The sequence below is a fragment of the Parvibaculum sp. genome, from assembly GCF_049651025.1.
Classification (GTDB): domain Bacteria; phylum Pseudomonadota; class Alphaproteobacteria; order Parvibaculales; family Parvibaculaceae; genus Parvibaculum.
Genome location: NZ_JBASBH010000032.1, coordinates 1 through 54619, shown reverse-complemented (window position 1 = coordinate 54619; position 54619 = coordinate 1). Strand labels below are relative to the sequence as shown.

Below are 54619 nucleotides of genomic sequence, written 5' to 3'. Positions count from 1 at the left end.
CCTGGCCGATATTGCCGATGAGACCGCTCGTCGAGGTGAAGAGGACGAAGCTGCCTTCCTGCTGCTCACGGAAGTGATTGATGGCGGCGCGGGTGATGTTGTAGCTGCCCTTCAGATGCACTTCGAGCACCTGGTCCCAGTCTTCGTCGGGCATCTTGTGGAACATGCCGTCGCGCAGGATGCCTGCCGGGCTGATGATCGAGTGGAGGCCGCCGAAAGTGTCGAGCGCCTGGGTGATCATGTTCTGCGCGCCGGACTTCAGGGCAACGCTGTCGGAGTTCGCAACCGCTTCGCCGCCTGCAGCCTTGATTTCGTCGACGGTCTTCTGGGCTGCCGAGGCATTGCCTTCGTCGCCGCCTTTGACGCTGCCGCCCAGATCGTTGACGACCACTTTGGCGCCCTGCGCCGCTGCGATCATCGCGCATTCCTTGCCGATGCCGCCTGCGGCACCCGTGACCAGCACTACCTTGCCTTCGAGAAGTCCCATGACCGTTCTCCCTGCTTCATGTTTGGATTTGAGGGCAAGCTAGCCGATGGGAGGCAGGGCTTTCCAGCCTTTTAACGATTGGCGCGCGGAGCTAGTGCTTTACGTTGGGTCGGGCGCATGCTATCGGGCTGGCGTTCGGTATGGATCTTTCGGAGCCCAGCAGGGTTTGGCCATGGCGTGTCTTTCGATTCAGCGACGACGAATGGGGTTCGAGGGCCGCGAGGCTCTCGGCCAGGCGCGCCGTTGCGCATGGGGTTTGCCCGGGGCCTGATGTGCTCCGTGTGGGCCTTGCGGCGGATGCCTCCCACCATTCAGGCTCATGATCTTCCGTCCGAAAGACGATCCCATGTTTGATATCGAACACCAACGGCCCGAACACGCGGCTGCCATCGACGCTCTTCTCGACCTTTCCTTCGGCCCTGGCCGCTACGCCAAGACCGCGCAACGGCTGCGTGAGGGCAATAGCGCCGTGCCCGAACTTTCCTATGTCGCCTTCATGGGCGAGGGCGCGGAGCGGCGGCTGATCGGTTCGCTCACCTTCTGGCCGGTGGTGATCGGCGGCGTGCCGGGCCTTATGCTCGGGCCGCTGGCGGTCGAGCCTGCGCTGCGGGGGCAGGGCGTCGGTATCAACATGATGCGGCGCGGTCTCGCCGACGCGAAGGAACTTGGTTACAAGCTCGTCATCCTCGTCGGCGATGAGCCTTACTATTCCAAGGTGGGTTTCGGTCCGGTGCCTCCGGGCCGGCTGACCATGCCGGGACCGGTCGATTTGAGGCGGCTGCTTTTTCGCGAGTTGGACCTCGGTGCTTTCGGCCATGCGCATGGTCCGATCACGAAGCCGCTGCCAGCGAACGATGTGAGCGTTCATGAAGCTCGGGCCGAACACGGTTAGTAATTTGTTACCGGATCGATCGTAAGGTTTCCGCTCTGTTAACCGAAGGCTTTCGGCAAAGGGCGGGCTATGGGCATATCTGTCGGCGATCTCATGATACTCGAGGGCATATTCAGGGACCCGGCCTTGAGGGCTCGCGAACAGATCAATGTCTTGTCATTGGCATATGCAGACGTGATCGTCAGCGACGCGGCCTATGATCGATTTTTTCCCGGTGTCGATTGGCGGTCGGTCTTGCGCGGTCGTGCGAACCGGGAAAAATTGCTCGCCATTCATGGCGGCAATCCGCAGCTCATATCGGTTGTTCCTACGCTCGATTCATTCTTCCGTCTTTACGGGAACGTGAAAGTCGATGTCATCGATTTTACGAAATATGAGGGCAGCGAAATCATTCACGATATGGGCGAGCCCATTCCATCGCAGCTCGCCGGAAAATACGACGTCGTCATCGATGGTGGCACGACGGAGCATGTTTTCGATATTGCTACCGCGCTGTTCAATTGCGCGAAGCTCGTCAGGGAAGGCGGGTTCATTTTCCACGACGTGCCGATGAACATGCTCAATCACGGCTTCTATAATTTGAACCCGACGCTGCTTCATGATTTTTATGAAGACAATGGTTTCAAGACGACGAGATGCACCGCGATGGGCTGCGGAATAACCGACAATCCGCAACTCGTCGATCTGCCGTCTGTAGACAGGTTCAATGTTGGCGGCGCGGAGGCGTGCATGCTTTATGTCGCGCGGAAAACGGAAGAGCGCGACCAGCTGGTGAAGCCCATTCAGCGCAAGTATCGCGACGTCGAAGCCTGGCGCTGATCTCAGACGAGGTCGAGCGTCATATAGGCCGCATCGGATTCGTATGAAGCGAGCTTTGCAGCGAGGGCTTCATCGCCATTTTCATAAATGCCGAACCCTTGCGCCTGCCAATAGGCGCGCGAGTTGTTGACCGAGACGAGGCCGAGGCGGCAGAAGCCTGTCTGCGCGGCGACGGCCTTCAGCCTGTCCAGAAGCGAGCGGCCGAGGCCGAGGCCGCGCGAGGCTTCGGTCAGCGCGACATCATGCAGGAACAGGCAGTCGGCTTGCGGGTCGAGTGCGCCAAGCACCGTATTGAGCGGTGCGGGCTTGCCGACGACGGATGGGTGCGAGATCGCATAGCCGAGGCGCGCCTCTTCGCCATCGGCTATGAAGCAGCCATCGGGAAAGAGCGCCAGCCGGTTCTGCATGACGGCGATGTCTTCGGGAAAGCCCGGATGGACGATGCGGCCGATCTGATCGACATGGCCAATGTCGTCATGCGTCATGAGACGCCAATCTGAAAGCAAGGTGGGCACGGGGCGTTGCTCGGCGTGAAATGGATGTGCCCGATGGCAGGCAAGGGCGCGCGAGGCAGGTTTTTACATCATGGCGCGGCGCTCGCCAGTGTCATGTCGTCGCGGGCGTCAGTTCTTCTCCATGGCCGCGACCAGCTTGGGGACGTTGTTTTCGAACATGGCGGGATAGGTGGGGGCGGGGCCGTTCGCCGTGGACAGAGCGTCCGAGTAAAGCTCGCCGCCCATTTCCGCGCCGGTTTCCGTCGAGATCATTTTCATCAGGCGCGGATCGGTCATGTTTTCAATGAAGAGCGCCTTGATGTGCTCGCGCTTGATCTGGTCGATCAGCGCAGCCAGCGCGCGGGCGCTTGGCTCGGCATCTGTGCTCAAGCCTTCGGGCGCGAAGAAGGTGACGCCATAGGCGGCGGCGAAATAGCCGAAGGCCTCATGGGTGGTGATGACCTTGCGCTTTTCTCCCGGCACAGCACTCATCTGTTGGCGCGTCCATGCGTCGAGCGCGGTCAGCCTGGCGATCAGCGCTTCGGCCTTTGCCTGAAAGAATGCCGCGTCGGCGGGATCGGCCTTTTTCAGTGCCGCCTCGATATTGCGCACATAGATGATGCCGTTGCGAAGGTCTTGCCAGGCATGGGGATCGGTGACGATCCTGCCGTCTTCATTCATCTGGCGCGGTGTGATGCCGAGGCTTGTAACGACGACGGGTGCCGGTGTGCCGGAGGCGACGATCAGTTTTTCCATCCAGCTTTCAAGGCCGAGGCCGTTCACGACGATGAGGTCCGCCATGTGCAGCGCTTTGGCGTGCGTGGGCGCGGGCTCGAATGTATGCGCGTCGCCATCGGGGCCGACGAGAACCTTGAGGGCGATCTTGTCGCCGCCGATCTCACGCACGATATCGCCGATGACGCTGAAACTTGCGACGACCTTCAGCGGCTTTGCGAAGGCCGGGCTTGCCAGCAGTGTGAAGGCAAGGGCGAGAGGGCCGATGATTTTTTTCATGGCAGTACTCTAGGGATGCGTATGGAAGTGCGCGCCGGGGAAATAGCGTGTGCGCAGGCTTCCGTGGCGTCCCAACAAAATGGAGGCGGCGTAAAATGCGCCAGCCGTCAGGATGATTGAGGGGCCGGAAGGCAGATCGAAATTGTAGGAGATGAGGAGCCCCGCCCAGCCGGAGACAAAGGCGATGGCGATGGAGAGGCCGGCAAGCGACCAGACCTCGACGGCCCAGAAGCGCGCGGCGGCAGCGGGCAGCATCATCAGTCCCACGGCCATCAGCGTGCCGAGCGCCTGAAATCCGGCGACGAGATTGATGACGACGAGGACGAGGAAAATGACGTGATAGAGCGAGCCGCGTCCCGCCACGGCGCGCAGGAAGCCGGGATCGAAACATTCCGCAACGAGCGGGCGATAAATCACGGCAAGCGTCACAAGCGTCAGCGTCGCTATGCCTGCGACGAGAAGAAGCGCCTGATCATCGACCGAGAGGATGCTGCCGAAAAGAACGTGCAGAAGATCGACATTGGAACCGCGCGTCGAGACGATGAGCACACCGGCGGCGAGGCTGATGAGATAGAAGCCTGCAAGGCTTGCGTCTTCGCGCAGCGCCGTGGCGCGGCTGATGATGCCTGCGAGCAGTGCGACGGTGAGGCCGACAATGAGGCCGCCGATCGACATGGCCCAAAGCGAAAGGCCCGCGATGAGGAAGCCTATGGCCGCGCCCGGCAGGATCGCGTGGCTCATCGCGTCGCCCATCAGGCTCATGCGGCGCAGGACGAGAAATGTGCCGATGGGGCCGGAGCCGAGCGCCAGCGCGAGACAGGCGATGAGCGCGCGGCGCATGAAGCCGTAATCGGCGAAAGGTGCGAAGAGGAGCTGGTAGATATCCATCACGCTGCGGCTCCATGAGAATGGGCCTGCGAATGAGATTGCGTCCATGCGTCGGACAGCGCGCGGGCGCGACGCAGCGCCTCGTCGGTCAGCACTTCTGCCGTCGGGCCCCAGGCGACCATTTCGCGGGCGATCAGCAAGGTCGTGGGAAAGTCGCGGCGCACTTCCGCCATGTCATGCAGCACGGCGATGACGGTGCGGCCGTCTTCATGCCAGTACCGCACCACCTCCATGAGATCGGCGGTCGTGCGCTCGTCGATGGCGGCGAAAGGCTCGTCGAGCAGGATGACGGATGCGTCCTGCACGAGGAGCCGCGCAAAGAGCACGCGCTGAAACTGCCCGGCGGAAAGATTGCCGATGGGCCGATCTGCGAAGTCCTGCAGGCCGACCTTGGCAAGCGCGTTTGCAACGCGACGCCAGCGCTCGCCGGTGACGGTTTTCCAGATGCCGATTTCGCGCCAAAGGCCCAGAGCCACAGTGTCGGCAACGGTGATCGGAAAGCTGCGGTCGATTTCCGCCTGTTGCGGCAGATAGGCAAGGTCGCTGCGGGCGAGGCCGCCGAGGTCGATATGGCCTTCGCTTGGCCGCATCAGACCGACAAGCGCCTTCAGCAATGTGGATTTGCCCGCGCCATTGGGACCGACGATTGCGGTGAGGCTGCCCGGCTTGAAATTTCCGCTGACATGATGGACGGCCGGCCGCCGGTCATAGGCGACGGTGAGGTCTTCGATGAGAATGGCTGCGGTTTGCGCGGCGCTCATGCGAGCGCCCAGAAAACGGCGAACCAGAGAACGACGATGCATGCCGCCGCGATGAGGAGGCGATGGGTCGCGCTCGCGCCCATGAATGTGAGGCTCTTCATCTTACGGCCTGCGAATGTGATATTATAACACTCGGGAACATACGCCACGGCTTTACGACAGGCAAGGCGGCGCATGAATGGCGGATCGGACCGTCAGCGGCCTTCGCGGCGCCAGGCGAGGGCCAGCGTGCCGAGGATCAGGATGAGGGCGAGGGGGCCGGAGAGCAGCGGCACCTGATGGACGGCGCGGACGAGATATTGCTCGTTGCGGCGCAGGCCGAGCCAGTCGTCGCCCGCCGCATCGTGAGCCGGGCGTACGGTGCGGATGTTCGGCGTATCGGCGGCGTCCTTGCCGACCCAGTAAATGCCGCCGCCCGTTTCGGTTGTAACGGGTTTCAGCAAGGCGTCCGTCGCGCGCACATCGGCGAATTCGCGCGGGTTGAGCGGCCCTGCCGCCGTGACGGCGTTGAGGTCGCCCTGTGTGACGCGATAGAGGCCGAGCTCGGTTGCGTTCATGCGTGCTTCGAAGCGGCCCGGCGCGGATTTTTCGAGCTTGAGTGTCGTGGTTTTCCCCGAAGGCGTCGTCACTTGCGCATCCGGCGTTTCGTCGGACATGGTGCGGCGCTTCACCGTGAGCGTCGTGCCGTCGATCGTGGCGGAGAGGTTTTCCTCTTCGAGATCGGGTTCCTTCATCAGCCAATGCGCGAGGCGGCGCAGAAGCTCGGCCTGCGGGCCGCCGCCTTCATAGCCGCGCGACCAGAGCCAGAGCTGATCCGACATGACCTGCGCAACGCGGCCCTTGCCTGCGCGGTCGAGCACGATGAGCGGTTTTCCGCCCGGCGCATCCATGATGACTTCGCCGCGATCGACCTTGCTGTCGATGACGCGGAACCAGCGGCCCCATTGTTCGGGCGATGTGTTGCCGCCCGGCAGGTCTGCCGTCACGGGATGTTTGTGGCCGGTCTCCGTCACATGGGGGCGGAAGCCGCCAAGCGTGATATCGCCAGTCGGTTGCGCGGGCAGAACGGCGGCAAGAGGCGTGCGATAGATCGAGAAGGGCGAGGCGAAAGCGGGGCCCGCCGCATTCAATACCGCGCCGCCATTTTCGACATACTCGGCAATGTTCGAAATATATTCGAGCGGCAGCACGCCTTGCCGCTTGTAGCGGTCAAAGATGATGAGGTTGAACTCGTTCAGCTTGTCGACAAAAAGTTCGCGCGTGGGAAAGGCGATCAGTGAAAGCTCGTTGATCGGCGTTCCGTCCTGCTTCTCAGGCGGGCGCAGAATCGTGAAGTGAACGAGGTCGACAGACGGATCGGCCTTCAGAAGATTGCGCCATGTGCGCTCGCCGGGATTTGGTTCGCCTGAGACGAGGAGCACGCGCAGCCGGTCGCGGATGCCGTTGGCGACAACGACGGCGCGATTGTTCAGAAGCGTCAGCTCGTCCGGTCCCGGCGCGACGTCTATCTCGATCACATTCGGGCCGCCATGCTTCAGCGAGAGCGAGACCTGCGTGTCTTCGCCGACCGCGACGTCGGTCTTCATCACTTCCTGACCGTCGATTGCAATCGTCACCGGCGCGATGACGCCAGTCGGCCCTTCGGTGCCCGTATCGTCGACGCGGAAGGCAAGCTTGACCGGCTCGTTGACGATGCCGAAGCGCGGCGCTTCAACGACAGTCAGGCGGCGGTCCTTTTCGTTCTTGCGACCGACAATGAGGCCATGCACAGGCGCGTCGAAGCCGAGAGACTTGGCGCTTTTCGGTACATCGTGGATTTCGCCATCGGTGATGATGATTGCGCCCGCAACGCGTTCGCGCGGTACGTCTGCAAGCGCCTGTTCGAGTGCCGAGAAAGCCCTCGTGCCTTCGCCGTTTTCGGTCGTGCCGCTCGCGCCGCCTTCAACCGTGACGATGCGGGTTTCGATGCCGGAGATGCCCTTGAGGCTTTTCTCTATATGCGCGAGGGCCGCTTGCGCTTCCTTCGGGCGATTGCCGATCTCCATGCTCTGACTTTTGTCGATGACGATTGCCGCGACATAGGGAATGGCCTGGCGGTCTTCCTGCCGCATGGTCGGATTGAGCAGGGCGACAAGCGTTACGGCGAGCGCTGCCGTGCGCCATGGCGCGCCGCGCGCGCCGCGCCATGCGGAATAGGCGATGACAGCCGCGCCGATGAGGCCGAGCACGACGATCAGCGCGAGCGGCAATGTCGGCTCGAAGACAATGTCCCAGGAGGCTGCGGCTGAGATGGCTGGTTGCATGCTGCGGCCCTAATTCCCCAGCCGCTCGAGCAGAGCGGGCACATGCACCTGATCGGCCTTGTAGTTGCCGGTGAGCGCGTACATGACGAGGTTGACGCCGAAACGAAAAGCCATCTCGCGCTGGATTTCGCCGCCGGGCTCGCAAGGAAACATGGGGCGGCCCTGCGCGTCGCGCGCCCATGCGGCGGCGTAATCGTTCGATCCGACGACAACGGCGGAGACGCCGTCATTGGAGCGCCCGCCTTGCGCGTCGGCGCCTGTGCCGGTGCTTTCGACCCAGACTTGCCCTCCTGCAAATCGGCCGGGAAACTCATGCAAGAGATAGAAGGATTTCGTCAGGACATGGTTGCCGGAGACAGGCTGAAGCGTCGGCAGATCGAGACGGCCCATCAGACGGCGGAGCGTTTCCGTGCCCGGTCCCGTTGCCGTGCCGAATGAACGATCCTGATCGCGCGTGTCGAACAGGATGGTGCCACCATTTTTCATATAGGTGTCGATGCGGGCGAGCGTTTCGGCGGAAAGATTTTCCTGCCCCGGCGTCATGGGCCAATAGAGCAGTGGAAAGAAAGCCAGCTCGTCGCGCGTCACGTCGACGCCCATCGGGTCGGCAGCCTCAAATGAGGTGCGCGAGCGCAGCACCTCTGCAAGGCCCGCAAGGCCCGCGCGGCTGATCTCATCGGTCGCCGCGTCGCCGGTGATGACATAGGCAAGATGCGTGTCGATCGATGCCTTGAGCGCGAAGGCATCGGCATTGCCGGCTGCGCGGGCGGGCGGCGCCTGTATCAGCGTCAGCGCGCCGAGCGTGAGGGCGATTGCGGGAAGAATATTAGCGCCGCGACGGCGGCGGATCGGCGTCGTATCGAAAAGCCCCGTCACATAAAGGGCGGCGATGCCGTCGGCGATGATGAGGGCGAGCGCCAGTGCCAGCGCCCAGGGACGCAAGCGTGTCTCCGCCGTCTCGGCGAAAGGATGCCGCGACGTGACGCCTGAAAGTGCGCCGAGCGGTTGCAGCTTGATGTCCGTTTTTGCCAGATTGAGCGCGCGCGGATTGTCGACAGGCCCGTAAAGCCCCGGCGGGTGGCGCGGGGTGATGGGCGTCTTGTCGAAGGTCGCGACGGATATGGGTGTTGCCGTCGCGGGCGGCGCGTTCAATTGGCCGTAGCCGTTCAGCGTGCGCACCGGCGAGAATGTCGCTTCGCTCGCGCTTGTCTCGCCCGTGCTTGCGGCGACGCCTTGCGACAGGCCGATCACGCGCCTCAGCATGTCAACGAAGAGGCCGGACAGCGGCAGGTTCGACCAGTCGCTATTTGCCGTCACGTGAAAGAGAACGAGGAGGCCCTTGCCGCGCGTTGCGGCGGTGACAAGCGGCGTGCCGTCCTGAAGGCGCGCCCATGTGTGGCTGCCAAGTTCGAGCGTCGGTTCGGCCAGCACCTGCCGTGAAACGGCGACGTCGCCGGGCACATCGAGGCCGTCAAACGGACTGCCCGCATCGAAGGGTGCGAGATGCTGCGGGTTCGTCCAGGAGAGTGCGCCGCCAAGCGCACGGCCACCTGTGCGCAGCGGCACGGGCATTGTTTCGTCGTCTGACAGCGTTTTTTCCTGCGCGGCTAGTTTCGGTCCGGCGAAACGCAGCAATACGCCGCCCTTGCCGACCCATTCGGCAATCGCTTCGCGGTCCACGCCCGTCAGATTGCCGACATCGGCGAGGACGAGAACGGAGAGGGGCGACGAGAGGAGGTTGCCGATCTCGCTCTGGCCTTTGCGGTCGCGCGATGCTGTGCGGATTTCGGCGTAAGGGCCTATGGCGCGCTGAAGATAATAGAGGTCGGAGAGCAGGGGCTGCGCTTCTTCGCTTTGCGCGCCGGAAACGAGCCCCACCGTGCGGCGGCGCCAGCGTTCATCGATCAGCGTCGTCGCGGCTGCCGATGTTTCATCGGCTATGTTGAGCCGGGTGATGCGGTTTCTGAGTTCGAGCGGCAGGTCGAAGCGGGCTTCGGCTTTCTCCGCGCCGCTCGCAAAGGCGAAGGGCGCTTCGCCGAGAATTCCGCCATCGATACCCAGTGCATGAACGCTGCCTGTTTGTGCGGCGCTGTCTGCGGCGCGCACAACGGTTGCAACAAAGGCCTCGCCTTCGGATGCGGGCGGCAGAAGCGCCAGCGCGCGCTGATCGATGCGCGGTTCAACGACTTCGAGGCTTGCGGAGCCTGCAAGCTTCGACAGGCCCGCGGAAAATTCAGCTACCCGGCCATAATCGAAACCGTCGCTCAGCCAGATCACCTGTATGGATTTCGGCAGTGCCTTTGCCGCCTGAAGCCGCGTGAGCAGGGCGGTGCGGTCGGGCGCGATCGGTTGCGGTTGCAAAGCGCGGGCGCGGGCTGCCGCATCATCGGCGGATTCAAAATCGAGATCGGGCGCCGTGGCGGTGGGCGCTGTGCCGACGACCAGTACGGGGCGATTGTTGCGCCGCGCGCCTGCAATCAGTGCATCCATTGCATTTGCGCGGTCGCGCCAATGGGTGGCGGCGGCCCAGCCATTATCGGTGACTATGAGCAGCGGGCCGGAACCTGCAACGGTCGGCGCGGGGTTCCACAAGGGATCGGCGAGCGCCAGCACGATCAGCGCGGCGAGCACCGAGCGCAGGATTAAAAGCCAGAGTGGCGTATGGGCTGGCGTTTCTTCTTCGCGGGCAAGGCCGACAAGCAAGCGGATCGCGGGGAAGCGGACGCGCTTTGGAAGCGGCGGGCTGATCTGCAGCAGCCACCAGATGGCGGGCAGCACGGCGAGGCCGAGAAGCATCCAGGGCGTTGCGAAAGCGAGGGGGCCAAGCTGGAGCACGGATCAGGCTCCCGAACGCGGCTTGCGCGCGTCGATCTCGCCGGACAATGCGCCGTAAAGCGCCAGCAGCGCCGTATGCGGCGCGCGGTCGGTCCGATGCGTGGCGAAGGTGAAGTTGATGCGTTGCGCCGCTTCCATGATGTGGTCGCGGTGGAGGGCGAGGCGCGCATGATAGGCTTTGCGCAGGCGTTCCGCACGGCCGATCATCAGGCGCAGATCTTCCTCGACGCCGACAAATTCCGTGCGGCCCGTAAAGGGCAGATCTTCTTCCGCCGGATCGAGCACCTGAATGAGATGGCCGCGAATGCCTTCTGCCGCATAGCCCTTGATGCGGGCGACGATGTCTTCCGCGGGCGAGAGAAAATCGCTTATCAGCACGACCTGCGCATAACGCGGCAGATGTTCGGGCGGCGGCAGGCTTTCAAGCCCCGTCGCGGTTGCGCTTGTTGTCGGTGTGTCGAGCAGCAGATGGGCCATGCGGCGATGCGCGGCGCGGCCATTGGTCGGCGGCATGCCACCGCCCAGCGCCGCAACGCTTTCACCGCCCTGAATGAGCAGCGATGTCAGCGCCAGAGCGAGAACGGTTGCGCGGTCTTTCTTGGTCAGGGGCGCGAATTCGGAGGCGTAGTCCATCGACGCAGACCCGTCGCGCCATATCCATACGCTTTCGGCGGCCTCCACTTCAGCTTCGCGCACGAAGAGGTGGCGCGAGCGTGCCGAATGTCGCCAGTCGACCGAGGCGGCAGTGTCGCCCTCACGGAAGCGGCGGAACTGCCAGAAGCTTTCGCCCATGCCCGTGCGGCGGCGGCCATGCACGCCTTGCGCAACGGTATTGGCAATGCGCTCCGCCTCTGCAACCAGAGGCGGCAAGGCTTCCGCCAGCGTATCGGCCTGTTCACGCAGGCCTGTCGCTGTCGGGGTCGCGGCAAGCGAGAAGGGAAGCCGCATGGCTCTGTCGTTCAGATGATGTTGCGGCAGAGGCGGTCGATGACGCCGCTTACCGTGACGCCTTCGGCACGTGCCGAGAAATTGAGCGCCATGCGGTGGCGAAGCACCGGCGCGGCAAGCGCCTTCACGTCTTCGACCGAGGGCGAGAAGCGCCCGTCCATCAGCGCGCGGGCGCGGACTGCCAACATCAGCGCCTGACTGGCGCGCGGCCCGGGGCCCCAGGCAACATGGCGTTCGACTTCCTCGGAAGCGCCTTCCTCGGGCCGGGCGGAGCGGACGAGTTCAAGGATCGCATTGACGACCTTTTCACCCACCGGCACGCGGCGGACAAGGCGCTGGGCGGCGCGCAGATCTTCAGCCGTCATGGCCGGGCGGACCTTCACTTCTTCGCTGCCCGTTGTCGCCAGCAGCATGCGCCGCTCGGCTTCGAGATCGGGGTAGTTGACGTCGATCTGCGTCAGAAAACGGTCGAGCTGGGCTTCGGGGAGCGGATAGGTGCCCTCCTGCTCCAGCGGGTTCTGCGTGGCCAGCACGTGAAAGGGGGCGGGCAATTCGTAGCGGACGCCCGCCACGGTGACCTGTTTTTCCTGCATGGCCTGGAGCAGCGCGGACTGGGTGCGCGGGGAGGCGCGGTTGATTTCGTCGGCCATCAGCAACTGGCAGAAAACGGGACCCTTGAGGAAGCGGAAGCTGCGCGAGCCGCGCTCGCTTTCCTCCAGCACTTCCGAGCCCAGAATGTCAGCAGGCATCAGGTCCGGCGTGAACTGGACGCGCTTGTCGTCCAGTCCCAGCACGGCGCCCATTGTGTGTACCAGCAAGGTCTTGGCGAGGCCTGGCACGCCGACAAGCAGTGCGTGGCCGCCCGCAAGGACGGTCACAAGCGTCTGATCGATCACCTGTTCCTGCCCGTAAATGACTTCACTAATGGCGGCTCGTGCCTCGGCGATCTTGGCGACCGAAGCTTCGATTTCCTGAACGGCGTCGCCGTTCGCTTCACTGAGTGTCTGCATTGACCTAAGTATAGGATGTGCCGTCGCGAATGCGATAGGCGCGCGTGTCCAACAATCCACCTTATATTGGCACCATTGGCCGATGGCTCGGTGGCGATATTATGTCCGCTCAAGCGGTAAAGCATCAGGGAAGCGTCGATAGATGGCCTCGCCGACACAAAAACAGCCTGCCGGAGCAAAAAGCGCAGAGACAGCCGGTTTGCTCTCCGCCGCCGAGAGCGAAGGCAAGAAGGCGCGCGGCTTGCCGCCCGTGCACTTGTGGAATCCCGAGTTCTGCGGCGATCTCGACATGCGAATCGCCCGCGACGGCACCTGGTTCTATATGGGCACGCCGATCGGGCGGGAAAGGCTCGTTCGCCTCTTCTCGACGATCCTCCGGCATGACGAGGACGGCAAATATTATCTGGTGACGCCGGTCGAGAAGGTCGGGATCAAGGTCGAGGATGCGCCCTTTCTCGCGGTCGCCATGACGGTGAAGGGCGAGGGCACGGCCCAGCAACTCACTTTCACCACCAGCGTCGGCGACAGCACCGTGGCGGGGCCGGATCATCCGATTCGCTTTGTGGTCGACGAGGCGACCGGCGAGCCTTCTCCATATGTTCATGTCAGGGCGCGGCTTGAGGCGTTGATCAACCGCGCCGTCTTTTACGATCTCGTCGAGCTTGGGACGGAAGAGATGCATGAGGGGCGCAAGTGGTTCGGCGTCTGGTCGGGCGGCGTTTTCTATCCCTTCATGCCTGCTGAGGAGATGGCCTTTTAGGCCCACCTGCGTATGGAAAACTACCGCGATCTCATTCTTGCCCGTGTGGACAGGCACGCCCCGTCTCGCGAGGCCCTGCTCACTGCGGACGCGCCAAAGGGCGATGGCGATCTCGCGCCACTCGAATGGGCGGACCGCGAAGACCGGCCGACCCTGCGCGCTGCCGCCGTGCTTGTGCCCGTCGTCGAGCATTTGGCGGGGCCGAGCGTCTTGCTGACGCGCCGTTCCGACAATCTGGGCAATCACGCAGGCCAGGTCGCCTTTCCGGGCGGCAAAATCGAGCCGGGGGAGACCGTGTCGGAAGCGGCGCTGCGCGAGGCGGATGAGGAAGTCGGCCTCAAATCCAGCTTTATCGAGGTTGCGGGCTTTCTCGATGCCTATGAGACGGGAACGGGCTTTCGCATCATGCCGGTGGTGGGCTTCGTCAAACCGGGCTTCACGCTTCAGATTTACGACGGCGAGGTTGCCGAGGTTTTCGAGGTGCCGCTGTCCTTCCTGATGGACCCGAGGAACCATGAGCGTCACAAGGCCACATGGCGTGGGAAAGAGCGCGAATATTACGCCATGCCATATAATGGGCATTATATCTGGGGTGCGACGGCGGGCATGTTGAAGAACATGTATGACCGGATTTTCGCCGGACAGGACTTCGAGGGAGTGAGACGATGAGTGCGGAAAAAGAACTGGCACGGGCAGAATGGCTGAGCCATGCGGACACCCGCATGGTGATGGACACATTGGGCGTCGGCGCTCGTTTCGTCGGCGGCGCAGTGCGCAACGAACTCATGGGCGAGCCGGTCAGCGATGTCGATATCGCAACCGCCGATACGCCGGAGCGTGTCACGGAGCTTCTGACCGCCAAAGGCATCAAGGTCGTCCCCACGGGGATCGATCATGGCACCGTGATGGCGGTGACGCCTTCGCGTCATTTCGAGATCACGACCTTGCGCGTCGACGTCAAGACCGATGGCCGTCGCGCCGATGTCGCCTTCACCGGCGATTGGGTGGAAGACGCAAAGCGTCGCGACTTCACGATCAACGCACTTTATGCCGATGCCGACGGCACGGTTCACGATCCGCTGGGGACGGGTCGCGAGGATATTGCGGCGCGGCGTGTACGCTTCATCGGCGATGCGAATGCGCGGATCGCGGAAGATTATCTGCGCGTGCTGCGCTTCTTTCGTTTTCATGCCTGGTATGGCAAGGGCGAACCGGATGCGGATAGCCTCAAGGCTTGTGCCGATGCGCGCGAGGGCTTGCGGCAATTGTCCGGCGAGCGCGTGCGCGACGAGCTTTTGAAAATCGCCGCTGCGGACAATGCAGGCGCGGCATTCCGCCAGATGGCGGCGGCAGGCATCCTGCCGATCGTGCTGCCTGAGGCCTCGCGTCTCGATCGTTTCGAAAAGCTTGTTGGCATCGAGGCGAACCAGCTATTCACCAGCGATGCGCTGCTCCGCCTCGCTTCGACACTCGATCTCGATGCGGCGGGCGTTGCGGCCCTTGCAGCGCGGCTCAGGCTTTCCAACCGCGACCGTGATCGTGTGGAGGCCATGCTGACCGACAAGACGAAGATCGTCGCCTATCTGTCGATCAAGGAAGTGCGCAAGGCGCTTTATCTGATTGGCGTCCAGACGTTCAAGGATCGCGTGATGCTCGGCTGGGCGGAAGATCGTCCGGGGCACAACACGTTTCAGTGGCGCGCGATGCTTGCCATGGCCGATAGCTGGGTGAAGCCCGATTTCATGCTGACCGGCCAGATGATCAAACAGGCAGGCGTGCCCGAAGGCCCTGAAATCGGTCGCGTTCAGCGCGAGGTCGAGGAATGGTGGGTCGACGCCGATTTCACCGACGACGAATTCTCGATCATCGAGCGGTTGAAGGCAGTGGTGCAGGCGACGGTCTATTGATCGTCGCTGCCAAAGCGGGGGGCTTTGATGCGACGTTTGGTTCTGGCGACATGTGTCGCTGTAGGGTTTTCGTTGCCTGCTTGTGCAGCCAGTCCCGGTCCGGCAAAAAACGCGACGGCGTTTTATAGGCTCTATATCGATATGAAGCCGAGCGGCGTACCCGACGCCGCGCAGCGCGCCAAATTCGCGCCGCTGTTGTCGGCAGGCCTTTCCAGTTTGCTCGCCGATGCGGCAGCGGCTGAAGAGGCGCATACGAAAAAGACCAATAATGAGGAGCCGCCTTTTGTCGAGGGCGATCTCTTCTCGTCGCTCTTTGAGGGGCCGACTTCCTTCAAGCTCGGCCAGTGCACGGTGGAGGCAGATCGGGCCTATTGCGATGTCGATCTCGTTTACCGTGAAGAAGGCGGTGCCAAACCGACGACATGGACCGACAAGGTGGCGCTTGTGCGCAGCGTCAAGGGCTGGCTCGTCGACGATATCGCATTCGGCGGCACATGGGACTTCGGCCAGCACGGCATGTTGCGCGGCACGCTGCGGCAGGTGGTCGAAGACGGGAAGAACTGAGACGATGCCGTCTGAACTTGCCGTCTATTTGCTTACAGTCAATGCCGTCGCCTATGGCGCTTTCGCATGGGACAAGCGATGCGCCGAGCGCGATCTTCGGCGCATCCCGGAAAAGACGCTGTTGACGATCGCGGCAATCGGCGGCGCATTCGGTTCGATCCTCGCCCAACAACGCCTGCGCCACAAGACGCGCAAGGAGCCTTTCCGTACACAGCTCAATGTTATCGCCATGGTCGAGGTAGGCGCCCTGGTCGCATGGAGCCTGTTGGGTTGAGCTATCGGCGCTCGAGCGTCTGCTTGATGAAGCCTGCGCCGAGTTCCATTTGCTCATCGATGTAGCTGCCGATTTCGTTCGGCAGCACATCCGCAATCCAGACGAAGCGGCTGCGTTCCGCATCCTCCGCAAAAACTTGTACTGAAGCGCTGTGCTGGGTGATGCGTTCGTTTGCGGCGACCGCATAGACGAGGCGGCGGCGCGCATCGTCCTTTGTCACCAGCAATTCGCGCGCCGTGCTGCCGTTTGAGAAGGTGACGATGCGGGCGGCGGCGCCCGGCTCAAGTCGCGTATCGGTGACGAAGCCGGTTGCAAGGCGGGTATGCAATGCGCCGAAATCTGCAAGCGCCGCCCATACGTCGTCCGGCTTCGCATCGATCACGATTTCCTTGTGGATCGAAGCCATCAGAGGCACACCGCTTCGACATTGTTGCCGTCAGGGTCGATGAGAAAGGCGGCGTAATAGGTCGGGCCGTAATCAGCGCGGGGGCCCGGCGCGCCATTGTCTTTTCCTCCCGCCTTGAGGCCGTCCTTATGGAAACGGTCGACGGCGGCGTGATCCTCGGCGCGGAAAGCGATATGCGCGCCGCCCTTTGCCTTGTCGTTTCGGTGAAGCCAGAAGCCCGGCTCGCCTTTGGGGCCGAAGCCCGCATAGGTTTCGTCGCCGGGATGAAGAACATGGCCGAGGCCCGCCAGCGCGGCTTTATAGAAGCGCGTGCTTGCCTCGAGGTCTTTCACTTTCACTCCGATATGGTCGTACATGTGAACCTCCGTTTGGGTTGGAGATCATCTTACGAAAGGGGGCGTCAGCCTCTCTTGGAGAATCTTGCGGTCGCCTTTGGCGGCTTGCCGAAAGGCGCGTGGTGAGACGCCTGCCGCGCGGTGAAACGTGCGGACGAAATTGGACAGATCGCCGAAGCCCACATCGAAAGCGATGTCGGTGATGGGGCGGGTATCCTGCCCAAGCAGTCGCGCAGCGTGGCGCAGGCGCGAGCGTACGAGATATTGATGCGGCGTCACGCCGAGCACATTGGAAAAGAGTCGCAGGAAATGGAAGGGGCTCAAGCCCGCTTCCTTCGCAGCGCTATCGAGATCAATCTCCGTGTCGGAATGTGCATCCATCCACATTGCCGCTTCGACCGCGCGGCGGCGGTCGCGTGCAGGTGCGCTCTGGGTGCGGCGCTTGTGGCCGGTGGCGATATTGACGAAGCGCGAGGCGAATATCAGCCCGATTTCATCGAGGCCGATATCGTTGCGGCCTTCGGCGGCGCCCTGCGCGAGCTCGCCGATCACCATCAACTCGGGCAGGGGCGGGAGACCGCCCAGGCGCCAGATATCGGCCTTGTCATCGATGGTTTCGACGATCTCCGGTGTCATGTGAAAGGCGAGGCACTCATCGCCGCAGATGTGGTGATCGTGAGTGCACATAAACTCGTCGCCCGGATGGCCGACCAGCACCGAGCCTGCAACCAGTTCATGGGTTTGCCCGCGCAGGCTGTAGCCGAAGGTGCCCTTGCGCACATAGGAGATCGAGTGATCTCCATGCAGTTCGGTATAAGGCTTCTCGTCCGGCGCGGTGGCGCAACGGTAGTCGATCACGCAGATCGAGCCTTGCTGCAATGTTATCGTGGCGACCATGCAGGGAAGTTTAGGCCCGACGGAAAAATCCGGCAATCGAGTCCGTTTGTGGCGAGTCCGTTTATGGCCACTTCACCTCGGGCGGCATGGACGAGAGGATCGAATCCACGTTGCCGCCTGTCTTCAGACCGAAGGTCGTGCCGCGGTCGTAGAGCAGGTTGAACTCGACATAACGCCCACGGCGGATCAGTTGTTCGTCGCGCTCTTGCGCCGTCCAGCTTTCGTTCATGTGGCGGCGGACGAGTTGGGGGTAGATGTCGAGGAAGGCGAGGCCGACATCCTGCGTGAAGGCGAAATCCTTCTCCCAGTCGCCGCTGTCGTGGTGGTCGTAAAAAATGCCGCCCGTGCCGCGCGGTTCCTTGCGATGCGGCAGGTAGAAATACTCGTCGCACCATTTCTTGAAACGCGGATAGTAGTCGGCGTCATGGGCGTCGCAGGCGCGCTTCATCGAAGCGTGAAAGTCGAGCGTGTCGGGATGGTCGTCGCGACGCTGCACGTCGAGCACGGGCGTCAGGTCGCCGCCGCCGCCGAACCAGGCTTTCGTCGTCATGACATGGCGTGTGTTCATGTGAACGGCAGGCACGCGCGGGTTCTGCATATGGGCGATCAGCGAGATGCCGGAAGCCCAGAAGCGGGGGTCTTCTTCCGCGCCCTGCATCTGCTTGCGGAAGTCTTCGGAAAACTCGCCGTGAACGGTCGAGATATGGACGCCGACTTTTTCGAAGACACGGCCATGCATGATCGACATTTCGCCGCCGCCCTGGTCCGAGGTGCCGTCGCCGCGTGTCCAGAGCTTGCGTTCGAAGCGGCCCGGTGCACGGTCGGAGAGGGTGCCGGCGAGTTCATCCTCGATTTTCTCGAATTCGGCGCAGATACGGTCGCGAAGTTCGCGGAACCAGGCCGCCGCGCGCGCTTTACGTGTCTCGGTGAGGTTTACAGTCGCCGTCGCCATTGCCGTCATCCTTCAGTCTCCCGCTTGAGCCGGGGCGCTTTTACGCGGCCCGAAGCCCTCTGTCTGCCTCAGTGCTTCGCCCAACACCATCGCGGCGGCAATCGCCACGTTGAGGGACCGGGCAGGGGGCTGCATCGGAATGGTGACGCGTGCGTCAACCGCCGCATGGACCTGCTCTGGCACCCCTGCCGTCTCCCGCCCGACGAGAAGCGTGTCGCCGGGCTGGAAAGCGAAGCTCGTATAAGGTTCGGCGGTTTTGGTCGTCAGGAGAACGAGGCGGCGCGCCGCAGGGCAACCGGTCGCACCGTATGAACGGACATAGTCGTCCCAGGAGGCGTGACGGGTCAGCTCGGCAAGTTCCCAATAGTCGAGCCCCGCGCGCTTCAACGCGCGGTCGCCCCAAGGGAAACCGGCAGGTTCTATGATATCCACAGGCACGCCGAGGCATGCACCCAGGCGGATCAATGTGCCTGTGTTCTGCGGGATGTCGGGTTCGTAGAGCGCAAGGCGCATCGGTCTCCTTCCCATCGCGAACGACTCGCGAAAAGCCAAGGGAAGCCGCCATTCGGTTGTGCGGCGATGCGTCATCCTGCCACAACCAACGATCCCCTAGACAAGCAGTTGATTGGATGCCACAAAACCTCGCACATGGGGCGAAAGCGGGGGATTCGTCTCCGCGCCATGCGTAGCTTTCGTCCGGTCTAACAGGTTTGCGCCACGTCGTCTTGATGCCCATTGAGAGCGACCTCGGGGGCTCCGCCAAGGAAGGCGGGCGGCGGTCGGCCTAATTCATACGAGGAGAGCCCAACCGTGGCAGAAATCCACGCGGTCGAGCCGACACGGCGCGATTTCCTTTATGTAGCAACTGGAGCGTTTGCGGCCGTTGGCGCCGCTGCCGCTGTCTGGCCGCTGATCGACCAGATGAACCCGGACGCTTCCGTTCTGGCTCTTGCCTCGATCGAACTCGATATCGGGGCCGTTCCCGTCGGCCAGGAAATCACCGTGAAGTGGCGCGGCAAGCCCGTCTTCGTCCGCCATCGCTCGGAAGCGGAAATCAAGGCGGCAGAAGACGTCAATCTTGCAGATCTCAAGGATCCGCAGACCGACGACGCACGACTCAAGGCTGGCCCCGACGGCAAGCTTGAAAAAGAGTGGCTCATCCTGATCGGCATCTGCACGCATCTAGGTTGCGTGCCGCTCGCCTACAAGGGCGAGTATGACGGCTATTTCTGCCCCTGCCATGGTTCGGTCTACGATACGTCCGGCCGCATCCGGAAGGGCCCGGCGCCGCTCAATCTTGAGGTGCCGCCCTACAAGTTCGTTTCCGCTACCAAGATCCAGATCGGCTGAGAGGGCAATCCATGAGTGGTGAGAGCACCTATACACCCGCCAACGGCGCAAGCCGCTGGCTCGACGAGCGCCTACCGATCCTTCGCCTCGTCAATGACAGCTTCGTCGATTATCCGACGCCGAAGAACCTCAACTATTGGTGGACCTTCGGCGGCGTCCTGAGCTTCTGCCTCGTCGTGCAGATCATCACCGGCGTCGTGCTGGCGATGCATTACGTCCCGACGACGGCGCTCGCCTTTGCCAGCGTCGAGCACATCATGCGCGACGTGAACTACGGCTGGGTCCTGCGTTACATTCACGCAAACGGCGCCTCGATGTTCTTCATCGCCGTCTATATCCACATGTTCCGCGGCCTTTACTACGGTTCCTACAAGGCGCCGCGCGAAGTGCTGTGGATCCTCGGCTGCCTCATCTATCTCCTGATGATGGCGACGGCGTTCTTCGGTTACGTGCTTCCCTGGGGCCAGATGAGCTTCTGGGGCGCGACGGTCATCACCAACCTCTTCGGTGCAATCCCCTTTGTCGGCCAGTCGATTGCGACGTGGCTCTGGGGCGGTTTTGCGATCGGCGATCCGACCATCAACCGCTTCTTCTCGCTGCACTATCTCTTCCCGTTCCTGATCGCGGGCGTCGTCATCCTGCACATCTGGGCGCTGCACGTGCCCGGCAACGGCAACCCCGCTGGCATCAATGCCAAGGGCAAGCAGGACATGGTTCCGTTCCATCCTTACTACACCAGTAAGGACGCGTTCGGCCTCGTTCTGTTCATGATCATGTTCGCCTATTTCGTGTTCTACGCGCCCAACTCGCTGGGCGACGTCGAGAACTACGTTGTGGCCGATCCGCTGAAGACGCCGCTGCACATCGTGCCGGAATGGTACCTGCTGCCGTTCTACGCGATCCTGCGTGCCGTGCCGTCCAAGATCGGTGGCGTTATTCTGATGTTCGGCGCCATCGCGGTGCTGTTCATCCTGCCTTGGCTCGATACGTCGAAGGTTCGTTCGGCGCGTTTCCGCCCGCTCTACAAGCAGTTCTTCTGGATCCACATCGTTGTGTGTCTGGTGCTCGGCTGGTGCGGCGGTCAGTTGCCTGACAATGTTGTTGCCCAGGTCGGCGACATCTCCTTCACCATCACGCATCTGTCGCGCATTCTCTCGTTCTACTATTTCTTCCACTTCCTCGTTCTGTTCCCGCTGTTGGGCCTGATCGAAAAACCCAAGCCCTTGCCGGAAAGCATTTCGGCTTCGGTGCTCGGCGGTCATACCGCCGCGGCGAAGAGCTGAGTGGGGGAGAGACGGATATGAAAATGAAGATGATCCAGAAGCTTTCCACCGTGGCCGCCTTTGCGACGGTCGCCATGGCCGCGGCCTTCGTCTCCACTGCCTCCGTTCAGGCAGCGGAGAGCGGTCCGGAAATGGAACATGTGGACTGGTCGTTCAACGGCCCCTTCGGCACCTTTGACCGCAGCCAGCTTCGTCGCGGTTACAAGGTCTACAAGGAAGTCTGCGCAAGCTGCCATTCGATGGACCTCATCCACTTCCGCAATCTGGGCGAGCCCGGTGGGCCGGAGTTCAGCGGCCCGGAAGTGAAGGCGCTTGCCGCCGAAATCAAGGTGCAGGACGGCCCCGATCAGTCCGGCGACATGTTCGAGCGTCCCGGCGAAGGCAAGGACAAGATGCCGGCTCCCTATCCGAATCCGGAAGCGGCAGCCGCCTCGCTCGGCGCTGCGCCGCCGGACCTGTCGTTGCTCGCCAAGGCGCGTAACGGCGGCCCCGATTACATCCATGCCCTGCTGACGGGCTACAAGGATGCACCGGCGGACGTAGCCATGCCGGCAGGCGGTCATTACAACCCGTATTTTGCTGCGGGTAGCGGCGTGATCGCCATGCCGCCGCCGCTTGCGGAAGGCCAGGTCGATTACGGCGACGGCACGCCCAATACGGTCGATCAGATGTCGAAGGACGTTTCGGCGTTCATGATGTGGACTGCAGAGCCCAAGCTCGAACAGCGCCATCGCATGGGCTTCCAGGTCATGATCTACCTTCTGGTGCTCGCAGGAATTCTCTTCTTTGCGACGCGCAAAGTCTGGTCCGACCAGCACTAAACGGGCCGCAGACAATCGGATTTAGGAAAAGGGCCTCGTGTGGGGCCCTTTTTCATGTCCGCGACGCATTAGTTTGTTATGTTTCGCGGCCCGCGCGAGCGGGCATTTATTACGTTTGCCGCCTGCGCGGCGCGGAGGCGGTAAGAGGTCGGTATGACGAAGACGGTTCTGGGCGTTATCGGAGGCAGCGGCGTTTACGAGTTTCCGGGGCTCAAGAATGAGCGCTGGGAGCATGTGGCGAGCCCCTGGGGCGAGCCGTCCGATGCGCTGCACTTTGGCGTGCTGCCCACCGATAGCGGCGATGTGGAGATGGTTTTCCTGCCGCGCCACGGACGGGGCCACGTGCATTCGCCTTCCAGCATCAATTATCGCGCCAATATCGACGCGATGAAGCGCGCGGGCGTGACGGACATCATCTCCGTCTCGGCTGTCGGTTCGCTGAAGGAAGAATTGCCGCCGGGCACTTTCGTCATCGTCGATCAGTTCATCGATCGCTCATTCGCCCGCGAAAAGAGCTTCTTCGGCCCCGGCCTCGTTGCTCACGTGTCGATGGCCGAGCCCGTCTGCTCGCGGCTTGGCGACCATATCGAGGCGGCCTGCAAGGCGCATGGCATTCCCCATGCGCGCGGCGGCACCTACATGGTCATGGAAGGCCCGCAATTCTCGACGCTGGCGGAATCAAACCTCTATCGCTCCTGGGGCTGCTCCGTGATCGGCATGACCAACATGCCGGAAGCAAAACTCGCCCGCGAGGCGGAAATTCCATATGCGACGGTCGCCATGGTGACGGATTACGACTGCTGGCATCCGCATCACGACAACGTGGATGTTGCCTCGGTCGTCAGAATTCTCGGCGAAAATGCCGTTCAGTCGCGCACAGTCTTGCGCGCAGTGGCGACGAGTTTCGGCCCGAAGCGTACGCCCTCGCCGCAGGGCATCGACACCGCTCTCGACAATGCGCTCATCACCGCTCCCGACAAGCGCGATCCCGCGCTCATCAAGAGGCTCGACGCGGTGGCGGGCCGTGTGCTGAAGGCCTAAGGATTTACAGGACTATGGATGTGAAGAAATTCATTCGCTCGATCCCGGATTATCCCAAACCCGGCATCATGTTCCGCGACATCACCACGCTGCTTGGCGACGCAGAAGGCTTTCGCACGGCCGTCGATGCGCTGGTCCAGTTGCATCAGGGCGCCAAGTTCGATGTCGTTGCGGGCATTGAAGCGCGCGGCTTCATTCTTGGTGGCGCGGTCGCCCATCAGCTCGGTCTTGGCTTCGTGCCGGTGCGCAAGAAGGGCAAGCTGCCCTGGAAGACGATCGCTGAGGAATATGATCTCGAATATGGCACCGACATGGTCGAGATTCACACCGACGCCATTGCCGAGGGCGCGCGCGTCTTGCTGATCGACGATCTGATCGCAACCGGCGGCACGGCGGAAGCGGCCGTAAAACTCGTCGCGCGCACGGGCGGCAATGTGCTGGCGGCCAGTTTTGTCATCGAGCTTTCCGATCTTGGCGGGCGCGAGCGTCTCGAAGCGCTCGACATTGAAGTCCTGTCTCTCTGCTCATTTGAAGGGCACTAAAAACCCCCGATGGAATGGATTGCTGATCCGACGATCTGGATAGGCCTTGCTACCCTTGTCGTGCTCGAGATCGTTCTCGGCATAGACAATCTCGTATTCATCGCGATCCTTGCGGACAAGCTGCCGCCGCATCAGCGCGATCACGCGCGTCTCACAGGCCTCAGCCTCGCGCTCATCATGCGCCTTGCATTGCTTGCGAGCATTTCATGGCTCGTGACGCTGACCGCGCCGCTTGTCACCATTTACGGATTTTCCGTATCGGGGCGCGATCTCATCATGCTGGGCGGCGGTATATTCCTGCTCGCCAAGGCGACGATGGAACTGCATGAGCGGCTTGAGCCGCCGCATGAGAGCCGCAACACCGCCAAGGTGCATGCGGGCTTCTGGCTCATCGTCACGCAGATCATCATTCTCGACGCCGTGTTCTCGATCGACAGCGTCGTCACCGCCGTCGGCATGGTCGACAGCCTGCCGGTGATGATGGCCGCCGTCATCATCGCCATTCTCGTGATGATGCTTGCATCGAAGCCGCTGACGACATTCGTCAATGCGCATCCCACCGTCGTCGTGCTCTGCCTCGGCTTTCTGATGATGATCGGCTTCAGCCTCATCGCGGATGGTTTCGGCTTTCATATTCCCAAGGGCTATCTTTACGCGGCCATCGGCTTTTCCATTCTCATCGAAGCCTTCAACCAGTGGACGCAGAGGAACAGGGCAAAGCAGGTGGCGGCGATGCCGTTCCGCCAGCGCACGGCGGAAGCCATTTTCCGGCTTCTCGGCGGCTCTGTCGAAGATGGCGAAGCGGGCTCCGGCAACGGCGCGACGGAAGCGGAGGGGCGCGTCTTCGGCGCCGAAGAACGCAGCATGGTCAGCGGCGTTTTGATGCTGGGCGAGCGGCCTGTCAGTTCGATCATGACGCCGCGGCGCGAGATTGTCTGGGTGTCGCTTGCCGATGATCCGGAGAAGCTGCTCGACATTCTGCGCAACTCGCCGCACGGGCTTTATCCGGTGTGCCGGACAAGTGTTGACGATCTCGTCGGCTATGCGCGCGCCAAGGATCTGATGGAAGACCTGCTGACGCGGGGCGCCATCGACGAAGCGCGCAGCATCCGCGAGCCGCTCGTCGTGCATGAAGGGCTCGGCGTGCTGAAGCTGCTCGACATGTTCCGGCTCACGCGCGTTCAGCTTGCTTTCATCACCGACGAATATGGCGGCATTCAAGGCCTCGTCACCTCGACCGATATGCTGGAGGCCATTGCCGGCGAATTTCCCGATGACGAAGACGGCGAGCATTGGCTGACGAAAATCGGCGACGGCCATTGGCGCGTCGAGGGCTGGTCCGATGTGCGCCATCTGTCCGTCGCGATAGGGCGGGATCTCGCAACACAGGGCGATAATTATTCGACTATTGCGGGGTATGTGATGTGGTATCTCGGGCGTTTGCCCGAGCTTGGCGACAGGCTCGAACGCGACGACCTTGCCTTCACGGTGACGAAGATGGAAGGTCGCCGCATCGCCGAGTTGGAAATTGAGGATTGTCCGAGCCGCAACGGCGACTGACAATCGCGTGGAGGTTAGGCCCATGAAAATCGACGGCGTTCACTATCGTACGATCTGGGTTGCGGATGACGGTTGGTCCATCGAGGTGATCGACCAGACGAAGCTGCCGCATGAATTCAAGACGCTGCGTCTGCGCAATGCCGAAGATGCCGCGCGCGCGATCAAGGATATGATTGTGCGCGGCGCACCGCTGATCGGTGCGACGGCTGCTTACGGGATTTGCCTCGCGCTTCGCGACGATGCATCCGATGCGGCGCTTCACGAAGCCTATGAAATGCTGGCGGCGACGCGTCCCACGGCGATCAATCTCAAATGGGCGCTCGATGAAATGCTTCGCGCCGTTTCGCCCCACGGGCACAATGCGCGCGTCGAGGCCGCTTATGCGGCAGCGGCGAAGATCTGCGACGACGATGTTGAAATCTGCCGCAAGATCGGCGAGCAGGGGCTGAAGCTTATTCGCGGCCATGCGGAATCAAAACCCGGCAAGACCGTCAATGTGCTGACGCATTGCAATGCGGGCTGGCTCGCCTGCGTCGATTGGGGCACGGCGCTCGCGCCGATCTATATGGCGCATGATGCGGGGCTGCCCGTTCACGTCTGGGTCGATGAGACGCGGCCACGCAATCAGGGCGCCTCGCTCACCGCCTTCGAGCTGGGTCGCCACGGCGTGCCGCATACGATCATTCCCGACAATGCGGGCGGTCATTTGATGCAGCACGGGCTTGTCGATCTCTGCATCGTCGGCACGGATCGCACGACATCGCGCGGCGACGTTGCAAACAAGATCGGCACCTATCTGAAGGCGCTTGCTGCCGAAGACAATGACGTGCCGTTTTACGTCGCGCTGCCGTATACGACGATAGACTGGACGCTGGATGATGGCGTCGCGGAAATTCCAATCGAACAGCGCTCAGCGCGCGAGGTCACGCATATGACGGGGCGAACCGCGCAGGGCGAGATCGTGACCGTCGAGATTTCGGCGCCCGGCAGCGAGGCTGCGAATTACGGCTTCGACGTGACGCCTGCGCGCCTCGTCACCGGCCTCATCACCGAGCGCGGCATTGCGGCGGCGAGCCGCGAGGGGTTGCTCACCCTCTATCCCGAGCGCAAACGTGGCTGAGGTTTCCGACGAAGCCTGGGCGCGGCAAAGCGTGATCGATGCCGGTCTCGATCTTGAGCGCACGGGGCTGTCGCCGCAGCGCTCCGGCAATGTGTCGTTGCGCTGGCGCGACGGCATGCTCATCACGCCGACGGGATTTGCCTATCACGACCTTTTGCCGGGCGATATCGTCTGGATGGGGCTGGATGGGCGCGTGCCTGAAGGCAGCCTCGCGCCCTCGAGCGAGTGGCACATGCATGCGGCGATCTATGCCGCGCGGGCCGATGCCCGGGCCGTCGTTCACGCGCATTCGGACTATGCGGTAACGCTTGCTGTGATGAAGCGCGACATTCCGCCGTTTCATTACATGGTCGCGTTGCTTGGCGGGCGCGATATTCGCTGCGCGCCCTATGCCACCTTCGGATCGGAAGAGCTTGGCCGACACGCTGTTGCGGCATTGCAGGACCGCAAGGCCTGTCTGCTCGCCCATCACGGCCAGATCGCGCTTGGGCAAAGCCTCGACGAGGCGCTGAAGCTCGCCCATGAGGTTGAAACGCTGGCCGGCCAATATTGGCGGGCGCTGCAAATCGGCGAGCCCGATCTTCTCAGCGATGCCGAAATGGCTCGCGTCGTCGAGAAGTTCCGCACCTATGGCCAGCCGGGGCGCTGACCGCGTCTCCGCATTTTTCGGATCATTTCCGCATCTCCCTCCATTGCGCAGCGAGCCTGCTTCGGTTAGCTTTGTAATGCTATCCATTAAATGATGTGTCGAACTGCGGCGCATCCGGGCGGGGGGATCGTATGAGAGCATTGAAGTGGGGCGGGGGCGTGCTTGCCGTGCTGGTTGTCGTTGCAATCGGAGGGGCGCTCTATATCAAGCAGAACCCGATCGTTCTCGTGCGCGCCATTACGCAGCTTCGCGATCCCATCGGCCCGAACCAGCCCGTTACGTGGCAAAAGGGGCCGGAGGCGCCCGTTGCCGGCAAGCGCCCACCTAATATCATTCTCATTCTGGCCGACGACCTCGGCTACAACGATCTGACCTTCAATGGCGGCGGTGTTGCGGGCGGCGTCGTGCCGACACCGAACATGAATTCCATCGCCACCGACGGCGTCGATCTCACCAATGGCTATGCGGGCAATGCGACCTGCGCGCCCTCGCGCGCGGCGATTATGACCGGGCGCTATGCGACGCGCTTTGGCTATGAGTTCACGCCCGCGCATCCGCTTTTCATGAAGATGGTTGGCGAGGATGCTCATGGTCTTCACAAGCCCATCTATTATCCCGAGCGCGCGGAGAACTATCCGGCCATCTCCACCTTGGGCATGCCCGCAAGCGAAGTGACGGTGGCCGAGCTTCTGCAGAAGCAGGGCTATCACACATTGATGTTCGGCAAATGGCATCTCGGCGAACAGGCCGATATGAAGCCGGGCGCGCAGGGCTTTGACGAGTCGCTCGCCTTCATGATGGGCGCGCAGCTTTATGCACCTATCGGCGCGCCGGACATGGTGGAGTCGAGGCAGCCCTGGGATCCGATCGACAAGTTCCTCTGGGCGGCGCTGCCCTATGCTGTGAGCAAGGATGGCGGCCCGCGTTTTGCGCCCGATAAATATATGACGGATTATCTGGGCGGCCAGGCCGTCGAAGCGATCAAGGCGAATAAGAACCGTCCGTTCTTCATGTATCTCGCCTTCAATGCGCCGCATACGCCGCTTCAGGCGACGAAAGCGGATTACGACGCGCTGCCGATGATCAAGGATCACGAGATGCGCGTCTATGCGGCGATGATCCGCGCGCTCGACCGAAATGTCGGCCATGTTCTCGAGGCATTGAAGGCCGAAGGGCTCGATGAGAATACGCTGGTGATCTTCACCAGCGATAATGGCGGCGCGAATTACATCGGCTTGCCCGACATCAACAAGCCCTATCGCGGCTGGAAGGCGACCTTCTTTGAGGGCGGCATCCATGTGCCTTATTTCATGAAGTGGCCGGCGGCACTGCCCAAGGGCACGAAATTTGCCGAACCTGTCGGCCATGTCGACATCTTCGCGACGGCAGCAGGTGCTGCGGGCGCGGTTGTGCCGACCGATCGCGTCGTCGATGGCGTGAACCTCATTCCCTTCCTTGAAGGCAAGGAGACGGGTCGTCCGCATCAGACGCTTTACTGGCGCTCCGGCGACTACAAGACCCTGCTCGATGGCGACTGGAAGCTGCAGGTTTCCGAGCGGCCGAAGAAGAACTGGCTCTTCAATCTGAAGGACGACCCGACGGAGCAGAAAAACCTCGTCGATGTTCATCCTGAAAAGGTCGCGGAGTTGATGGCTGCGCTGCTGGAGGTGGACGGGCAGCAGCACAAGGCCGGCTGGCCTGCGCTTGCGGAAGCGGCCATCGCGATCGATCATCCGGCGAATGCGCCGGAGAGCCCGAACGACGAATATATCTACTGGGCGAACTGAGAAGGCGGCTTCATTGATGACAAGCCGACGGTTCGGCCTATCGATCCTGGGCCTTGTTACATTGCTGGCGGGGGGCGCCGCGATGTTATGGGTTCAAGGGGGGAGGCAGGCGGCGCAACTTGCACAAGCTGCGCCGCCTCGCTGCCTCGCTGCCGGGACAGATGCATCGGGCACGCATCCGGGCATGGTTTTCGTACCGGCCGGAACGTTCCAGATGGGCGATACGGTCTATGCGGAAGAAAAACCCGTTCGGCAAATGTCGGTGCAGGGCTTCTGGATCGACCGGCATGAAGTGACCAACGATCAATTTGCCGAATTCGTCGCTGCGACCGGATATGTCACTGTCGCCGAGCGCCCGGTGGATGCCGCGTTGCATCCGAATTTGCCGGACGATATGCGCAAGGCGGGCGCCGTTGTCTTCGTCATGCCGAACAGTGTCGACGGCAGCGGCAACATCACGCAATGGTGGCAATATATTCCCGGCGCGAACTGGCGCCATCCCGGCGGGCCGGACACTTCCATTGAGGGGCACGGGCGTTTCCCGGTCGTCGCCGTCGCCTATGAAGACGCGCTTGCTTACGCAAAATGGAAGGGCCGGGCGCTGCCGAGCGAAGCGCAATGGGAGTGGGCGGCGCGTGGCGGCAATCCGAATGCGACCATGGATCACGATCAGCCCAAGGATGCGAATACCTGGCAGGGCGTTTTTCCGGTGATGAATTCGGGCGAAGACGGTTTCGTCGGTCTTGCGCCTGCGGGCTGCTTCAAGCCGAACGGATTCGGCCTTTACGACATGATCGGCAATGCATGGGAGTGGACGAGCGACGCCTATGCGGGCAATGTGGCGCAGCATGTCATCAAGGGTGGCTCATATTTATGCGCGCCGAATTATTGCATGCGCTATCGCGCGGGCTCGCGACAGGGGCAGGAAGCGGATCTGGCAGCGAGCCATCTCGGTTTCCGCACTGTTCTGGAAGCAGCCGGGCCCTAGCTTTTCAGCAGGTCTTTCACCGCGTTGCCGAACTTCGCGCTGTCGGGCGTCGTGACGCTTGAGAACCAGGTTTTCAGCGTGCCGTCGCGGCCGATAAAATATTTATAGAAATTCCAGCGCGGCTTTGCGAGGAAGCCGCCTTGCTCGCCGATCCAGTTGAAAAGCGGATGCGCGTCGGAGCCTTTCACATGCACTTTTTCGGTGAGCGGAAAATCGACGCCGAAATTGATCTCGCAGAATTCGGCGATCTCCGTGCTTTCGCCCGGCTCCTGATTGCCGAAGTCGTTTGACGGCACGCCGAGCATGACGAGGCCGTCCGCCTTGTGCTTCTGCCACACGGCTTCGAGGCCTTTATACTGAGGCGTGAAGCCGCATTTCGACGCCGTATTGACGATGATGACGGGGTGTCCCGCGAATGCCTTCAACGGCAGGGGCTTACCCTTCAGGCTCTGGAACTCGAAGTCGAAAGCGGTCCTGTTCTTGTCGCTGGCCATTTGGGGCTCCCTGCCGGTGTTTCAGGCGTGTCGATTTTAGACGATAACGAGCTTCACATCGACATTGCCGCGTGTCGCGTTGGAATAGGGGCACACTTGATGTGCGTCCGCGACGAGCTTCTCAGCCTCTGCCCGGGGGAGGCCCGGAAGCGAGACATTGAGCGTCACGGCAAGGCCGAAGCCGACGCCGTTGTCGCGCGGCCCGATGCCGACATCGGCTGTGATCGAGGCTGTGTCAGGCACGGCTTTCTTCTGCTGTCCGGCAACGAGCTTCACGGCGCTCAGGAAGCAGGCCGAATAGCCCGCCGCGAAAAGCTGCTCGGGGTTCGTGCCGTCGCCGCCCGGACCGCCAAGTTCCTTCACGGTCACGAGATTGACGGCGAGCTGGCCGTCGGAGGACTTCGACTTGCCGGTGCGGCCGCCGCTTGTCGTCGCATGCGCGGTATAGAGGACTTTCATGGGGGCATTCCTTTCGGTTGGGAAGCGTCAGGCATTATATATAGTGAGCAATTAAATTGTGTGCAATATAAAATCGTGAGGCCCTCGAAGTAGCCCCTGTTCGTCATGCCCCGGCTTGACCGGGGCATCCATCTTTGTCGAAAAACGGCGGGTAGCTGGATGGCCCGATCAAGTCGGGCCATGACGGAATTGGATGGTGAAGATGGGAAAGGGCTCGAAGCCCGGGATGACGCTGGTGGGAACCTCACTTACTCCGCAAGCTGCTCGCGTAACTCGTTGAGTTTGCTGCGAAGTGCGATGAGTTCATTGATCCCCAGCCCGGTTGCCGAAGCGGCGCGGCCGGGGATTGTGGCGGCGGTTTTTCGCAGCGCGCGGCCCTTTTCCGTCAGGTGGATGAAGACCTGACGTTCATCCGCTCCGCTGCGTTCGCGCTTCAGAAGCTTTGCCGCTTCGAGCCGCTTCAGCAGCGGCGTCAGCGTGCCGCTATCGAGAAACAGCCGTTCGCCAAGCGCGCCCACCGTCACGCCGTCTTCTTCCCACAGAGCCAGCATGGCGAGATATTGCGGGTAGGTGAGCCCCAGTTCCTTCAGCAGCGGCTTATAGGCCTTGGTCAGCAGATGCGACGAGGAATAGAGCGCGAAGCAGAGCTGATTGGAGAGGAGCAGGGGATCGCTGGCTTTTTTCATGGGGAGCACCGCAGAGGAACGAGTGCCGCATTATATGGCGAGCCACTCTCTTGTGCGCAATAGATTAGCGCGACGGCGACCGGTCATGAAAAAGGGAGGCGCGCATGGCGGCCTCCCTTTCGATAGTCAGGATTTCGAGCGCTCAGACGCTTTCAAAAAGCTCCAGTGTGCGCTTCAGCGCCAGTTCGGCAGACGCCTTGTCGTAATTGTTGCGGCGGTCGGAGTTGAAGCCGTGGTCTGCGTCATAGACAAAGACCTTCACGTCGGGATGGGCCTTTTCGATGGCGCGCACGTCGTCCATCGGGATCCCGTGATCCTTTTCGCCGAAGTGGCAGATGGTCGGCACTTTCGGATTTTCGCCGATGAAGCTCTTGATGGCGCCGCCGTAATAGCAGGACGCTGCATTGAGCCCCTTTACGCGGCAGGCAGCGACCCATGCGACCGTGCCGCCATAGCAATAGCCGGTGATGAAGGTCTTGGCATTGCCATCGGCTTTCAGCCTGTCGACGCACATCTGCACGTCATTGACGAAGTTCTCTGTCGTCGTCTTGGCGCGATAATCGAGCGACTTCTGAATGTCTTCCTGCGAATAGGTCGCCTCGAAGCCCTTCACCTGACGGTCGTAAAGCTGCGGCGACACGACGTCATAGCCGCGTGCCGCATAGCCGTCGCAAAGTTCCTTGATGTGATGGGTGACGCCGAAGATTTCCATGATGAGCACGAGGCCGCCCTTGCGCGCGCCTTCGGCCTTCACATGGTAGCAGTCGATGTCCACGCCATCGCCGCTCTTCAAGGTGATCATCTTGCCTTTGAGTGACATTCGATTTCTCCCCGTTGCTTTATCTCGACACTATTAGGTGTTGAAGAGGAAGTGCAGCACGTCGCCGTCCTGCACGACGTATTCCTTGCCTTCAGCGCGCATCTTGCCTGCCGTCTTCGCGCCCTGTTCGCCGCCCAGAGAAACGTAATCGTCATAGGCGATCGTTTCGGCGCGGATGTAGCCCTTTTCGAAATCGGTATGGATGACGCCCGCCGCCTTGGGGCCGCGCGTGCCTTGCGTGATCGTCCAGGCGCGGGTTTCTTTGGGTCCCACGGTGAAATAGGTGATCAGGTGCAGCAGCTTGTAGCCGGCATGGATCAGGCGGTTGAGGCCCGGCTCTTCAAGGCCCAGCGTTTCGAGGAACTCTGTGCGTTCCTCGTTTGGAAGCTGCGCGATTTCTTCTTCGATGCGCGCGGAAATGACGACGCTTTCAGCACCTTCGGCTGCGGCGCGCGTTTCGACGAGCTTTGAATATTCATTGCCGGTTGCGGCGGAATCTTCTTCCACGTTGCAGACATAAAGCACGGGCTTCGATGTCAGAAGGTTCAGGCCCTTCCAGGCCTTCTCGTCCTCGTCGTCAATCTTGCCGTCCTTCATCGCAAAGCGGGCGGGCTTGCCTTCGCGCAGATAGGCAAGAGCGATGTTGATGAGATCGACCTGCTGCTTTGCGTCCTTGTCGCCGCCTTTAGCTTTTTTCTCCAGCGCCGTGACGCGCTTTTCGAGGCTTTCAAGATCGGACAGCATCAGTTCCGTCTCGACGATTTCGGCGTCGGCCAGCGGGTCGATGCGCTTTTCGACGTGCAGAATGTCGTCATCGACGAAGCAGCGCAGCACATAGGCGACGGCGTCCACTTCGCGGATATTGGCGAGGAACTGATTGCCGAGGCCTTCGCCCTTCGAGGCGCCTTTGACGAGGCCCGCAATGTCGACAAAGGTCAGGCGCGTCGGAATGATTTCCTTGCTCTTGGCCGCTGCTGCAAGCGTGGCAAGGCGCGGGTCCGGCACGGCCACTTCACCGACATTGGGCTCGATGGTGCAGAAGGGGTAGTTCGCGGCCTGTGCCGCCGCCGTCTGGGTCAGCGCGTTGAAAAGTGTCGACTTGCCGACATTTGGCAATCCGACGATGCCGCATTTGAAACCCATGACTACTTGTCTCCGTTTTCTTTATCGATTTTTGAAGCCGGCTTCTGTTTCGCTTCCGGTTTCGGCGGCTCTGGGTTGAGCCGCAGATGGATGCGGTTGCCGAAGCTGTTGAAGCGCCCTTCGCCGAGAAGGGGGGCTTCGCTGACGATGGCGTCGAGCAGCGGCTCGACCCATTTCATTTCTGTCTTGCTGAAGTCGCCAAGCACGGCGTTCAGTACACGGTCTTTCGAGCCCGGATGGCCGATGCCGATGCGCACGCGGCGGAAGTTTTCGCCGATGTGCGAGATGATCGAGCGGATGCCGTTATGCCCGCCTGCGCCGCCGCCGGTCTTGATCCGCAGCTTGCCTGCGGGCAGGTCGAGTTCGTCATGGATGACGACGACATTCTGCGGCTCGATCTTGAAGAAGCGCATCGCCTCGCCGACGGAGCGCCCGGATTCGTTCATATAGGTCATCGGCTTCAGCGCGATCACCTTTTCGCCGCCCAGCACGCCTTCGCAGGTCAATCCTTGAAAGCGTTGTCGCGCATCGGAAAAGGAATGGCGGTGGACAATCGCGTCCACCGCCATGAAGCCGATATTGTGCCTGTTGAAGGCGTATTTCGGGCCGGGATTTCCGAGGCCCACGAGCAGCATCATCGCCCGCGCTCCTTTATGTTGATCCCTATGCCCTGGGACTTACTTCTTGCCGGCAGGCGCCTTGGGAGCGGCCTTGCCAGCAGCTGCGGCGGGAGCCGCTGCTGCCTTCGCGCCAGCGGCGGGAGCCGCTGCAGCGGGAGCAGCCGATTCAGCCGAAACGACAGCGGCGGGAGCCACGATCGTCGCAACCGTGAAGTCGCGATCGGTGATCGTCGGGCGCACGCCTTCGGCGAACTTGACGGCCGAAATATGGATCGAGGTGGCCATTTCGTAGCCGGTAAGGTCGATCTCGATGGCCTCGGGGATCGATTCCGCCGGGCAGATGAGTTCGATCTCGTGGCGCACGATGTTCAGCAGGCCGCCAGCCTTGAGGCCGGGCGATGCTTCGTGATTGGTGAAATGCACCGGCACGTTGACGGTCAGGGTCGCATTCTTGCCGAGACGCAGGAAGTCGACATGGATGATGAAGTCGCGAACGACTTCGCGCTGCACGTCGCGCGGAATGACGCGTTCAATCTTCCCGTCGATCTCGACGTTCAGAAGGTTGCTGGTGAACGTACCCGTCTGGTAGAGGGCGTTCACGGCCTTGTAGTCGACGGTGATGAGTTCCGGGGTCTTCTTGTCGCCGTAAATGACGGCGGGGACTCGGCCTGCGAGACGAAGCGAACGAACAGCCCCCTTGCTGCTCTTCGTACGCGCCTCGGCCTTGAGCGTTAGTATCTCGGCCATAGCGTTGATTCTCCAACAAAAATAGCCCCAGGAGCGGGCTGCCCACCGGTGGCTCGCGGCGTTTCCTCCAGGGGTGTGGACGCCGGTTGGGGCGGTTTATAGCGCCCGATAGGGGAAAACTCAAGCTGGGGAAGGGGACGAGGCGTCCCCTTCGCTCAGTCGAAAAGGCTGGAAACCGAGCGTTCTTCGGCGGTTCGGCGCATGGCCTCGCCGATCAGCGGGGCGATGGTGACGGTGCGGATATTGTGGGCGACGCGCACGGCCTCGGTCGGCTGGATCGAATCGGTGATGACCAGCTCCTTGAGCTGCGAGGCGGCGACACGGGCGACAGCGCCGCCGGACAGGACGCCATGCGTCACATAGGCGGAAACCGCGGTCGCGCCCTTGGCGAGCAGCGCCTCGGCGGCGTTGCAGAGCGTTCCGGCGCTGTCGACGATGTCGTCGACGAGGATGCAGGAGCGGCCCTTCACGTCGCCGATGATGTTCATCACTTCGCTTTCGCCGGCGCGTTCGCGGCGCTTGTCGACGATGGCAAGGTCGGCGCCAATGCGCTTGGCGATTGCGCGGGCGCGCACCACGCCGCCGACGTCCGGCGAGATGATCATCAGGTCCTGGCCCTTGTAGTGCTCCTCAATATCGTGAGTGAGCACGGGCGCACCGAAGAGATTGTCGGTCGGAATGTCGAAGAAGCCTTGAATCTGCCCGGCGTGAAGATCGAGCGTCAGCACGCGGTCGGCACCGGCCTTGGTGATGAGATTGGCGACGAGCTTGGCCGAGATCGGCGAACGGGGGCCGGGTTTGCGGTCCTGTCGCGCATAGCCGAAATAGGGAACGACTGCCGTGATGCGGCGCGCGGAGGCGCGCTTCAACGCATCGATGATGATGAGCAGTTCCATCAGATGGTCGTTGGCGGGGTAGGAGGTCGACTGCATGATGAAAACGTCTTCGCCGCGGACGTTTTCCTGAATCTCTACGAAAACTTCCATGTCCGCGAAGCGGCGCACCACCGATTTGGTGAGCGGAAGATCGAGATAGGCGGCAATGGCTTCGGACAGCGCCCGGTTTGAATTGCCTGCGACAAGCTTCATGGCTTTGGAACCCCCGGGGATCTTGCCGTCTCGTGACAGTCGTGCGACGGCGCGAGCGGGTTGTAACAAGGCGTTTTCGGCCTGTAAACAGCGAGGCGGCGCGATTGGCAAAGGTGTTGCGAAGCGTTGCCGCTATGCCGCGGTCTTTCGCGTTTGGTCGCGTGTGAAAAGCCGCCGCATCAGGATTTTCCGGCAGCTTGTGCCAAATCGCCCCATTGAATGGCGAATCGCGAGGACCCGGCGTGTGGGCTACCTCAATGCGATTGCCGACATTTGCCGCCCATAGTCGCCTTCGCCACGATGCGTCGTGCGCCGATAGGAAAAGAAGCGTTTTTCGTCGGCATAGGTGCAGACACCGGGCAGGGCGATGGCGGCGATTTCCGCGGCCTTGAGGCGCGAGGCGGCATAGGCGGGAAGATCGAACATGAAGTGGCCATCGCGCGCCGACGCCACGAACCATTTGTCGTTGGCCTTGTCGGTATCGAGAAAGCGGTCGCGAAATTCCGGGCCGACTTCATAGGCGTCGCGTGAAATGCAGGGGCCGATCGCGGCGACGATCCGCTCGCGCGCGCCCCCCATTTTCACCATCGCGTCGATGGTTGCTTCCAGAACGCCTGTGAATGCGCCTTTCCAGCCCGCATGCGCCGCGCCGATAACGCCCGCCCCATTGTCAGCAAAGAGAACCGGCGCGCAATCTGCGGCGAGAACGGCGAGCGCGACATCTGGCAGATCGGTCACCATCGCGTCGGCTTGCGGCGCAGCGGATGGCTCCCAGAGTTCCGTGACGCGGATGACATTGGGGCTGTGGATCTGGTGGACGGTCAGAAGTCTGTCAGGCGCGACATTCACGCCTTGCGCCACCCGCGCGCGATTTTCGCTCACCGCGCCCTTGTCGTCGTCCGAGCCGAGGCCGCAATTCAGCGATGCGTAGATGCCCTTCGACACGCCGCCTTCGCGCGTGAAAAAGCCGTGGCGTATATGGCTCAGAGCTTCGAGCGGTTTTGCCGTCAGCATTCTGGTTTCCTCAAAATCCGGCGAGGCCGGGCGCATCCGGCGCAGTCAGCGCCATCACCTTGAAGAGGCTGCCCATCTCGTCGCGCGAGGTCAATCGGCGTTCGGCGAGATCGATGTCGCGCGCCTGTTCAGGCGTTGCACGCGCTTTCAGGGCTTCGCTGCGTGCGCTGATCCCGAGCGCGCGCAGGAACGAACCTTGTTCGATGGGGCCATGCGCAACCGCGCCGCCTGCGCGCGCGGCAAGCGCAAGCGCTTCAAAATCGACATGGGCCGTCAGGTCGGCTTCGCCGGGCGCTTCGAATGCATCGACGAACTTATGCGCGCGCAAGGCCTGCAGCGTATCGCCCGGCGCGCTTTTCGCGTGGCCGTAATCGATGATGATTGCCGCGCCGCCATGTTTTGCAATGCGCGCCGCTATATCCTCGGCAAAGGCGCTCGATGCGGGCGAGACTTCGGCGAGGCTGCCGACGGGCGCGTTGCGCACCGATGGCGGCAGCATATCGTCGGAGGCAAGCGGCACCGGAGTGATCGCGGGCACGAAATGCGGCGCGTCATGCGTGCTGTCATCGTCGAGCATCACGAAACGCTCGCACCAGCCGCGTTCCGTTCTTACGAATTGGCGGATCGGCAGCGCGTCGAAGAATTCATTGGCGATCAGAAAGAGCGGACCTTGCGGCAGCGTGTCGAAGCGATCGTGCCATGTGGCATTTGGCACATTCTGCTTTTGCGCGGCAGCAAGCACCGGGCTCGTCTCGACGAAATGCACTTTCATTGCGTCGAGCATTCCCGGAACCGCGCGTAATGCGCGCAAAGCATCGGCCATCAGCGTTCCGCGTCCGGGCCCGAGTTCGGCAAGGATGAAAGGCGAGGGGCGGCCTTGCGCGATCCATGTTTCGGCGATCCAGAGGCCGAGGAGTTCGCCGAACATCTGGCTGATTTCGGGCGCCGTCGTGAAATCGCCCTGCGCGCCGAGCGGATCGCGCGTCATGTAGTAGCCGAGCTTTGGATGACCAAGCGCCAGCGCCATGAAATTGCTGACGGAGATGGGGCCGGCCTCAGTGATGAGGCGCGCGATATGTTGATTGAGAGGTGCCATTACTTACGCTTCGGAGCCGGGTTGCCAGCGGGTTTGCGTGTCGTCCACGCTTCAAGACGCGGTGCCTGCCAGACGATCAGAAGGCCGACGAGGATCATCGGCAGTGACAGCAGCATGCCCATGGTGAGCCAGCCGTCATAGAGATAGCCGAGCTGAATGTCGGGCTGGCGGAAAAATTCGACGAAGACGCGCGCGCAGCCATAGCCCGCAATGAATGCGCCCCAGATGGTACCGGGCCGCTTCAGCGCGTGAAAGCTGTGGCTCAATATGCGCAGCACGATGAAGAGGACGATGCCTTCAAGCGCCGCTTCATAAAGCTGGCTCGGATGGCGCGGCTCTGGTCCGCCATTGGGAAAGATGATGCCCCATGGCGCATCGGTGACGCGGCCCCAGAGTTCGGAATTGATGAAGTTGGCGATGCGTCCGAAGAAGAGGCCGATCGGCGCGGCGGCGCTGGCGAGATCGAACAGCGCCAGAAGCGGAACGCCGTTGCGGCGCGCATAAAGCGCCAGGCCGACCAGCACGCCGAAGGCGCCGCCGTGAAAGCTCATGCCGCCATGCCAGACGGCAAAGATTTCGAGCGGATTGTTGATGTAGTCGACGGAATCATAGACCAGCACATAGCCGATGCGCCCGCCAAGGATGACGCCCGCCATGGCCCAGAGCAGGGCGTCGTCGATATTCAGCCTCGTCACCGAGGGCGATCCTGCCCAGAGGCGCGGCGTGTCGATCATGGCGAGGATGTAGCGCCAGCCCAGAAGCAGGCCCGCAATATAGGCAAGCGCATACCAGCGGATGGCGAGCGGCCCGAGATGGATCAGCACCGGATCGATATTCGGGAAGGGAATTCCGGTCATTGAGGGGTCCGCGCTGGAGGTGTCGGGGCGGCGCTAGTGTCGCCGCCATCGGTTGAGTGTCAAGTCGGGGGCGGATATGTTCGCATCTTGTATCGCATGGAGACGGACGTATGACCCAGACGCAGAACCGCGTGCTCGACGAACTAGCCCGGCTGTTCACCAATGCCGCAGGCGCAGCGCAGGGCGTTCGTCAGGAGGTTGAAACGGTGATCCGCTCGCAGGCAGAGCGCCTGATTGCCGATCTCGATCTGGTTCCGCGCGAGGAATTCGAGGTGGTGCGCGCCATGGCGAGCCTCGCTCGTGAGGAGAATGAGACGCTGAAGGCCCGCATCGAAGCGCTGGAAGCAGCCCTCGCCGCCGGCCCCAAGGCATCGAAGGCGGCCAGCGGGTCTTCAGGGGAAGCCGCCGAAGACTGAACCGGCGCCCCGAGTTTTCCCCAGAAATCCGCAGATTTTTGCGTTGCGCCGCCGTCTTTGCTTGCACCGACTCAATGCATGGGCCACGTTGGACTGGTAGGTTCGGGGGCCCAGACCTACAATATGTTGTGAGGTCGCCAGTCGGGTTCGTCCCGCGACGGGTTGCATGATCGGGGTTCAAATGACCGCTTCTCTCGTTGAAGCCGACGAGTTCGACGCAAACCCCCTGGATCTTCTTGAACAGGTGGCCTCGATCCGCGACTGGATTTTCGAGCGCAGCCATGAAGACGAGCTGACGATCTGCGTCGCTGGCGAGTGGCGCGACCACCAGATTTCCCTCAATTGGCGCAACGATCTCTCCGGGCTTCACGTCGCCTCGACGCTGGACATGCGTGTGCCGCCTGAAAAGCGTCCGCAGATCCGGCATTTGCTCAGCCTCATCAATGAGCAGCTCTGGTCCGGCCATTTCGATATGTGGTCGGAAGAGGGTGTGCTTCTTTATCGCAACAGCCTGCTGCTTTGCGGCGGTGCGACGGCGACGCCCGAGCAATGCGAGGCGCTGCTGCGTCTCGCGGTCGAGGCTTGCGAGCGCTATTATCCGGCGGTGCAGTTCGTCCTCTGGGCGGGCAAGAGTGCCGAAGACGCAATCGCCGCCGCAATGTTCGAGACGCGGGGCAATGCCTGAGGCTCAGCCTCTCGACATTTTCAGAATACGGTTTCAACCATGACACTCGCACTTCAACGTCCGCTGGTTCTTGTCGGCGCTGGCAAGATGGGCGGCGCGCTTCTTTCGGGCTGGCTCGACAAGGGGCTCCCGCCGAAGCAGGTTTTCGTGCGCGATCCGTCGCCGACGCCGGATGTGGCGCGGCTTATCGCCGAACGCGGCATTCCATTGAATTTCGGCATTGCCGATCTCGCGGCGCGCAATCCCTCCGTCGTGCTGCTTGCGGTGAAGCCGCAGGCAATGGAGAGCGTGCTGCCGGAACTTCGCGCCCTTGTCTCTCCCGACACGCTCTTTCTGTCGATTGCAGCGGGCACAAGTCTTTTGCGGCTGAAGGAGTTGCTCGGCGGCGAGATCGCTGCCGTGCGCGCCATGCCCAATACGCCAGCGGCCATTGGGCGCGGCATCACGGCGGCCTTTGCCAATGCTCAGGCGACAGCGGAGCAGCGCGCGCTGGCGAGCGATCTTCTCGCCGCAGTCGGCGAAGTCGGCTGGGTCGATAGCGAGCCGCAGATCGACGCTGTGACGGCGATTTCCGGTTCCGGTCCCGCCTATGTTTTCTACATGACCGAATGTCTCGCGGCGGCAGGCGAGGCGCTCGGCCTTGCGCCGGAGCTTGCGATGCAGCTTGCGCGGGCAACCGTCAGCGGCTCTGGCGAAATGCTTCATCAGCTTCCCGACGAGGCGGCGGTGCTTCGCAAGAACGTCACCTCTCCCGGCGGCACGACGGCGGCAGCGCTTGACGTGCTGATGGGCGAGGGCGGCCTTTCGCCGCTCATGCGCCGTGCCACGGCAGCGGCGCGCGACCGCGCGCGCGAACTCGGCCGATAGCGGAAGGGTCCGCGCCTGGCGGTCCCGCCTCGTCAAAGCCGTGCGAAATGCTTATGTTCCTCTTTCTGAGGAGAAGCGCATGGCGAAGAAACCCGACAAGCACGAAAAAATCATCGCAGCCGCCTTGAAGCTCGCGGCGAAATCCGGCTGGCACGAGTTGACGCTGGCCGAGATTGCGGCGGCGGCAAAGGTGAGCCTGCCTGAACTCGCGCATATGTTTCCCACCAAATCCGCAATCCTTGCCGCGTGGTCGCGCAGCATCGACGCCGATGTGTTGAAAGCGGCGGAGGCGGAGGACCTGGGCGGCGAAAGCGCGCGCGACCGGCTGTTCGACGTGTTGATGATGCGCTTCGATGCGCTCTCGCCGTCAAAGCCCGCGCTTCAGAATATTTCTCGCGATCTCGCGCGCGATCCTGTCGCTGCCGTGGCGCTTGTTCGCCCCGCGCTTCAATCGCTTGGATGGATGCTCGAAGCGGCGGGGATCGACAGTTCGGGCGTTCGCGGCGCCGTGCGCGTGCGCGGGCTTGCGCTCATCTGGGCGCGCGTCTTTCGCGTCTGGCTTGAGGATGGCGAGGATCAGGCAAAGACCATGGCCGAGCTTGATCGCCGCTTGCGCCAGGCCGAGCAGATGCTCGAAACCGTTGCGCGTTTCGCCAACAGACCGGCGCGTGAGAGCGCCGCATGAGCGAGACGATCAGCTTCGATGATTTTCTGAAGGTCGATATCAGGATCGGCACGGTCATTGCCGCCGAGGCCTTTCCCGAAGCGCGCAAGCCGTCGATCAAGCTGCGCATAGATTTCGGGCCCGAGATCGGCATCAAGAAAAGTTCAGCCCAGATCACGCAGCACTACACGCCCGAAACACTTGTCGGCCGTCAGGTTGCCGCCGTGGTCAATTTTCCGCCACGCCAGATCGGGCCTTTCATGTCCGAAGTTCTGACGCTCGGTTTTGAGGATGAGAAGGGCCATGTCGTTCTTGTCGGCGTCGATCATCCCGTGCCGAACGGGCGCAAGTTGATGTGAAGTGGCCTCGCCCCTCGAGACGCGGGCTGCGCCAGCTCCTCAGGGTGAGGGTTTTATTCAGCAATAGCTCCTCATCCTGAGGAGGCGCGGAACGCGCCGTCTCGAAGGGTGAGGCCCCTCCTGAACGATCATACCGGAACGTGAATAACCGCGCGTAAGCCGCCCATGGGGCTGCGTGAAAGCTGAATGTCGCCGCCGTGCCCGTGCGCAATATCGCGGGCGATGGCGAGGCCGAGGCCCGTGCCGCCTTCATCCAGATTGCGCGCGGCATCGAGCCGGTAGAAGGGGCGGAAGACTTCCTCGAGCTGGTCCTGCGGAATGCCCGCGCCGTCATCATCGACGATGATGTCGATGTCCTCGCCGTCGCGGATCGCCGTCACCCAGACGTGCTCGGCATATTTTCCGGCATTGTCGACAATGTTGGTGAGGCAGCGTTTGAAGGCGTTGCGGCGCAGCGGCAGCGTGAGGTTTTCATCGGCCTCGAGCTTGACGTGCTGGCCCTTGCGCAGCGCATCGCCCTGAATTTCGCGCAGCAATTCGGTGAGGTCGGTCGTCTGCGAGGTTTCGCGCGGCGTTCCGCGCACGAAGTCGAGATAGTCTTCGAGCATGCGCTCCATTTCGCGCACGTCGGCGCGAAGCTCCTCCGTTTCCGGCGAGTCTTTCAGCATCGCAAGTTGCAGCTTGAAGCGCGTCAGCGGCGTTCTGAGATCGTGACTGACGCCTGCAAGCATGGCGGTGCGTTGTTCGATCTGGCGTTGAATGCGCTCGCGCATCTGCAGGAAGGCGACGGCGGCGCGGCGGACTTCGGAGGCGCCTTGCGGTTTGAACTTCTCGACATTGCGGCCCATGCCGAAATCTTCCGCCGCTTCCGCAAGCCGCTCGATGGGTCTGATCTGGTTTCGCAGAAAGAGCAGGGCAACGGTGATGAGCACGATCGATGCCGCCACCATCCAGACGATGAAAATATGCGAGTTCGCCGCATAGACATGGCTGCGCAGCGGCAGCGCACGCATCACGCCGCCATCATAGGCGATGCGAATGTCCACATAGTCATTGTACTGCGTCGTGTCGATCCAGAAGGGCCGTCCAATGCGGGCGCGCACTTCATCGGCAAGCGAACGGTCGAGCAGCCCGCCATCGCGCGGCGTGACGTTCGGCAGTTTTTCCTGCGGCAGAAATGCGACCGACATGGAGAGATGCGTGCTTGCCTCGGCTGAAATGCGCGCGGCAGTTTCCGGCGTCGGGTCCTGCTCATGGTCCGACAAGAGCATGGCGATGTCGGAAACGGCGCTGCGCGACAGGGCTTCCGTCACCATCTGCCAGTGGCGCTCCATGAACACATAGGTCACGAAAGCCTGCAGGATCACCATCGGCACGACGATGATCATCAGCGAGCGCCAATAAAGCCCCGTCGGCAGAAAGCGTTTCATCAATTGAAATGGCCGAATAGGCATGACGTCTTTCCAGAAACAGGCTCGGCCCGACTTCAGTCGGGGATCAGCACATAGCCTTCGCCGCGCACTGTCTGAAGATATACGGGATTGCGTGGGTCGATCTCGATCTTTCTGCGGAGGCGATTGATCTGCACGTCGATCGAGCGTTCCGCCGCCTCATTGTCGCAGAGATCGAGGCGGGAGAGCGGCTGGCCGGCATGGGTCGCAAAGATACGCATCAACTGTACTTCGCGCGTCGTCAGGCGAATGATTTCGTCGCCCTGCTTCAACTCGCCGCGCGCAACATTGAAGCGGCAATCGCCGAATGCGATTTCCTCGTTGCGCCCACCCTGGGCCTTTGCGCGCCGCAGGATCGTGCCGATGCGCAGCAGAAGTTCGCGCGGCTCAAATGGTTTGCCGAGATAGTCGTCGGCACCGCGTTCGAGGCCCGCAATGCGGTCGTCGGTTTCGGTTCGGGCCGTGAGCATCAGGATCGGCACGCTCGATTCACGCCGCAGCGAGGCGGTGAGGTCGAGGCCGCTTTCGCCGGGCATCATCACATCGACCACGAGAAGATCGAAGGTGAGGCCCGCAAGCTTTGCGCGCGCGTCGGCCGCGTTCTCCGCCGTCGAAATGCGGTAGCCGTGTTCGGAGAGATAGCGCTTCAGCAATTCGCGGATACGCCGGTCGTCATCGACGACCAGAATATGCGGCGCATCCTCTGCAGGGGCGGCGCGGGGCGTGTCCGCGGTTTCCGTCGATGCACTCATGGACTTTCCTTGGTGAAGACGTGGTCGACCTCGGGCCGCGTCTCTTCATTCAGCAGGGCGAGCATAACGGAGCGCCAGGCTGTTTCCGCGCCGGGACCGGCTGCGGCAAAGGCCTTGCTCACGCGTTCGCGTTGCGGGGCGACGAGGCGGCGCAGAAATTCAGCGCCTGCCTCCGTCAGATAAAGGCGGCGCTGGCGCCGATCCTTCTCGCCGGTCTTTTGTTCGACAAAGCCGCGCTCGATAAGCTGCCTCAGCACGCGCGCGAGGCTCTGCTTGGTGATGCGCAAAATGGTGAGCAATTCGGCGACCGTAATGCCGGGATTGCGGCCGACGAAATGGACCACGCGATGGTGCGCGCGGCCGAATTCATACTCGGTGAGGATCACATCGGGATCGCTGGTGAAGTCGCGGTAGCTGAAAAACAGCAGTTCGATCGCCTCGGTCAGACGATCCTCCGCGTGTGGTTGCGCAATTTTCGGGCTCTTTTCGAGCTCGGAAGTGCGCTCATTTCCTATGGTTTTTGCGCTATTCATGTATTTATGTCAGCCATGTTGACATATTTTTCCTGTGCTGGTAGACAATTAAGATCGCCAAAAGAGAATAACCGAAACCGGCCCGGTCGAATCTTCGCAATTCTATATGTTTTCGACAGGCTTAGATCGGAGCAAAGTGGGCATCTGGCTCGCTGCGCCATGGGAAGCGGCGAAAGAGGAACAGGCAAATGGCAGACATTCCTTTCGACAAACGCGATGGATTCATCTGGTTCAACGGTGAGTTGGTGCCGTGGGCGGATGCGAAGATCCATGTGCTGACGCATGGTCTCCATTATGCGAGCAGCGTATTCGAAGGGTGCCGGGCCTATGGCGGCGAGATTTTCAAGCTGCAGGAACATTCCGAACGGTTGGTGAACTCGGCCAGGATCATGGGCTTTGAGATTCCCTATTCGGTCGAAGAGATCAACGCGGCCTGCCGCGCGGAGCTTGCGGCGCAGAAGCTCGTCGATGGTTACGTGCGCCCCGTCGCATGGCGCGGCAGCGAGGCCATGGGCGTTTCTGCACAGAAGAACAAGATCAACTTCGCGGTCGCTGCCTGGGAGTGGCCGTCCTATTTCGATCCCGAGCAGCGCAAGAAGGGCATTCGCCTCGACGTGGCAAAGTACAAGCGCCCGTCGCCGGAGACCGCGCCCTCACATGCCAAGGCCGCCGGCCTTTACATGATCTGCACGATTTCCAAGCATGCCGCCGAAGCCAATGGCTATGCGGATGCGATGATGCTCGACTATCGCGGCTATGTCGCGGAAGCGACAGGCGCCAACATCTTCTTCGTGAAGGATCGCGTCATCCATACGCCGACGCCCGATTGCTTCCTCAACGGCATCACGCGCCAGACGGTGATCGACCTTGCAAAGAGGCGCAGCTACGAAGTGATCGAACGGCACATCAAGCCGGAAGAGCTTTCGACCTTCACCGAATGCTTCATCACCGGTTCTGCGGCGGAAGTGACGCCGGTCGGCGAGATCGGCCCGCACAAGTTCACGCCGGGCACGATCACGGCGACGCTGTTTGAAGATTACACAGCCGAAGTGCAGCCGAAAGTTTCGGCTCGCGCGACAGCCTGAGTTCAGCGCGATACAGAAACAATGAAGGCGGCTTTCGAGCCGCCTTTTTTGTTGTTCAGTGTTTGGGCGGCCCCATCTAATCCCAGCGCGCCGCCGCCTTGTCGTCGCTTTCCTTCGCCTCGACCCAGCGCTCGCCTTCGCGCTTCCAGAAGGGCGCGCGGGTTTTCAGGTAGTCCATCAGAAATTCCGCCGCTGAAAATGCGTCGCCGCGATGGGCTGATGCCGTGACGACGAGCACGATGTTGTCGCCGGGCGCGAGCTTGCCGATGCGGTGCACGATGAGGCTCGCCTGAAGCTTCCAGCGTCGATGCGCTTCCTCTTCGATCTTGCGCAGTTCGCGCTCCGTCATGCCCGGATAATGTTCAAGCTCCAGCGCAAAATCGCGGACGATGCCGGTGAAGGTGACGACAGCGCCGACATCCGTGCGGCTTTGCGTGAGGGCTGCAATTTCGGCGTTGATGTCGAAGTCTTCGGTTTGAACGCGGATCAAGGCACTCAGCCTCCCGTGACCGGCGGGAAGAAGGCGACCTCGCGCGCATTGCCGATCATGGCGTCGAGCGACACATGTTCCTGATCGAGCGCGGCGCGGATCAGTTTCAGATCGGCAAATGCCGCGTCATAGCCTTCGCCGCGCGTTTTCAGCCAGTCGATCAGCGAGGCGACGTCGCGAATATCCGCAGGCAGCGCCACATCTTCCTCAGGCGTTCCGACCTTCTGGCGCACCCATGCGAAATAGAGAAGTTTCACGTCCGTCCATCCGGTTTGACAGCCGAAGCGGCAGGCGGCACCTGGCGCTCTGTCACAGGGCTCGTCAGATGCTGGATGCCCGCCCGGAAATAATCATAGCCCGTGTAAAGCGTCAGGATCGCGGCGGCCCAGAGAAGCACGATGCCGACCTCGGTGACGCCGACAATGATCTTGTCGCCGGCCGGGCCTGCGAGAAGGAAGGCCAGCGCGATCATCTGGATCGTCGTTTTCCATTTTGCCAGTTGCGACACGGGAACGCTGACGCGCAATTCGGCAAGGAATTCGCGCAAACCCGAAACCAGAATTTCGCGGCAGAGAATGACGAGCGCTGCCCAGAGCGAAAATCCGGCAATGGTGCCGACGCGCGTCAGGGCGAGCAGCACGGCGGCGACCAGCAGCTTGTCGGCAATCGGGTCGAGCATGCGGCCGAGATTGGATTGCTGCGCCCATGCGCGGGCCAGATAGCCGTCGAAGAAGTCGGTGATCGCGGCGACGACGAAAATGCCGAGCGCGATCCAGCGCGCCCAGTCGCCGTCGTAGATAACGCAGGCGACGACGAGCGGCACCATGACGATGCGGGCATAGGTCAGAAGATTGGGCAGGTTCGTCGGCATCGCGGCCTCGTTTGAACGGGTACCACCGGATCAATCTGCAGCATAGCAAACCTGGCCGGTCTGTCAGGCACTCGTGTCCGGATTTCCATGGAAGAAATCATAGACGGTTCGCGCCACCTTGGCGCTGATGCCGTCCACTGCTTCAAGATCGGACAGTCCTGCGCGTGAAACAGCGCGAGCGGAGCCGAAATGCTGCAAAAGCGCGCGTTTTCGGCCCGGTCCCACGCCCGGCACATCATCGAGCGGATTGACGCCGATCGCCTTTGAACGCCGCGCACGATGGCTGCCAATGGCGTAGCGATGCACTTCGTCGCGCAGGCGTTGCAGGTAGTAGAGCACCGGATTGCGCGGCTCCATCATGAAAGGCGCGCGTCCCGCCATGAAAAAGCGTTCGCGGCCCGCATCGCGCTCCGGCCCCTTGGCAATGCCGACCGGCGTCACGCTGTCGATGCCGAGTTCGGCGAGCACGTCGCAGGCAACCTTCAATTGTCCTGCGCCGCCATCGATCAGAATGAGATCGGGCCATTCGGGGGCCGGTTTTGCCGGGCTGTCCTCTTCCACATCGTCGGGGCGCGGCTCCGCTTCGCCGCTCGTGTCGCCCGTTTCCTTCAGCAGGCGCGAGAAGCGGCGCGTCAGCACTTCGCGCATCATTGCGTAATCGTCGCCGTCCTCGATCTCGCTCTTGATGTTGAATTTGCGATATTGCGACTTCACGAAACCTTCCGGCCCGGCGACGATCATGCCGCCCACCGCTTTCGTGCCGGATATATGGCTGTTGTCGTAAACCTCGATGCGCTGCGGCGTTTCGGACAGGCCGAAAACTTCCGCGACGCCTTCGAGCAATTTTCTCTGCGTCGAGGATTCGGCAAGACGACGGCCCAGCGCCTCGCGCGCATTGGTCATGGCATGCGCCACCAGCTCGCGCTTTTCGCCGCGCTGGGGCACGCCGACCGCAACCTTGCGGCCTGCAATGATCGAAAGCGCTTCAGCGAGCAGCGCCTTTCCCGGCACCTCATGGCTCAGCAGCACGAGGCGCGGCGGGTGGCGATCTTCGTAGAACTGCGCCAGAAAGGCATCGAGCACTTCGCTCGCATCGAGTTCCTTGTCGTGGCGCGGGAAATAGGCGCGGTTGCCCCAGTTCTGCCCGGCGCGGAAGAAGAAGACCTGAATGCAGGTTTGCCCGCCTTCCTGATAGGTGGCGAAGAGATCGGCCTCGGTGAGCGTCTGCGGATTGATGCCCTGATGCTGCTGCACCTGTGTCAGCGCGCGAATGCGGTCGCGATAGACGGCGGCGCGTTCGAAATCGAGCGCGTTTGCCGCTTCCTCCATGAAGGTCACGAGTTCCTTCTGCGTCTTGCGCGAGCGGCCGCGCAGGAAGGCGCGGGCCTCTTCCACCAGCACTTCATAATTCTCGCGCGAGATTTCGCCCGTGCAGGGCGCGCTGCAACGCTTGATCTGGTAGAGCAGGCAGGGGCGCGTTCGGCTTTCGAACACGCTGTCCGAGCAGGAGCGCAGAAGAAACGCCTTCTGGAGCGCATTCAATGTCGCGTTCACCGCACCGGCATTGGCAAAGGGGCCGAAATAATCGCCCTTGCGCGAGCGCGCGCCGCGATGCTTCACGACTTGCACAAACTCATGGTCGCCGGTCAGCAGGATGAAGGGGAACGACTTGTCGTCCCGCATCAGCACGTTGTAGCGCGGCTTCAGCCGCTTGATCAGGTTCGCTTCGAGAAGCAGCGCATCCGTTTCGGTCGCCGTGGTGATGAATTCCATCGCCGTGGTCGAGGCGATCATGCGGGTAATGCGGTTTGAATGGCCGGTGAGTTTTGCATAACTCGCAACGCGCTTTTTCAGGCTGCGCGCCTTGCCGACATAGAGAACATCGCCATCGACGCCGAACATGCGATAGACGCCGGGGCTGTCGGGAAGGATTTTGACCTTTTCGGCGATCAGGTCAGATCCGGTCGCGACATGCGCCTCCGGCAGCTCGGGCCGAGGCGGGCGGGGGCTTTTCGCCTTGCCCTTCGGCCCGGCATCTGGCCGGTCTGCTGTTTCGCTGTCGTCCTGATCGCTCATGTTTCTCTGTTGGCTTTGGTCGGATTCCGCCTCCGGTATTCTATCCCGGTTGGCAAGCGAAAATTGCTATTCAAGCCTCATCGTCGTCTGTGGATAAGTTTGTTGAAATCCTTGCTGCGACGAGGTGCAAGTTCTTGGCGTCATTACACTTTTGTGAATGTGGCCTTGAATGCTTCAAATTATAAGTATTTGAAATATAAGCACTTTTTATTCGTGGATAAGCCGGATCGAGCGGCGGGCCGCATCATTAACCCATAAAATTATGTAATTTCACGATTTTTGCGCGCTGTGCACAAATCCTCCGTAGGCGGCGTGAGGCTATCCAAACCGTTGATTCCATTATGGCTTTCGCGGCGCTCATTGCCCATCATGAAAAGATCATTTTGCCCGTTCGATTTCGACCCCGACGCTGGTCGCTTCCGGGATCGCGGCGAGCTTCTCCACGCGGATGCGGGCGACGATGACGCGCGGGTCGACGAGGCATCGCGCGGCGATATGTTCGGCCAGTGTTTCGACCAGATTGAGGTGGCCGCTGGCGACCAGCGCCTTAATGTCGTTCACCACTGTTTCGTAGCAGACGACATTGGCCAGCCTGTCGCTATGGGCGGCCTCGCTGACCGTTAGGTCGACATTGACGCGGATCGGCTGGGTCCGCCCGTGTTCATGGGCATAGACGCCGATATGGGCATCCAGCAGCAGATCGCGCACGAAGACATGGCGGATAGCGCGGGCGGCGTCGGCGATTTTCAGCGGCGTCACGGAATCGGGGAGACTCATAGGTTCGCCTTTGGGCAAAAGATGCATATAGGTGCCGACAGATCGGCTGTCACTTGTAGACGCTCGTGACGTCGGGCGTTTCCCAGGCAAGGTGCTGGCCGCCGTCGAGCGCAATCATCTGGCCGGTCATGGCAGGCGAGGCGAGAATAAACCTAATCGCGGCGCAAATCTCCTGTGGGGAAGTGCCGCGTTTCAGAATTGTCGCTTCGACCTCGCGCTGGAAATCCGCCGCGGTCTGATGCGTGCTCGCCAGCGTCGGGCCGGGGCCGATGCCATTGACGCGGATATGCGGCGCGAAGGATTGCGCCATTACGCGCGTCATGTCCCAAAGCGCCATCTTGCTCATCGTGTAGGAAAAGAAGAGCGGATTAGGCCGCCAGACGCGCTGGTCGATAATGTTGACGATGTTGCCGCCCGTTTGCGGCACCTGCGCGGCAAATGCCTGCGACAGGAAAGCCGGTGCGCGCAGGTTCACGTCCATATGCTCGGCCCATGAGGCCGGCGTCATGGTTGCGGCCTCATCGGGTTCGAAGATCGAGGCATTGTTGATGAGGAGGCTGATCGGCCCGAGCGTTGCCGCCGCGGTCGGCACGAGTTTTCCCACCGCATCCGCGTCGCGCAGATCGGCGGGCAGCAGCGCGGCGCGCACGCCTTTCGCTTCGATCGCCTTGCGTAGATCCTCCGCGTCTTGATCCATGCGCGTGTGGCGAACGCAAAGCCCGACATTCCAGCCGTCTTCGGCGAGCGCCAGCGCGATCTCGCGGCCGATGCGCCGCGCGGCGCCCGTTACCAATGCTGCCCGCATCTCAGATCGTCTCCGGCTGATAGATGGCGTAGTGCTTGCGCGTCCGTGTCACCACTTCCCAGCTTCCCGTGAAGCCGGCCGGAATGACGAAGGCATCGCCCGCGCGGACCGTGTTCACGGTGCCATGTGCATCGGTGATCCGGCTTTCGCCTTCGATGATGTGGCAAAACTCCGCTTCCGTATATTCGATCGCCCAGGCGCCGGGATCGGATTCCCATATGCCCGAAAAGAAGCGTCCGTCCGGCGTCTCATAGGTATTCCATGTTCGGTTTTGCGGCGCGCCCGCAATCACGCGCTCGGGCGACGGTGCGCCGGTTTCGGGCGCGGCGCTGGTCGCCAGGGGTATCAATTTCGGCATGGTTTCTCCCGGTTTCGCTGGCGGACCTTAGCATGGATGGCAATTGCCGCATCTTCCCGGCCTCAAGAGTAAACCTCCCGGCAGGCTTCTTGCTCCTTCCAGATCAAAGGAAGAGCTTCGTCCGATTTCGGCACGGGGCCTGTATCGAATTGGAAGAAAAAGGCCGCGCCTATGACGATTTTGAGCCAGGAACAGTCGCTGCCCGCCTCGGTCGCCGTACCGGCCCCGCGTTCCTTCGAGCGCGTTGTCGCGGAAGCCCGCATTGGCTCGCGCTCGCGTCTTGGCGTCACCGTTCACAATAATCTTGCCGATGCCGAAATTTCATGGCGCGCCTTCGAGGCCGACGCCATTGCCAATGGCTTCCAGAGTTTCGACTGGCTGAAAGCCTGGCATTCGCAGGTCGGCGGCGCGGAAGGCGTCGAGCCTGCCATTGCGATGATCTCGCTCGATGGCCAACCGGTCATGCATGCCGCTTTCGGCATCGAGCGCCGTCTCGGCCTTCGCTGTCTCGTCTGGCTCGGCGGCAAATTTGTCGACTACAAAGGGCCGATGCTGGCGCGCGATTTCGAGACGCGCGTTTCGCCCGCGCAGTTCCCGCGGCTCTGGGAGCAGATCCAGCGCGCGCTTCCACCCCATGATTTCATCGCGCTTGAAAACCAGCCGGATTTCATCGGCACCCACGCCAATCCTTTTGCCACGCTTGGCGGCGAACGCGCGCCGGATGCGGGCTATGTGTTTGCACTGCCCGCCAGTTACGACGAGTTCGCGACCCGCTTCCGTCCCGAGACACGGCGCAACGATCGCGTGAAGGAGCGAAAGCTCGCGGCGGTTGGTGCGCTTGAATTCCGCATTGCCGAGACCGGCGAGGAGGCGCGCCGCATGGCCGCCGATATTCTCGACCGCAAGGCCGCACAGCTTCGCGCGCAGGGCATTTCCTCCATCTTCGAAGATGCGGGTTATCGGGCCGCCTATATCGCGCTTGCCACTCTGCCGCCCAAACGCAAGCTGTTGCAGGTGGCGACGTTGACGCTGGACGGTGAATTTCTGTCCGGTTCCATCGCGCATATCCGTCAGGGCCATGCGACGCTGATGGTTCACACTTACGAAAATCATTTCGCCAAAATGTCGCCGGGGCGCCTGCATCTACTGAAGCTCATCAAGACGAGCATCGAGGCGGGTCACGAGATTTACGACCTCTCGGTCGGCTACGCGCCCTACAAGGACAGCTTTTGCGATACGTCGATGGCGCTCACCAATCTCGTCGCGGCGACCAAGCCCTGGGGCATTGCAGCGGCAAGCGCCGAGCGCACGCGCCTTGGCCTCAAGCGTGCGGTGAAGTCGAACGACCGGCTGATGGGCTGGCTGCGCGCGCTGCGGTCGGCGCTGGGGCGTAAGTCGTTTTCCTAATTCCGCTGCACTTGCCGATACCGCTGCGGCGGTGACATGCTTCAGGTCTCAATCTCGCATGAGGAGGCCGCCCAATGGTTCGCGTTCTCGGCATTGATCATCTGGCAATCCGCGTCGGCAATCTCAAAAAGTCGAAGGCCTTTTACGACAAGGTGCTCGGCTTCATGGGCTTCGAACTCGAATGGGAGTTCGGCAAGACTTGCGGCTGGAACAATGGCCGCACCATGTACTGGATCACCGAGGCCGATACGCGCGGCAAGAAACACAAGCACCGCGCGGGCGATGTCGGCTTTCACCATTACGCCTTTGAATTCGCGCGCCCGAAAGACGTGGACGATCTTTACGCCTTTCTGAAAGAGGAAGACGTCACCGTCGTCGACCCGCCTGCAGATTACCCCGACTATGGCGAAGGCTATCGCGCCGTCTACTTCCTCGATCCCGACGGATTGAAGCTCGAAGGCATGTATTTTCTGGAAAAACGCAAGAAACTCGCGCGCAAGAAATAGACGGCCAGCCTCACGTTATCCATCAGCGTCATCCACAATTGTCATCCCGGGGCTTGTCCCCGGGATCCATGCAGCGCTGCGGTATGTGGATAGGCAGATGGATCCCGGGAATAAATCCCGGGATGACCCGAATTTTTCTGCCAATGCCAGCAGCTACTTCGGCCTTCTGTCCCAAGGTTCAAGCGTGCCCGCAACGAGGCGCGGGCGAGGGCGCTGCAGCTGTTCGATGGCGGCGGCTGAAATTTCTTCATGCGTCAACCAGCGCGACGTCGCACCCTCGATCACGAAGCCGAGGATCACCTGCGCATAGGTAATGTCGGGTTGCAATGCGAGCGCCTGCGCGCGGCGCTCCGCAATCGACGCCTCGCCATTCTTGCCGAGCAGAATGGACCGGCTCCCCATCACCTCAACCAGCGTCCCGCCCGACGCAATCATCCCATCCAGCGCCGCGCGCAAAATATCGGCGGGCGGATGCATCCATGTCAGCGCGAGATCGAACGGCGCGAGCGGCTCCAGCGCGTCGAGAAACGCCGCCTCGTCGTCATAGGAGACATTGATGGCCGTGATCTTGTGATCGAGCACGTCATTGTTGAACGAGAAGGCGTCGGCATGACGAGACACAATCACAGCCTTCTTCGACCGCGCGACGGCGTGAGCCGCGGCGGCGGAGAGCATCCCGGTGGTGCCGAGGAGGAGGGTGGTCATGGACTTAGTGCGCATACAATGTGGAGAAGAAGGTACAAACCTTTCGTCTTTCCCCCAGTGAAAATGTTCATGCGGTCGTTCGTTACGGTCTCTTATTCCTGTCAATACGAAATAGAATTTGCATTTCATTCCGCAGTCGGATTTGCTGACATGGCACCAGCCCGGGGGGGAGAAGATGCTGAGACCAAGCCGATATATCCTATCATTTGTAGTGGCGGTTCTGTTTTTTACAGGCATCGTCGCTTGCGCAAAAAAAGCGCCTTATGTTCCGGTCGTCGACGTGCAGACATCTGATCCGCTTTATCAAGCGATATTTGTGAATGTGCCGAGCGGAACTTATTCGGAAGAGACAGTTTTTCCCGACAAGAATGACCGACATGCAATGGAGGTGTGGGCAAAAGGGGGCAGCGGTTTTCAACGGGATATGCAGTCAAAGATCACCTGGCTTCTCAACAAGAACAATCTTGCTGCACAGGACAAGGGCGCAGCCAAGTATCTGCTCGACATTGAGATCGTCAAGCTTAGCTACAAAACCGAACGGCCGTTGATCGCTTATCAAACTGACTTCATCTACAAAATAAAATCTGCGGGCAACGGTTCAGTTGTTTTTGAGGCGCGCGTTGCTGATCAAGGTTCCCAACAGATGCAATATCAAGATGTCGATCTCGCGATGAATAAGGTCTATCACTTCGCGATCGACGCAAATGTCGAGAGAGCATTGCCGCAGATTCGCGCCGCATTGGCGAGCGCCAAGTAGCAGTTCGACAACGACGGGTCTCCCTGCTTAGGCGCAAAAAGACCGCAGCCTGCTTTCGCAACCACGGTCTCTCTCTTTAAGGCGAGCGAGAAGCCGCGCTTACTCCTTCGCGTCGCTCCAGCCGTTGCCGATGCCGCGAAAAAAGTCGCGCGTGCCGTGGCCGATGGCCGCCGCCCGACCTCCACCAAAATCGTCACCCCGGACCCGATCCTTCTCCGGCATCAAAGACGCGGATGGGCGGTTGAAGCGGTATTGCTTCAATCTTGCTCAGGTGGCGGGGGTGGTGACAGGGCGCGGTGCAGGAAGCAGGCTTTCTATCGGCTCCAATTGCCAGAGAACCAGAC

63 protein-coding genes (1 of these 63 cut by a window edge) are annotated in these 54619 nt (G+C 61.7%); 26 read left to right on the top strand and 37 right to left on the bottom strand.

Annotated elements, in window-relative coordinates; genetic code table 11:
* Positions 1–487, bottom strand: the 5' portion of a protein-coding gene (locus WA943_RS04060) for an SDR family NAD(P)-dependent oxidoreductase (RefSeq protein WP_424468566.1). It extends 428 nt beyond the left edge of the window; the window shows 487 of its 915 coding nt (coding positions 1–487); the start codon lies at positions 485–487; its stop codon lies off the left edge, out of view.
* 346 nt (positions 488–833) lie between these two features.
* Between WA943_RS04060 and WA943_RS04055 the strand changes: the two genes are divergently transcribed.
* Both WA943_RS04055 and WA943_RS04050 read left to right on the top strand, forming a co-directional pair.
* Complete coding sequence (locus WA943_RS04055) at positions 834–1379, top strand: GNAT family N-acetyltransferase (protein WP_424468565.1); 546 nt, start codon at positions 834–836, stop codon at positions 1377–1379.
* A 126-nt stretch (positions 1380–1505) separates the two neighbouring features.
* Positions 1506–2198: a hypothetical protein gene (locus tag WA943_RS04050; protein WP_424468564.1), complete on the top strand. Its 693-nt coding sequence runs from the start codon at positions 1506–1508 to the stop codon at positions 2196–2198.
* 2 nt (positions 2199–2200) lie between these two features.
* Here the strand turns inward: WA943_RS04050 and WA943_RS04045 are convergent, their stop codons facing one another.
* The 8 genes from WA943_RS04045 to WA943_RS04010 form a co-directional block, all read right to left on the bottom strand.
* Positions 2201–2683, bottom strand: coding sequence for a GNAT family N-acetyltransferase (locus tag WA943_RS04045; RefSeq protein WP_424468563.1), 483 nt, complete (start codon positions 2681–2683; stop codon positions 2201–2203).
* A 138-nt stretch (positions 2684–2821) separates the two neighbouring features.
* Positions 2822–3706 carry a metal ABC transporter substrate-binding protein gene (locus WA943_RS04040; RefSeq protein WP_424468562.1) on the bottom strand — a complete coding sequence of 295 codons (885 nt, stop codon included), beginning with the start codon at positions 3704–3706 and terminating at the stop codon, positions 2822–2824.
* A gap of 9 nt (positions 3707–3715) precedes the next feature.
* The gene (locus tag WA943_RS04035; protein WP_424468561.1) at positions 3716–4594 is read right to left on the bottom strand and encodes a metal ABC transporter permease; all 879 of its coding nucleotides are present in this window, start codon (positions 4592–4594) and stop codon (positions 3716–3718) included.
* Positions 4594–5355 (bottom strand): zinc ABC transporter ATP-binding protein AztA, encoded by a 762-nt coding sequence (gene aztA / locus WA943_RS04030; protein ID WP_424468560.1) that lies wholly within the window; start codon positions 5353–5355, stop codon positions 4594–4596. Before aztA ends, WA943_RS04035 begins: the two co-directional genes overlap by 1 nt.
* Positions 5356–5549: 194 nt before the next feature.
* Positions 5550–7658 (bottom strand): hypothetical protein, encoded by a 2109-nt coding sequence (locus tag WA943_RS04025; RefSeq protein ID WP_424468559.1) that lies wholly within the window; start codon positions 7656–7658, stop codon positions 5550–5552.
* 9 nt (positions 7659–7667) lie between these two features.
* Positions 7668–10493 (bottom strand): DUF4159 domain-containing protein, encoded by a 2826-nt coding sequence (locus tag WA943_RS04020; protein WP_424468558.1) that lies wholly within the window; start codon positions 10491–10493, stop codon positions 7668–7670.
* A 3-nt stretch (positions 10494–10496) separates the two neighbouring features.
* Positions 10497–11441 (bottom strand): DUF58 domain-containing protein, encoded by a 945-nt coding sequence (locus tag WA943_RS04015; protein ID WP_424468557.1) that lies wholly within the window; start codon positions 11439–11441, stop codon positions 10497–10499.
* 11 nt (positions 11442–11452) lie between these two features.
* Positions 11453–12451 (bottom strand): AAA family ATPase, encoded by a 999-nt coding sequence (locus tag WA943_RS04010; protein WP_424468556.1) that lies wholly within the window; start codon positions 12449–12451, stop codon positions 11453–11455.
* Between the two features lie 142 nt (positions 12452–12593).
* Here WA943_RS04010 and WA943_RS04005 point away from each other — a divergent pair, with 142 nt between their 5' ends.
* The 5 genes from WA943_RS04005 to WA943_RS03985 all read left to right on the top strand — a co-directional run bounded on the left by WA943_RS04005 (position 12594) and on the right by WA943_RS03985 (position 15956).
* A complete protein-coding gene (locus tag WA943_RS04005; protein ID WP_424468555.1) occupies positions 12594–13211 on the top strand; it encodes a DUF1285 domain-containing protein in 618 nt (205 codons plus the stop codon).
* 12 nt (positions 13212–13223) lie between these two features.
* Positions 13224–13880 (top strand): CoA pyrophosphatase, encoded by a 657-nt coding sequence (locus tag WA943_RS04000; RefSeq protein ID WP_424468554.1) that lies wholly within the window; start codon positions 13224–13226, stop codon positions 13878–13880.
* The gene (locus WA943_RS03995) at positions 13877–15118 is read left to right on the top strand and encodes a CCA tRNA nucleotidyltransferase (RefSeq protein ID WP_424468553.1); all 1242 of its coding nucleotides are present in this window, start codon (positions 13877–13879) and stop codon (positions 15116–15118) included. Before WA943_RS04000 ends, WA943_RS03995 begins: the two co-directional genes overlap by 4 nt.
* Positions 15119–15259: 141 nt before the next feature.
* Entirely contained in the window at positions 15260–15682 is a 423-nt protein-coding gene (locus tag WA943_RS03990) for a hypothetical protein (protein ID WP_424468552.1), read from the top strand.
* A gap of 4 nt (positions 15683–15686) precedes the next feature.
* A complete protein-coding gene (locus WA943_RS03985; RefSeq protein WP_424468551.1) occupies positions 15687–15956 on the top strand; it encodes a DUF1294 domain-containing protein in 270 nt (89 codons plus the stop codon).
* Between the two features lies 1 nt (position 15957).
* Here the strand turns inward: WA943_RS03985 and WA943_RS03980 are convergent, their stop codons facing one another.
* The 5 genes from WA943_RS03980 to WA943_RS03960 form a co-directional block, all read right to left on the bottom strand.
* A complete protein-coding gene (locus tag WA943_RS03980; RefSeq protein ID WP_424468550.1) occupies positions 15958–16362 on the bottom strand; it encodes an SRPBCC family protein in 405 nt (134 codons plus the stop codon).
* Positions 16362–16718, bottom strand: a complete 357-nt coding sequence (locus WA943_RS03975) for a VOC family protein (protein ID WP_424468549.1) — start codon at positions 16716–16718, stop codon at positions 16362–16364. Before WA943_RS03975 ends, WA943_RS03980 begins: the two co-directional genes overlap by 1 nt.
* A 24-nt stretch (positions 16719–16742) precedes the next feature.
* On the bottom strand, positions 16743–17594 hold the full coding sequence (locus WA943_RS03970; protein ID WP_424468548.1) for a helix-turn-helix domain-containing protein: 852 nt from the start codon (positions 17592–17594) through the stop codon (positions 16743–16745).
* A gap of 61 nt (positions 17595–17655) precedes the next feature.
* Positions 17656–18546 carry an oxygen-dependent coproporphyrinogen oxidase gene (hemF, locus tag WA943_RS03965; RefSeq protein ID WP_424468547.1) on the bottom strand — a complete coding sequence of 297 codons (891 nt, stop codon included), beginning with the start codon at positions 18544–18546 and terminating at the stop codon, positions 17656–17658.
* Positions 18547–18558: 12 nt separating this feature from the next.
* Complete coding sequence (locus tag WA943_RS03960) at positions 18559–19059, bottom strand: tRNA (cytidine(34)-2'-O)-methyltransferase (protein ID WP_424468546.1); 501 nt, start codon at positions 19057–19059, stop codon at positions 18559–18561.
* A 297-nt stretch (positions 19060–19356) separates the two neighbouring features.
* Between WA943_RS03960 and petA the strand changes: the two genes are divergently transcribed.
* The 10 genes from petA (at position 19357) to WA943_RS03910 (ending at position 29687) form a co-directional block, all read left to right on the top strand.
* Positions 19357–19896: a ubiquinol-cytochrome c reductase iron-sulfur subunit gene (petA, locus tag WA943_RS03955; RefSeq protein WP_424468545.1), complete on the top strand. Its 540-nt coding sequence runs from the start codon at positions 19357–19359 to the stop codon at positions 19894–19896.
* Between the two features lie 11 nt (positions 19897–19907).
* The gene (locus tag WA943_RS03950) at positions 19908–21179 is read left to right on the top strand and encodes a cytochrome b (protein WP_424468544.1); all 1272 of its coding nucleotides are present in this window, start codon (positions 19908–19910) and stop codon (positions 21177–21179) included.
* Positions 21180–21196: 17 nt separating this feature from the next.
* Entirely contained in the window at positions 21197–22000 is an 804-nt protein-coding gene (locus WA943_RS03945) for a cytochrome c1 (protein ID WP_424468543.1), read from the top strand.
* 153 nt (positions 22001–22153) lie between these two features.
* Complete coding sequence (locus tag WA943_RS03940; protein ID WP_424468542.1) at positions 22154–23041, top strand: S-methyl-5'-thioadenosine phosphorylase; 888 nt, start codon at positions 22154–22156, stop codon at positions 23039–23041.
* 14 nt (positions 23042–23055) lie between these two features.
* On the top strand, positions 23056–23583 hold the full coding sequence (locus tag WA943_RS03935; protein WP_424468541.1) for an adenine phosphoribosyltransferase: 528 nt from the start codon (positions 23056–23058) through the stop codon (positions 23581–23583).
* Positions 23584–23592: 9 nt separating this feature from the next.
* A complete protein-coding gene (locus tag WA943_RS03930; RefSeq protein WP_424468540.1) occupies positions 23593–25143 on the top strand; it encodes a TerC family protein in 1551 nt (516 codons plus the stop codon).
* Positions 25144–25165: 22 nt separating this feature from the next.
* Positions 25166–26263: an S-methyl-5-thioribose-1-phosphate isomerase gene (gene mtnA / locus WA943_RS03925; protein WP_424468539.1), complete on the top strand. Its 1098-nt coding sequence runs from the start codon at positions 25166–25168 to the stop codon at positions 26261–26263.
* Positions 26256–26912: a class II aldolase/adducin family protein gene (locus tag WA943_RS03920; RefSeq protein ID WP_424468538.1), complete on the top strand. Its 657-nt coding sequence runs from the start codon at positions 26256–26258 to the stop codon at positions 26910–26912. Before mtnA ends, WA943_RS03920 begins: the two co-directional genes overlap by 8 nt.
* Positions 26913–27043: 131 nt before the next feature.
* Entirely contained in the window at positions 27044–28699 is a 1656-nt protein-coding gene (locus WA943_RS03915; protein ID WP_424468537.1) for a sulfatase-like hydrolase/transferase, read from the top strand.
* Positions 28700–28883: 184 nt separating this feature from the next.
* A complete protein-coding gene (locus WA943_RS03910; protein WP_424468536.1) occupies positions 28884–29687 on the top strand; it encodes a formylglycine-generating enzyme family protein in 804 nt (267 codons plus the stop codon).
* On the opposite strand, the gene WA943_RS03905 is transcribed toward WA943_RS03910, so the two are convergent.
* From WA943_RS03905 to lgt, 11 genes are all read right to left on the bottom strand, one after another.
* Positions 29684–30181: a glutathione peroxidase gene (locus WA943_RS03905; protein WP_424468535.1), complete on the bottom strand. Its 498-nt coding sequence runs from the start codon at positions 30179–30181 to the stop codon at positions 29684–29686. The two genes, WA943_RS03910 and WA943_RS03905, sit on opposite strands and share 4 nt — an antisense overlap.
* 36 nt (positions 30182–30217) lie before the next feature.
* A complete protein-coding gene (locus tag WA943_RS03900; RefSeq protein ID WP_424468534.1) occupies positions 30218–30640 on the bottom strand; it encodes an organic hydroperoxide resistance protein in 423 nt (140 codons plus the stop codon).
* Between the two features lie 248 nt (positions 30641–30888).
* Positions 30889–31326: a MarR family winged helix-turn-helix transcriptional regulator gene (locus WA943_RS03895; protein WP_424468533.1), complete on the bottom strand. Its 438-nt coding sequence runs from the start codon at positions 31324–31326 to the stop codon at positions 30889–30891.
* A 142-nt stretch (positions 31327–31468) separates the two neighbouring features.
* Positions 31469–32146, bottom strand: a complete 678-nt coding sequence (locus WA943_RS03890) for a dienelactone hydrolase family protein (protein WP_424468532.1) — start codon at positions 32144–32146, stop codon at positions 31469–31471.
* Positions 32147–32179: 33 nt separating this feature from the next.
* On the bottom strand, positions 32180–33289 hold the full coding sequence (gene ychF / locus WA943_RS03885; protein WP_424468531.1) for a redox-regulated ATPase YchF: 1110 nt from the start codon (positions 33287–33289) through the stop codon (positions 32180–32182).
* A gap of 2 nt (positions 33290–33291) precedes the next feature.
* Positions 33292–33927, bottom strand: coding sequence for an aminoacyl-tRNA hydrolase (pth, locus tag WA943_RS03880; RefSeq protein WP_424468530.1), 636 nt, complete (start codon positions 33925–33927; stop codon positions 33292–33294).
* A gap of 39 nt (positions 33928–33966) precedes the next feature.
* The gene (locus WA943_RS03875; RefSeq protein ID WP_424468529.1) at positions 33967–34656 is read right to left on the bottom strand and encodes a 50S ribosomal protein L25/general stress protein Ctc; all 690 of its coding nucleotides are present in this window, start codon (positions 34654–34656) and stop codon (positions 33967–33969) included.
* A gap of 155 nt (positions 34657–34811) precedes the next feature.
* Positions 34812–35744: a ribose-phosphate pyrophosphokinase gene (locus WA943_RS03870; RefSeq protein WP_424468528.1), complete on the bottom strand. Its 933-nt coding sequence runs from the start codon at positions 35742–35744 to the stop codon at positions 34812–34814.
* A gap of 249 nt (positions 35745–35993) precedes the next feature.
* Entirely contained in the window at positions 35994–36758 is a 765-nt protein-coding gene (gene pgeF / locus WA943_RS03865) for a peptidoglycan editing factor PgeF (protein ID WP_424468527.1), read from the bottom strand.
* Between the two features lie 10 nt (positions 36759–36768).
* On the bottom strand, positions 36769–37854 hold the full coding sequence (locus tag WA943_RS03860; protein WP_424468526.1) for a class I SAM-dependent methyltransferase: 1086 nt from the start codon (positions 37852–37854) through the stop codon (positions 36769–36771).
* The gene (gene lgt / locus WA943_RS03855; protein ID WP_424468525.1) at positions 37854–38711 is read right to left on the bottom strand and encodes a prolipoprotein diacylglyceryl transferase; all 858 of its coding nucleotides are present in this window, start codon (positions 38709–38711) and stop codon (positions 37854–37856) included. Before lgt ends, WA943_RS03860 begins: the two co-directional genes overlap by 1 nt.
* A 110-nt stretch (positions 38712–38821) precedes the next feature.
* Here lgt and WA943_RS03850 point away from each other — a divergent pair, with 110 nt between their 5' ends.
* From WA943_RS03850 to WA943_RS03830, 5 genes are all read left to right on the top strand, one after another.
* Positions 38822–39127: an accessory factor UbiK family protein gene (locus WA943_RS03850; RefSeq protein ID WP_424468524.1), complete on the top strand. Its 306-nt coding sequence runs from the start codon at positions 38822–38824 to the stop codon at positions 39125–39127.
* Between the two features lie 181 nt (positions 39128–39308).
* The gene (locus tag WA943_RS03845; protein WP_424468523.1) at positions 39309–39812 is read left to right on the top strand and encodes a YbjN domain-containing protein; all 504 of its coding nucleotides are present in this window, start codon (positions 39309–39311) and stop codon (positions 39810–39812) included.
* 39 nt (positions 39813–39851) lie between these two features.
* Entirely contained in the window at positions 39852–40679 is an 828-nt protein-coding gene (gene proC / locus WA943_RS03840) for a pyrroline-5-carboxylate reductase (RefSeq protein WP_424468522.1), read from the top strand.
* Positions 40680–40758: 79 nt separating this feature from the next.
* Entirely contained in the window at positions 40759–41364 is a 606-nt protein-coding gene (locus WA943_RS03835; protein ID WP_424468521.1) for a TetR family transcriptional regulator, read from the top strand.
* Positions 41361–41702, top strand: a complete 342-nt coding sequence (locus tag WA943_RS03830) for a tRNA-binding protein (protein ID WP_424468520.1) — start codon at positions 41361–41363, stop codon at positions 41700–41702. Before WA943_RS03835 ends, WA943_RS03830 begins: the two co-directional genes overlap by 4 nt.
* A 128-nt stretch (positions 41703–41830) precedes the next feature.
* On the opposite strand, the gene WA943_RS03825 is transcribed toward WA943_RS03830, so the two are convergent.
* From WA943_RS03825 to WA943_RS03815, 3 genes are read right to left on the bottom strand one after another with little or no spacing between them, the layout of a single operon-like run.
* Entirely contained in the window at positions 41831–43156 is a 1326-nt protein-coding gene (locus WA943_RS03825; protein ID WP_424468519.1) for an ATP-binding protein, read from the bottom strand.
* A 32-nt stretch (positions 43157–43188) separates the two neighbouring features.
* Positions 43189–43905, bottom strand: a complete 717-nt coding sequence (locus tag WA943_RS03820; protein WP_424468518.1) for a response regulator — start codon at positions 43903–43905, stop codon at positions 43189–43191.
* Complete coding sequence (locus WA943_RS03815; protein ID WP_424468517.1) at positions 43902–44438, bottom strand: MarR family winged helix-turn-helix transcriptional regulator; 537 nt, start codon at positions 44436–44438, stop codon at positions 43902–43904. Before WA943_RS03815 ends, WA943_RS03820 begins: the two co-directional genes overlap by 4 nt.
* Positions 44439–44626: 188 nt before the next feature.
* On the opposite strand from WA943_RS03815, the gene WA943_RS03810 reads away from it, so the two are divergent.
* Positions 44627–45523 carry a branched-chain amino acid aminotransferase gene (locus WA943_RS03810; RefSeq protein WP_424468516.1) on the top strand — a complete coding sequence of 299 codons (897 nt, stop codon included), beginning with the start codon at positions 44627–44629 and terminating at the stop codon, positions 45521–45523.
* A gap of 76 nt (positions 45524–45599) precedes the next feature.
* On the opposite strand, the gene WA943_RS03805 is transcribed toward WA943_RS03810, so the two are convergent.
* The 7 genes from WA943_RS03805 to WA943_RS03775 all read right to left on the bottom strand — a co-directional run bounded on the left by WA943_RS03805 (position 45600) and on the right by WA943_RS03775 (position 50900).
* Positions 45600–46013, bottom strand: a complete 414-nt coding sequence (locus WA943_RS03805) for a molybdenum cofactor biosynthesis protein MoaE (RefSeq protein ID WP_424468515.1) — start codon at positions 46011–46013, stop codon at positions 45600–45602.
* 5 nt (positions 46014–46018) lie between these two features.
* Positions 46019–46270, bottom strand: coding sequence for a molybdopterin converting factor subunit 1 (gene moaD, locus WA943_RS03800; protein WP_424468514.1), 252 nt, complete (start codon positions 46268–46270; stop codon positions 46019–46021).
* Positions 46267–46884, bottom strand: a complete 618-nt coding sequence (gene pgsA / locus WA943_RS03795; RefSeq protein ID WP_424468513.1) for a CDP-diacylglycerol--glycerol-3-phosphate 3-phosphatidyltransferase — start codon at positions 46882–46884, stop codon at positions 46267–46269. The genes moaD and pgsA overlap by 4 nt, the downstream gene beginning before the upstream one ends.
* Before the next feature lie 63 nt (positions 46885–46947).
* Positions 46948–48960, bottom strand: a complete 2013-nt coding sequence (gene uvrC, locus WA943_RS03790; protein WP_424468512.1) for an excinuclease ABC subunit UvrC — start codon at positions 48958–48960, stop codon at positions 46948–46950.
* Between the two features lie 378 nt (positions 48961–49338).
* Positions 49339–49737: a dihydroneopterin aldolase gene (gene folB / locus WA943_RS03785; protein WP_424468511.1), complete on the bottom strand. Its 399-nt coding sequence runs from the start codon at positions 49735–49737 to the stop codon at positions 49339–49341.
* Positions 49738–49786: 49 nt separating this feature from the next.
* The gene (locus WA943_RS03780; RefSeq protein WP_424468510.1) at positions 49787–50542 is read right to left on the bottom strand and encodes an SDR family oxidoreductase; all 756 of its coding nucleotides are present in this window, start codon (positions 50540–50542) and stop codon (positions 49787–49789) included.
* 1 nt (position 50543) lies between these two features.
* Positions 50544–50900 carry a cupin domain-containing protein gene (locus tag WA943_RS03775; RefSeq protein ID WP_424468509.1) on the bottom strand — a complete coding sequence of 119 codons (357 nt, stop codon included), beginning with the start codon at positions 50898–50900 and terminating at the stop codon, positions 50544–50546.
* Between the two features lie 171 nt (positions 50901–51071).
* On the opposite strand from WA943_RS03775, the gene WA943_RS03770 reads away from it, so the two are divergent.
* Both WA943_RS03770 and WA943_RS03765 read left to right on the top strand, forming a co-directional pair.
* Positions 51072–52307 (top strand): GNAT family N-acetyltransferase, encoded by a 1236-nt coding sequence (locus WA943_RS03770; RefSeq protein WP_424468508.1) that lies wholly within the window; start codon positions 51072–51074, stop codon positions 52305–52307.
* 74 nt (positions 52308–52381) lie between these two features.
* Positions 52382–52813: a VOC family protein gene (locus WA943_RS03765; RefSeq protein WP_424468507.1), complete on the top strand. Its 432-nt coding sequence runs from the start codon at positions 52382–52384 to the stop codon at positions 52811–52813.
* 153 nt (positions 52814–52966) lie between these two features.
* Here WA943_RS03765 and WA943_RS03760 read toward each other — a convergent pair whose 3' ends face one another.
* Positions 52967–53518 carry a hypothetical protein gene (locus WA943_RS03760; RefSeq protein WP_424468506.1) on the bottom strand — a complete coding sequence of 184 codons (552 nt, stop codon included), beginning with the start codon at positions 53516–53518 and terminating at the stop codon, positions 52967–52969.
* A 175-nt stretch (positions 53519–53693) separates the two neighbouring features.
* On the opposite strand from WA943_RS03760, the gene WA943_RS03755 reads away from it, so the two are divergent.
* The gene (locus WA943_RS03755; RefSeq protein ID WP_424468505.1) at positions 53694–54275 is read left to right on the top strand and encodes a hypothetical protein; all 582 of its coding nucleotides are present in this window, start codon (positions 53694–53696) and stop codon (positions 54273–54275) included.
* Between the two features lie 99 nt (positions 54276–54374).
* Here the strand turns inward: WA943_RS03755 and WA943_RS03750 are convergent, their stop codons facing one another.
* On the bottom strand, positions 54375–54536 hold the full coding sequence (locus tag WA943_RS03750) for a hypothetical protein (RefSeq protein WP_424468504.1): 162 nt from the start codon (positions 54534–54536) through the stop codon (positions 54375–54377).
* Between the last annotated feature and the right edge of the window lie 83 nt (positions 54537–54619).

Coding starts and splice junctions, on each gene's coding strand:
- WA943_RS03930 (WP_424468540.1), top strand. CDS start 23,593: ATGGAATGGATTGCTGATCCGACGATCTGGATAGGCCTTGCTACCCTT.
- WA943_RS04025 (WP_424468559.1), bottom strand. CDS start 7,658: ATGCAACCAGCCATCTCAGCCGCAGCCTCCTGGGACATTGTCTTCGAG.
- WA943_RS03860 (WP_424468526.1), bottom strand. CDS start 37,854: ATGGCACCTCTCAATCAACATATCGCGCGCCTCATCACTGAGGCCGGC.
- WA943_RS03775 (WP_424468509.1), bottom strand. CDS start 50,900: ATGCCGAAATTGATACCCCTGGCGACCAGCGCCGCGCCCGAAACCGGC.
- pth (WP_424468530.1), bottom strand. CDS start 33,927: ATGATGCTGCTCGTGGGCCTCGGAAATCCCGGCCCGAAATACGCCTTC.
- WA943_RS04015 (WP_424468557.1), bottom strand. CDS start 11,441: ATGCGGCTTCCCTTCTCGCTTGCCGCGACCCCGACAGCGACAGGCCTG.
- WA943_RS04035 (WP_424468561.1), bottom strand. CDS start 4,594: ATGGATATCTACCAGCTCCTCTTCGCACCTTTCGCCGATTACGGCTTC.
- WA943_RS03985 (WP_424468551.1), top strand. CDS start 15,687: ATGCCGTCTGAACTTGCCGTCTATTTGCTTACAGTCAATGCCGTCGCC.
- WA943_RS04055 (WP_424468565.1), top strand. CDS start 834: ATGTTTGATATCGAACACCAACGGCCCGAACACGCGGCTGCCATCGAC.
- WA943_RS03890 (WP_424468532.1), bottom strand. CDS start 32,146: ATGTCACTCAAAGGCAAGATGATCACCTTGAAGAGCGGCGATGGCGTG.
- WA943_RS03765 (WP_424468507.1), top strand. CDS start 52,382: ATGGTTCGCGTTCTCGGCATTGATCATCTGGCAATCCGCGTCGGCAAT.
- WA943_RS03900 (WP_424468534.1), bottom strand. CDS start 30,640: ATGAAAGTCCTCTATACCGCGCATGCGACGACAAGCGGCGGCCGCACC.
- WA943_RS03910 (WP_424468536.1), top strand. CDS start 28,884: ATGGTTTTCGTACCGGCCGGAACGTTCCAGATGGGCGATACGGTCTAT.
- mtnA (WP_424468539.1), top strand. CDS start 25,166: ATGAAAATCGACGGCGTTCACTATCGTACGATCTGGGTTGCGGATGAC.
- WA943_RS03970 (WP_424468548.1), bottom strand. CDS start 17,594: ATGGTCGCCACGATAACATTGCAGCAAGGCTCGATCTGCGTGATCGAC.
- WA943_RS03995 (WP_424468553.1), top strand. CDS start 13,877: ATGAGTGCGGAAAAAGAACTGGCACGGGCAGAATGGCTGAGCCATGCG.
- proC (WP_424468522.1), top strand. CDS start 39,852: ATGACACTCGCACTTCAACGTCCGCTGGTTCTTGTCGGCGCTGGCAAG.
- WA943_RS03875 (WP_424468529.1), bottom strand. CDS start 34,656: ATGGCCGAGATACTAACGCTCAAGGCCGAGGCGCGTACGAAGAGCAGC.
- folB (WP_424468511.1), bottom strand. CDS start 49,737: ATGAGTCTCCCCGATTCCGTGACGCCGCTGAAAATCGCCGACGCCGCC.
- WA943_RS03815 (WP_424468517.1), bottom strand. CDS start 44,438: ATGAATAGCGCAAAAACCATAGGAAATGAGCGCACTTCCGAGCTCGAA.
- pgsA (WP_424468513.1), bottom strand. CDS start 46,884: ATGCCGACGAACCTGCCCAATCTTCTGACCTATGCCCGCATCGTCATG.
- WA943_RS03915 (WP_424468537.1), top strand. CDS start 27,044: ATGAGAGCATTGAAGTGGGGCGGGGGCGTGCTTGCCGTGCTGGTTGTC.
- WA943_RS03830 (WP_424468520.1), top strand. CDS start 41,361: ATGAGCGAGACGATCAGCTTCGATGATTTTCTGAAGGTCGATATCAGG.
- WA943_RS03905 (WP_424468535.1), bottom strand. CDS start 30,181: ATGGCCAGCGACAAGAACAGGACCGCTTTCGACTTCGAGTTCCAGAGC.
- WA943_RS03770 (WP_424468508.1), top strand. CDS start 51,072: ATGACGATTTTGAGCCAGGAACAGTCGCTGCCCGCCTCGGTCGCCGTA.
- WA943_RS03980 (WP_424468550.1), bottom strand. CDS start 16,362: ATGGCTTCGATCCACAAGGAAATCGTGATCGATGCGAAGCCGGACGAC.
- WA943_RS03810 (WP_424468516.1), top strand. CDS start 44,627: ATGGCAGACATTCCTTTCGACAAACGCGATGGATTCATCTGGTTCAAC.
- WA943_RS03760 (WP_424468506.1), bottom strand. CDS start 53,518: ATGACCACCCTCCTCCTCGGCACCACCGGGATGCTCTCCGCCGCCGCG.
- WA943_RS03950 (WP_424468544.1), top strand. CDS start 19,908: ATGAGTGGTGAGAGCACCTATACACCCGCCAACGGCGCAAGCCGCTGG.
- lgt (WP_424468525.1), bottom strand. CDS start 38,711: ATGACCGGAATTCCCTTCCCGAATATCGATCCGGTGCTGATCCATCTC.
- ychF (WP_424468531.1), bottom strand. CDS start 33,289: ATGGGTTTCAAATGCGGCATCGTCGGATTGCCAAATGTCGGCAAGTCG.
- hemF (WP_424468547.1), bottom strand. CDS start 18,546: ATGGCGACGGCGACTGTAAACCTCACCGAGACACGTAAAGCGCGCGCG.
- WA943_RS04000 (WP_424468554.1), top strand. CDS start 13,224: ATGGAAAACTACCGCGATCTCATTCTTGCCCGTGTGGACAGGCACGCC.
- WA943_RS03755 (WP_424468505.1), top strand. CDS start 53,694: ATGCTGAGACCAAGCCGATATATCCTATCATTTGTAGTGGCGGTTCTG.
- WA943_RS04005 (WP_424468555.1), top strand. CDS start 12,594: ATGGCCTCGCCGACACAAAAACAGCCTGCCGGAGCAAAAAGCGCAGAG.
- WA943_RS03935 (WP_424468541.1), top strand. CDS start 23,056: ATGGATGTGAAGAAATTCATTCGCTCGATCCCGGATTATCCCAAACCC.
- WA943_RS03845 (WP_424468523.1), top strand. CDS start 39,309: ATGACCGCTTCTCTCGTTGAAGCCGACGAGTTCGACGCAAACCCCCTG.
- WA943_RS04010 (WP_424468556.1), bottom strand. CDS start 12,451: ATGCAGACACTCAGTGAAGCGAACGGCGACGCCGTTCAGGAAATCGAA.
- uvrC (WP_424468512.1), bottom strand. CDS start 48,960: ATGAGCGATCAGGACGACAGCGAAACAGCAGACCGGCCAGATGCCGGG.
- WA943_RS03780 (WP_424468510.1), bottom strand. CDS start 50,542: ATGCGGGCAGCATTGGTAACGGGCGCCGCGCGGCGCATCGGCCGCGAG.
- WA943_RS03945 (WP_424468543.1), top strand. CDS start 21,197: ATGAAAATGAAGATGATCCAGAAGCTTTCCACCGTGGCCGCCTTTGCG.
- WA943_RS03870 (WP_424468528.1), bottom strand. CDS start 35,744: ATGAAGCTTGTCGCAGGCAATTCAAACCGGGCGCTGTCCGAAGCCATT.
- WA943_RS03820 (WP_424468518.1), bottom strand. CDS start 43,905: ATGAGTGCATCGACGGAAACCGCGGACACGCCCCGCGCCGCCCCTGCA.
- WA943_RS03960 (WP_424468546.1), bottom strand. CDS start 19,059: ATGCGCCTTGCGCTCTACGAACCCGACATCCCGCAGAACACAGGCACA.
- WA943_RS03835 (WP_424468521.1), top strand. CDS start 40,759: ATGGCGAAGAAACCCGACAAGCACGAAAAAATCATCGCAGCCGCCTTG.
- WA943_RS03895 (WP_424468533.1), bottom strand. CDS start 31,326: ATGAAAAAAGCCAGCGATCCCCTGCTCCTCTCCAATCAGCTCTGCTTC.
- pgeF (WP_424468527.1), bottom strand. CDS start 36,758: ATGCTGACGGCAAAACCGCTCGAAGCTCTGAGCCATATACGCCACGGC.
- WA943_RS04045 (WP_424468563.1), bottom strand. CDS start 2,683: ATGACGCATGACGACATTGGCCATGTCGATCAGATCGGCCGCATCGTC.
- WA943_RS03850 (WP_424468524.1), top strand. CDS start 38,822: ATGACCCAGACGCAGAACCGCGTGCTCGACGAACTAGCCCGGCTGTTC.
- WA943_RS03940 (WP_424468542.1), top strand. CDS start 22,154: ATGACGAAGACGGTTCTGGGCGTTATCGGAGGCAGCGGCGTTTACGAG.
- aztA (WP_424468560.1), bottom strand. CDS start 5,355: ATGAGCGCCGCGCAAACCGCAGCCATTCTCATCGAAGACCTCACCGTC.
- WA943_RS04040 (WP_424468562.1), bottom strand. CDS start 3,706: ATGAAAAAAATCATCGGCCCTCTCGCCCTTGCCTTCACACTGCTGGCA.
- WA943_RS03990 (WP_424468552.1), top strand. CDS start 15,260: ATGAAGCCGAGCGGCGTACCCGACGCCGCGCAGCGCGCCAAATTCGCG.
- WA943_RS03975 (WP_424468549.1), bottom strand. CDS start 16,718: ATGTACGACCATATCGGAGTGAAAGTGAAAGACCTCGAGGCAAGCACG.
- WA943_RS03825 (WP_424468519.1), bottom strand. CDS start 43,156: ATGCCTATTCGGCCATTTCAATTGATGAAACGCTTTCTGCCGACGGGG.